At 66.6% G+C, this 55,998-nt stretch carries 59 protein-coding genes (2 of these 59 only partly in view); 32 read left to right on the plus strand and 27 right to left on the minus strand.

The features are described from left to right. Both V1Y59_RS18970 and V1Y59_RS18975 read right to left on the minus strand, forming a co-directional pair. On the minus strand, window positions 1–722 hold the 5' portion of the coding sequence (locus tag V1Y59_RS18970; RefSeq protein ID WP_330506531.1) for an HNH endonuclease. 532 nt of this gene lie to the left of the window's left edge; only the first 722 of its 1,254 coding nucleotides appear in the window; it begins with the start codon at window positions 720–722; its stop codon lies beyond the left edge, outside the window. Between the two features lie 189 nt (window positions 723–911). Continuing rightward, window positions 912–1,463, minus strand: a complete 552-nt coding sequence (locus tag V1Y59_RS18975; protein ID WP_330436198.1) for a TetR/AcrR family transcriptional regulator — start codon at window positions 1,461–1,463, stop codon at window positions 912–914. Between the two features lie 87 nt (window positions 1,464–1,550). Here V1Y59_RS18975 and V1Y59_RS18980 point away from each other — a divergent pair, with 87 nt between their 5' ends. Then, window positions 1,551–2,198: a lysophospholipid acyltransferase family protein gene (locus V1Y59_RS18980; RefSeq protein ID WP_330506655.1), complete on the plus strand. Its 648-nt coding sequence runs from the start codon at window positions 1,551–1,553 to the stop codon at window positions 2,196–2,198. Window positions 2,199–2,296: 98 nt separating this feature from the next. On the opposite strand, the gene V1Y59_RS18985 is transcribed toward V1Y59_RS18980, so the two are convergent. The 4 genes from V1Y59_RS18985 to echA20 are packed head-to-tail and all read right to left on the minus strand — an operon-like array spanning window position 2,297 to window position 5,845. Then, window positions 2,297–3,388, minus strand: a complete 1,092-nt coding sequence (locus V1Y59_RS18985; protein ID WP_330506533.1) for an NAD(P)H-dependent flavin oxidoreductase — start codon at window positions 3,386–3,388, stop codon at window positions 2,297–2,299. After that, entirely contained in the window at window positions 3,385–4,161 is a 777-nt protein-coding gene (locus V1Y59_RS18990) for a CoA-transferase subunit beta (RefSeq protein WP_330506535.1), read from the minus strand. Before V1Y59_RS18990 ends, V1Y59_RS18985 begins: the two co-directional genes overlap by 4 nt. Continuing rightward, on the minus strand, window positions 4,158–5,057 hold the full coding sequence (locus V1Y59_RS18995; protein ID WP_330506537.1) for a CoA transferase subunit A: 900 nt from the start codon (window positions 5,055–5,057) through the stop codon (window positions 4,158–4,160). Before V1Y59_RS18995 ends, V1Y59_RS18990 begins: the two co-directional genes overlap by 4 nt. Beyond that, a complete protein-coding gene (echA20, locus tag V1Y59_RS19000) occupies window positions 5,057–5,845 on the minus strand; it encodes a (7aS)-7a-methyl-1,5-dioxo-2,3,5,6,7,7a-hexahydro-1H-indene-carboxyl-CoA hydrolase (protein ID WP_330506539.1) in 789 nt (262 codons plus the stop codon). Before echA20 ends, V1Y59_RS18995 begins: the two co-directional genes overlap by 1 nt. Window positions 5,846–5,911: 66 nt before the next feature. Here echA20 and V1Y59_RS19005 point away from each other — a divergent pair, with 66 nt between their 5' ends. The 5 genes from V1Y59_RS19005 (at window position 5,912) to V1Y59_RS19025 (ending at window position 9,196) form a co-directional block, all read left to right on the plus strand. Then, on the plus strand, window positions 5,912–6,745 hold the full coding sequence (locus V1Y59_RS19005; protein ID WP_330506541.1) for an SDR family oxidoreductase: 834 nt from the start codon (window positions 5,912–5,914) through the stop codon (window positions 6,743–6,745). Window positions 6,746–6,792: 47 nt separating this feature from the next. After that, window positions 6,793–7,689 carry an SDR family oxidoreductase gene (locus V1Y59_RS19010; protein ID WP_330506543.1) on the plus strand — a complete coding sequence of 299 codons (897 nt, stop codon included), beginning with the start codon at window positions 6,793–6,795 and terminating at the stop codon, window positions 7,687–7,689. 2 nt (window positions 7,690–7,691) lie between these two features. Next, window positions 7,692–8,075 (plus strand): DUF8021 domain-containing protein, encoded by a 384-nt coding sequence (locus V1Y59_RS19015; protein WP_330506545.1) that lies wholly within the window; start codon window positions 7,692–7,694, stop codon window positions 8,073–8,075. Window positions 8,076–8,340: 265 nt separating this feature from the next. Continuing rightward, window positions 8,341–8,724 (plus strand): DUF5313 domain-containing protein, encoded by a 384-nt coding sequence (locus V1Y59_RS19020; protein WP_330506547.1) that lies wholly within the window; start codon window positions 8,341–8,343, stop codon window positions 8,722–8,724. 4 nt (window positions 8,725–8,728) lie between these two features. Further along, window positions 8,729–9,196 (plus strand): MarR family winged helix-turn-helix transcriptional regulator, encoded by a 468-nt coding sequence (locus V1Y59_RS19025; RefSeq protein WP_330506548.1) that lies wholly within the window; start codon window positions 8,729–8,731, stop codon window positions 9,194–9,196. 4 nt (window positions 9,197–9,200) lie between these two features. Here the strand turns inward: V1Y59_RS19025 and V1Y59_RS19030 are convergent, their stop codons facing one another. Beyond that, window positions 9,201–9,857 carry a GNAT family N-acetyltransferase gene (locus V1Y59_RS19030; protein WP_330506549.1) on the minus strand — a complete coding sequence of 219 codons (657 nt, stop codon included), beginning with the start codon at window positions 9,855–9,857 and terminating at the stop codon, window positions 9,201–9,203. 181 nt (window positions 9,858–10,038) lie between these two features. Here V1Y59_RS19030 and fadD8 point away from each other — a divergent pair, with 181 nt between their 5' ends. Further along, window positions 10,039–11,679 carry a fatty-acid--CoA ligase FadD8 gene (fadD8, locus tag V1Y59_RS19035; RefSeq protein WP_330506551.1) on the plus strand — a complete coding sequence of 547 codons (1,641 nt, stop codon included), beginning with the start codon at window positions 10,039–10,041 and terminating at the stop codon, window positions 11,677–11,679. Window positions 11,680–11,697: 18 nt separating this feature from the next. On the opposite strand, the gene V1Y59_RS19040 is transcribed toward fadD8, so the two are convergent. Beyond that, the gene (locus V1Y59_RS19040) at window positions 11,698–12,939 is read right to left on the minus strand and encodes a cytochrome P450 (RefSeq protein WP_330506553.1); all 1,242 of its coding nucleotides are present in this window, start codon (window positions 12,937–12,939) and stop codon (window positions 11,698–11,700) included. Between the two features lie 167 nt (window positions 12,940–13,106). Between V1Y59_RS19040 and V1Y59_RS19045 the strand changes: the two genes are divergently transcribed. Further along, on the plus strand, window positions 13,107–13,718 hold the full coding sequence (locus V1Y59_RS19045; protein ID WP_330506556.1) for a TetR/AcrR family transcriptional regulator: 612 nt from the start codon (window positions 13,107–13,109) through the stop codon (window positions 13,716–13,718). Window positions 13,719–13,866: 148 nt separating this feature from the next. Here V1Y59_RS19045 and V1Y59_RS19050 read toward each other — a convergent pair whose 3' ends face one another. Both V1Y59_RS19050 and V1Y59_RS19055 read right to left on the minus strand, forming a co-directional pair. After that, on the minus strand, window positions 13,867–14,355 hold the full coding sequence (locus V1Y59_RS19050) for a nitroreductase family deazaflavin-dependent oxidoreductase (protein WP_330506559.1): 489 nt from the start codon (window positions 14,353–14,355) through the stop codon (window positions 13,867–13,869). Then, entirely contained in the window at window positions 14,355–15,518 is a 1,164-nt protein-coding gene (locus V1Y59_RS19055) for a steroid 3-ketoacyl-CoA thiolase (protein WP_330506561.1), read from the minus strand. Before V1Y59_RS19055 ends, V1Y59_RS19050 begins: the two co-directional genes overlap by 1 nt. A 278-nt stretch (window positions 15,519–15,796) precedes the next feature. Here V1Y59_RS19055 and V1Y59_RS19060 point away from each other — a divergent pair, with 278 nt between their 5' ends. The 3 genes from V1Y59_RS19060 to V1Y59_RS19070 all read left to right on the plus strand — a co-directional run bounded on the left by V1Y59_RS19060 (window position 15,797) and on the right by V1Y59_RS19070 (window position 18,197). Continuing rightward, window positions 15,797–17,086 carry a cytochrome P450 gene (locus tag V1Y59_RS19060; protein ID WP_431309227.1) on the plus strand — a complete coding sequence of 430 codons (1,290 nt, stop codon included), beginning with the start codon at window positions 15,797–15,799 and terminating at the stop codon, window positions 17,084–17,086. Continuing rightward, window positions 17,083–17,529: a nuclear transport factor 2 family protein gene (locus tag V1Y59_RS19065; RefSeq protein ID WP_330506563.1), complete on the plus strand. Its 447-nt coding sequence runs from the start codon at window positions 17,083–17,085 to the stop codon at window positions 17,527–17,529. The genes V1Y59_RS19060 and V1Y59_RS19065 overlap by 4 nt, the downstream gene beginning before the upstream one ends. Window positions 17,530–17,654: 125 nt before the next feature. Further along, on the plus strand, window positions 17,655–18,197 hold the full coding sequence (locus V1Y59_RS19070) for a carboxymuconolactone decarboxylase family protein (protein ID WP_330506565.1): 543 nt from the start codon (window positions 17,655–17,657) through the stop codon (window positions 18,195–18,197). A gap of 65 nt (window positions 18,198–18,262) precedes the next feature. Here V1Y59_RS19070 and V1Y59_RS19075 read toward each other — a convergent pair whose 3' ends face one another. Genes V1Y59_RS19075 through V1Y59_RS19085 form a run of 3 tightly spaced genes read right to left on the minus strand, consistent with a single transcriptional unit; the run spans window position 18,263 to window position 21,556 of the window. Continuing rightward, on the minus strand, window positions 18,263–19,441 hold the full coding sequence (locus V1Y59_RS19075) for a thiolase domain-containing protein (protein WP_330506567.1): 1,179 nt from the start codon (window positions 19,439–19,441) through the stop codon (window positions 18,263–18,265). After that, on the minus strand, window positions 19,441–20,475 hold the full coding sequence (locus V1Y59_RS19080) for a thiolase domain-containing protein (RefSeq protein WP_330506569.1): 1,035 nt from the start codon (window positions 20,473–20,475) through the stop codon (window positions 19,441–19,443). The genes V1Y59_RS19075 and V1Y59_RS19080 overlap by 1 nt, the downstream gene beginning before the upstream one ends. Window positions 20,476–20,521: 46 nt before the next feature. Then, the gene (locus tag V1Y59_RS19085) at window positions 20,522–21,556 is read right to left on the minus strand and encodes a Zn-ribbon domain-containing OB-fold protein (protein WP_330506571.1); all 1,035 of its coding nucleotides are present in this window, start codon (window positions 21,554–21,556) and stop codon (window positions 20,522–20,524) included. Between the two features lie 69 nt (window positions 21,557–21,625). Between V1Y59_RS19085 and V1Y59_RS19090 the strand changes: the two genes are divergently transcribed. Beyond that, entirely contained in the window at window positions 21,626–22,663 is a 1,038-nt protein-coding gene (locus tag V1Y59_RS19090) for an LLM class F420-dependent oxidoreductase (RefSeq protein ID WP_330506573.1), read from the plus strand. Window positions 22,664–22,755: 92 nt separating this feature from the next. Here V1Y59_RS19090 and V1Y59_RS19095 read toward each other — a convergent pair whose 3' ends face one another. From V1Y59_RS19095 to V1Y59_RS19105, 3 genes are all read right to left on the minus strand, one after another. Beyond that, window positions 22,756–24,330 (minus strand): HNH endonuclease signature motif containing protein, encoded by a 1,575-nt coding sequence (locus tag V1Y59_RS19095; protein ID WP_330506575.1) that lies wholly within the window; start codon window positions 24,328–24,330, stop codon window positions 22,756–22,758. A 156-nt stretch (window positions 24,331–24,486) separates the two neighbouring features. Continuing rightward, entirely contained in the window at window positions 24,487–25,098 is a 612-nt protein-coding gene (locus V1Y59_RS19100; protein ID WP_330506577.1) for a TetR/AcrR family transcriptional regulator, read from the minus strand. Beyond that, a complete protein-coding gene (locus tag V1Y59_RS19105; protein ID WP_330506579.1) occupies window positions 25,070–25,507 on the minus strand; it encodes a PaaI family thioesterase in 438 nt (145 codons plus the stop codon). The genes V1Y59_RS19100 and V1Y59_RS19105 overlap by 29 nt, the downstream gene beginning before the upstream one ends. A 105-nt stretch (window positions 25,508–25,612) precedes the next feature. Here V1Y59_RS19105 and V1Y59_RS19110 point away from each other — a divergent pair, with 105 nt between their 5' ends. Then, window positions 25,613–27,031 (plus strand): cytochrome P450, encoded by a 1,419-nt coding sequence (locus V1Y59_RS19110; RefSeq protein ID WP_330506580.1) that lies wholly within the window; start codon window positions 25,613–25,615, stop codon window positions 27,029–27,031. 301 nt (window positions 27,032–27,332) lie between these two features. On the opposite strand, the gene V1Y59_RS19115 is transcribed toward V1Y59_RS19110, so the two are convergent. The 3 genes from V1Y59_RS19115 to V1Y59_RS19125 are packed head-to-tail and all read right to left on the minus strand — an operon-like array spanning window position 27,333 to window position 28,908. Continuing rightward, the gene (locus V1Y59_RS19115; protein WP_330506581.1) at window positions 27,333–27,578 is read right to left on the minus strand and encodes a hypothetical protein; all 246 of its coding nucleotides are present in this window, start codon (window positions 27,576–27,578) and stop codon (window positions 27,333–27,335) included. Window positions 27,579–27,629: 51 nt separating this feature from the next. Continuing rightward, on the minus strand, window positions 27,630–28,037 hold the full coding sequence (locus V1Y59_RS19120) for a YybH family protein (RefSeq protein WP_330506582.1): 408 nt from the start codon (window positions 28,035–28,037) through the stop codon (window positions 27,630–27,632). 49 nt (window positions 28,038–28,086) lie between these two features. Beyond that, window positions 28,087–28,908 carry a crotonase/enoyl-CoA hydratase family protein gene (locus V1Y59_RS19125; RefSeq protein ID WP_330506584.1) on the minus strand — a complete coding sequence of 274 codons (822 nt, stop codon included), beginning with the start codon at window positions 28,906–28,908 and terminating at the stop codon, window positions 28,087–28,089. Between the two features lie 70 nt (window positions 28,909–28,978). On the opposite strand from V1Y59_RS19125, the gene V1Y59_RS19130 reads away from it, so the two are divergent. From V1Y59_RS19130 to V1Y59_RS19140, 3 genes are all read left to right on the plus strand, one after another. Further along, window positions 28,979–30,640, plus strand: coding sequence for an acyl-CoA synthetase (locus V1Y59_RS19130; protein WP_330506586.1), 1,662 nt, complete (start codon window positions 28,979–28,981; stop codon window positions 30,638–30,640). Between the two features lie 18 nt (window positions 30,641–30,658). Continuing rightward, window positions 30,659–31,807, plus strand: coding sequence for an NAD(P)H-dependent flavin oxidoreductase (locus V1Y59_RS19135; RefSeq protein ID WP_330506589.1), 1,149 nt, complete (start codon window positions 30,659–30,661; stop codon window positions 31,805–31,807). 79 nt (window positions 31,808–31,886) lie between these two features. Beyond that, window positions 31,887–32,705, plus strand: a complete 819-nt coding sequence (locus V1Y59_RS19140) for a DUF1206 domain-containing protein (protein WP_330506591.1) — start codon at window positions 31,887–31,889, stop codon at window positions 32,703–32,705. Here V1Y59_RS19140 and erm read toward each other — a convergent pair. The 4 genes from erm to V1Y59_RS19160 all read right to left on the minus strand — a co-directional run bounded on the left by erm (window position 32,593) and on the right by V1Y59_RS19160 (window position 37,841). Continuing rightward, window positions 32,593–33,477, minus strand: a complete 885-nt coding sequence (gene erm / locus V1Y59_RS19145) for a 23S ribosomal RNA methyltransferase Erm (RefSeq protein WP_330506592.1) — start codon at window positions 33,475–33,477, stop codon at window positions 32,593–32,595. The genes V1Y59_RS19140 and erm overlap by 113 nt on opposite strands. 177 nt (window positions 33,478–33,654) lie before the next feature. Beyond that, window positions 33,655–35,232, minus strand: coding sequence for a long-chain-fatty-acid--CoA ligase (locus tag V1Y59_RS19150; RefSeq protein WP_330506594.1), 1,578 nt, complete (start codon window positions 35,230–35,232; stop codon window positions 33,655–33,657). Next, window positions 35,229–36,374 (minus strand): acyl-CoA dehydrogenase family protein, encoded by a 1,146-nt coding sequence (locus tag V1Y59_RS19155; protein ID WP_330506596.1) that lies wholly within the window; start codon window positions 36,372–36,374, stop codon window positions 35,229–35,231. The genes V1Y59_RS19150 and V1Y59_RS19155 overlap by 4 nt, the downstream gene beginning before the upstream one ends. A gap of 264 nt (window positions 36,375–36,638) precedes the next feature. Continuing rightward, complete coding sequence (locus tag V1Y59_RS19160; protein WP_330506598.1) at window positions 36,639–37,841, minus strand: acyl-CoA dehydrogenase family protein; 1,203 nt, start codon at window positions 37,839–37,841, stop codon at window positions 36,639–36,641. 127 nt (window positions 37,842–37,968) lie between these two features. On the opposite strand from V1Y59_RS19160, the gene V1Y59_RS19165 reads away from it, so the two are divergent. From V1Y59_RS19165 to V1Y59_RS19220, 12 genes are all read left to right on the plus strand, one after another. Beyond that, window positions 37,969–38,157: a ferredoxin gene (locus V1Y59_RS19165; RefSeq protein WP_330436108.1), complete on the plus strand. Its 189-nt coding sequence runs from the start codon at window positions 37,969–37,971 to the stop codon at window positions 38,155–38,157. A 95-nt stretch (window positions 38,158–38,252) separates the two neighbouring features. After that, the gene (locus tag V1Y59_RS19170; RefSeq protein WP_330506600.1) at window positions 38,253–39,143 is read left to right on the plus strand and encodes a 3-oxoacyl-ACP reductase; all 891 of its coding nucleotides are present in this window, start codon (window positions 38,253–38,255) and stop codon (window positions 39,141–39,143) included. Between the two features lie 114 nt (window positions 39,144–39,257). Next, on the plus strand, window positions 39,258–39,998 hold the full coding sequence (locus V1Y59_RS19175; RefSeq protein ID WP_431309232.1) for an MlaE family ABC transporter permease: 741 nt from the start codon (window positions 39,258–39,260) through the stop codon (window positions 39,996–39,998). Between the two features lie 3 nt (window positions 39,999–40,001). Continuing rightward, window positions 40,002–40,853, plus strand: coding sequence for an MlaE family ABC transporter permease (locus V1Y59_RS19180; protein ID WP_330436103.1), 852 nt, complete (start codon window positions 40,002–40,004; stop codon window positions 40,851–40,853). 13 nt (window positions 40,854–40,866) lie between these two features. Then, window positions 40,867–42,045, plus strand: a complete 1,179-nt coding sequence (locus V1Y59_RS19185) for an MCE family protein (protein WP_330506602.1) — start codon at window positions 40,867–40,869, stop codon at window positions 42,043–42,045. After that, window positions 42,038–43,096: an MCE family protein gene (locus tag V1Y59_RS19190; protein WP_330506604.1), complete on the plus strand. Its 1,059-nt coding sequence runs from the start codon at window positions 42,038–42,040 to the stop codon at window positions 43,094–43,096. The genes V1Y59_RS19185 and V1Y59_RS19190 overlap by 8 nt, the downstream gene beginning before the upstream one ends. Further along, window positions 43,093–44,322, plus strand: a complete 1,230-nt coding sequence (locus tag V1Y59_RS19195) for an MCE family protein (protein ID WP_330506606.1) — start codon at window positions 43,093–43,095, stop codon at window positions 44,320–44,322. The genes V1Y59_RS19190 and V1Y59_RS19195 overlap by 4 nt, the downstream gene beginning before the upstream one ends. 4 nt (window positions 44,323–44,326) lie before the next feature. Next, complete coding sequence (locus tag V1Y59_RS19200; RefSeq protein WP_330506608.1) at window positions 44,327–45,580, plus strand: MCE family protein; 1,254 nt, start codon at window positions 44,327–44,329, stop codon at window positions 45,578–45,580. Then, the gene (locus V1Y59_RS19205; RefSeq protein ID WP_431309229.1) at window positions 45,577–46,836 is read left to right on the plus strand and encodes an MlaD family protein; all 1,260 of its coding nucleotides are present in this window, start codon (window positions 45,577–45,579) and stop codon (window positions 46,834–46,836) included. The genes V1Y59_RS19200 and V1Y59_RS19205 overlap by 4 nt, the downstream gene beginning before the upstream one ends. Beyond that, complete coding sequence (locus tag V1Y59_RS19210; protein ID WP_330506610.1) at window positions 46,836–48,260, plus strand: MlaD family protein; 1,425 nt, start codon at window positions 46,836–46,838, stop codon at window positions 48,258–48,260. Before V1Y59_RS19205 ends, V1Y59_RS19210 begins: the two co-directional genes overlap by 1 nt. Next, a complete protein-coding gene (locus V1Y59_RS19215; protein WP_330506613.1) occupies window positions 48,224–49,171 on the plus strand; it encodes a hypothetical protein in 948 nt (315 codons plus the stop codon). Before V1Y59_RS19210 ends, V1Y59_RS19215 begins: the two co-directional genes overlap by 37 nt. After that, the gene (locus V1Y59_RS19220; RefSeq protein ID WP_330506615.1) at window positions 49,171–49,758 is read left to right on the plus strand and encodes a hypothetical protein; all 588 of its coding nucleotides are present in this window, start codon (window positions 49,171–49,173) and stop codon (window positions 49,756–49,758) included. Before V1Y59_RS19215 ends, V1Y59_RS19220 begins: the two co-directional genes overlap by 1 nt. Window positions 49,759–49,979: 221 nt before the next feature. On the opposite strand, the gene V1Y59_RS19225 is transcribed toward V1Y59_RS19220, so the two are convergent. The 3 genes from V1Y59_RS19225 to V1Y59_RS19235 all read right to left on the minus strand — a co-directional run bounded on the left by V1Y59_RS19225 (window position 49,980) and on the right by V1Y59_RS19235 (window position 52,581). Then, entirely contained in the window at window positions 49,980–51,482 is a 1,503-nt protein-coding gene (locus tag V1Y59_RS19225; RefSeq protein WP_330506617.1) for an aldehyde dehydrogenase, read from the minus strand. An 84-nt stretch (window positions 51,483–51,566) separates the two neighbouring features. Continuing rightward, window positions 51,567–52,220, minus strand: coding sequence for an LON peptidase substrate-binding domain-containing protein (locus V1Y59_RS19230; RefSeq protein ID WP_431309230.1), 654 nt, complete (start codon window positions 52,218–52,220; stop codon window positions 51,567–51,569). Between the two features lie 52 nt (window positions 52,221–52,272). Further along, a complete protein-coding gene (locus V1Y59_RS19235) occupies window positions 52,273–52,581 on the minus strand; it encodes an antibiotic biosynthesis monooxygenase family protein (protein ID WP_330506618.1) in 309 nt (102 codons plus the stop codon). A 61-nt stretch (window positions 52,582–52,642) separates the two neighbouring features. Here V1Y59_RS19235 and V1Y59_RS19240 point away from each other — a divergent pair, with 61 nt between their 5' ends. Next, window positions 52,643–53,023 carry a DUF427 domain-containing protein gene (locus V1Y59_RS19240; protein WP_330506620.1) on the plus strand — a complete coding sequence of 127 codons (381 nt, stop codon included), beginning with the start codon at window positions 52,643–52,645 and terminating at the stop codon, window positions 53,021–53,023. An 85-nt stretch (window positions 53,024–53,108) separates the two neighbouring features. After that, window positions 53,109–53,909: an alpha/beta fold hydrolase gene (locus V1Y59_RS19245; RefSeq protein ID WP_431309233.1), complete on the plus strand. Its 801-nt coding sequence runs from the start codon at window positions 53,109–53,111 to the stop codon at window positions 53,907–53,909. A 216-nt stretch (window positions 53,910–54,125) separates the two neighbouring features. On the opposite strand, the gene V1Y59_RS19250 is transcribed toward V1Y59_RS19245, so the two are convergent. After that, entirely contained in the window at window positions 54,126–55,022 is an 897-nt protein-coding gene (locus V1Y59_RS19250; protein ID WP_330506622.1) for an A/G-specific adenine glycosylase, read from the minus strand. Between V1Y59_RS19250 and V1Y59_RS19255 the strand changes: the two genes are divergently transcribed. Next, window positions 55,021–55,665: a carbonic anhydrase gene (locus tag V1Y59_RS19255; RefSeq protein WP_330506625.1), complete on the plus strand. Its 645-nt coding sequence runs from the start codon at window positions 55,021–55,023 to the stop codon at window positions 55,663–55,665. The two genes, V1Y59_RS19250 and V1Y59_RS19255, sit on opposite strands and share 2 nt — an antisense overlap. Before the next feature lie 120 nt (window positions 55,666–55,785). Further along, window positions 55,786–55,998, plus strand: partial view of a hypothetical protein gene (locus V1Y59_RS19260; RefSeq protein ID WP_330506627.1) — the start only. 558 nt of this gene lie beyond the right edge of the window; the window shows 213 of its 771 coding nt (coding positions 1–213); the start codon lies at window positions 55,786–55,788; its stop codon lies off the right edge, out of view.

Consider the following 55,998-nt stretch of genomic DNA (forward strand, 5'->3'; position numbering starts at 1 on the left):
AGCAGGGTGTCGAGGGCGTCGGCGTGGCGCCGGGCGGTGGTGCGCAGGTCGGTGCGGCCGTCGGGTTCGGGTCGTGGCTTACCCAACGCTTCGAGGGCGGCGCAGAGTTTTTCGCCGACTTCGACGTCGAGGTCGGCTTCGAGGTGCAGGCGGCCGTCGTCGTCGATGTGGTGGGCGAGTTCGTTGAGGGTGCGGTCTTCGGCGGCGGGCAGGCCGTTGGTGTCGTCGGCGAGTTGGTTGCCCAGGGTGCGGGCACGTTTGTCGATGTCGGCGGGGGTGGCGCCGGAGAAGAACTGTCCCAGAAGATCGGTCACATGATTTAGACGCAGCGCGTCGTCGATCGGTTCCGCTGTTCTGCCGGCGATGTGGCTGACTCCGCGGGCGATGGCGTCGACGTGTTCGGCGGGGATGGCGCCGTCGGCGGCGTGGGCATCTAGGGTCGGTAACGCCGCCGCCAAGGATCCGGCGATACGCAGGAGCCGCTGCGCCACTGATGGTGCGAAGCCCATCACGATGAGCAGTTCGCGCGTGCTGCGGCCCTGACTCTTGGCGACGCCGTGTCGGTCCAGGAGGCCGGCGAGGCGTGCGGCGTGGTGGTCGGTGAGGTTGCGGACGATGAGCATGAGCTGCATCGCCTCGAACGCGTCGCGACCCGACAGGTCATCGACACATAGGTCGCGTAGTAGGTCGCTGATGGTGGTGAGATCCCCCGAAGTTCTCATGCTTCCAGAGTACACGAACAAATGTTCGATTTGAGGGTGAATTGTGAAGTGGTGCAAACACATCCAGCGCCTTCAGTGAACAGTGGTAGACCGTGGTGGGCTGTGGTGAACAGAAATCACATAGGTAACAGCCGTCCGCGGCGGATGTCCTCGCTCGGAGGTTGCTGCACGAGTCGCAAGATGATTGCGTCACGGTGCTCGAAGTACGCCCTCGATGAGGACGCCGAGCACTGGGCTCGGATCGACCCCGTCCGACGCGATGGCTTCCACGCTGCGCCGACTGAACATTGTTCCGAGGCCCTGTACCCCCGCCCATAGTGCGAGCGCGTGTCGTTGGTCACCGTCGGAACGAATTTCACGAATGCGAGTGCTGGCAGACACCAGCCACCCGTTCGTTGTCTGTCGCAGGTTTGCACCCGCTCCTTCGAGTAAGTCGTGGCGGGAGATCAACTCGAACATCGCGGGGCGAGCGATGGCGAAGTCGATGACGCACTTGCCGACACTGAACAATGCCAGTTGGGGGTTCGGGATAGAGAGACTGTCCTGGACGCCGACATCCAGGTCGTCGACGCCTGATCTTGCCATCGCTGCCAGTAGATGGGCATATGAGGGGAAGTGGTGTCGGGGGGCGCCGTGGGAGACGCCGACCCTGGTCGCGATGAGGCGCTGAGTAAGCGACCCGATGCCCTTCTCTTCCAGGAGTTCGACACCGGCTCGGACCAGTTGCTCACGCACGTCCATGTAGACAGTGTCTAAGTAAATCGTCAGAATGTCTCCTAGACACTGTCTGGGAGGTTGTCCTTGTACTGGATTCTCAAGTGGATACTCATGGGGCCGGTAGACCGTTGGTTTGCGCGGCCTGTCGTGAGCGGGGCATTGCCTGAGGGGCCGGTGGTACTCGCACCAAACCACCTCGCGGAGATCGACTCACTCGTACTGTGCGCGGCATTGCCCCGGCGACTGACGTTTGTTGCGAAGAGCGAGTACTTTGCGCGCGACGGCGCGGGAGCCCGGTTCTACGGGACGCTTTGTCGACTGACTGGCCAGATTCCGATCCAGCGGGACGGCGTTGGTAGCGCGGACGTGGCCCTCGCGACGGCGAGTGGAATCCTCCAGCGCGGGAGAGTGTGGGCGATCTATCCAGAAGGCACACGCTCCCCCGACGGCCGTCTGTGGCGCGGACGGACTGGCGTAATGCGGGTCGCGTTGCAGGGTAATCACCCAGTCGTGCCTGTTGGTATCGTCGGTACCCGATCGATCAATCCGCGGGGCACGCGAGGCTGGCGCCGCGGTCGGGTCGAGATTCGCATCGGTGAGCCGTTGAGACTTGCGAAGTGGTCCGAGTCTTCGACGGACCCTGCATCTTGGCGTGAGGCGACCAACGAACTGATGGCAGCGATCCAGAAGCTCACGGGTCAGGAGTACGTGGATCGGCACTCGAGTGCCCGCGAGCGGGCTCGGCGTGACGCTGCATAGAACGTGTTACTGATCGCGTCAACCAACCGCTGGCCGTGCGAGTGACTAACCTCGGGAATGACGTCATATCTGGATGACTCCGCCAGTGATCGTCCGACTCACCCCAGCGTGCCGAGTGCCTTCAGCCGGTTGTGCGCCTGCGTCATGATCGACTGGACGAGTTGGTCGCAAGTCGGCAGGTCGTCGATCATGCCCACCACCTGCCCGGACGCCAGCACGCCGGCGCGGGTATCGCCTTCGACGAGGCCGGCTTTCAGTAACATGGGGGTGTTGCCGGCCATGATCACCTGCTGCCAGCTACGCTCGCCGGACTTGCGCATGGTACGACCGTCGCGGAGCATCGTGGTCCACTTCATGCCGGTCATCTGCTTGAACTCGTTGGCATTTCGGGCCGCGGCGATCAATGCCTTGGCCCGGCTGCCGCTCTCCAGTGCCTCCACCAGCGGAGTGCGCAGCACTCGGTGCGGCATGCCGTCGACTTTGACCGACACCACGGTGTCGCCCAATCCGCGCTGCAGGTATTCCTGCTTCACGGCGTCAGGGACGGCGCTGTCGGAGGTGAGCAGGAATCGGGTCCCCATCGCGACTCCCTCGGCGCCATAGGACAGTGCCGCCACCAGGCCTCGACCGTCGAAGAATCCTCCTGCCGCCACCACCGGCATGTCGATGCCTTTGGCCGCCAACGCATCCAGAACCGACGGCAGCAGCAGCGTGGTGGCAACCGGTCCGGTGTGCCCGCCGCCCTCGCCGCCCTGCACGATGACGGCGTCGGCACCCCATGACGCCACCTTCACGGCGTGCTTTGCCGCGCCGATGGACGGGATCACCACGACCCCGTTCTCTTTCAGCTTGGCGATGAGCTCCTGCTTCGGTGCCAGCGCGAACGATGCCACCCGCACGCCCTCGCGGATCAGCAGGTCGATCCGCTCCGGTGCGTCGGTGGCGTCGGCCCGGATGTTGACGCCGAAGGGCTTGTCGGTCAACGACTTCGTCTTGGCGATGGCCGCCTCGAGTTCGTCGTAGGTCATGGTCGCCGAGGCGAGGATGCCCAGTCCGCCCGCGTTGGAGGTGGCCGATGTCAATGCCGGTCCCGACACCCAACCCATTCCGGTCTGGACGATCGGGTATTCGATGCCGACCAGCTCGGTGAATCGGGTCGACAGACCGGCCGCCCGGGCAGAAGAGGTCACTTCACTTCTCGATTCCGTACACCCTTGGGATCGAGCACGTCCCGGATCAACGTCAGTTCCTCCTCGGACGGCAGACGTGTCGTCGGGGCGTCGGCGAGTCCGGCGATCTCGAAGCCCGTGTTCTCGGCGACCTCGTCGGCCGAGACGCCGGGATGCAGGGAGCGTGCCCGCATCGTGTGATCGGGGCTGTCGAAATCGAAGACGCCCAGATTTGTCACCACCCGGTGGATGTTCAGGTCGCGGAAGGCCGGGTTGTCGGGATCGACTTTGTCATAACCGATCCCGGACACGATGTCGACGGTTTCGGTGAACACTCGCGGCGAGTGGCGGGCCACCCAATAGCTCGTCGGATGGTTGATCGTGTTCCCCGGGGCGCCACGGACTCCGAACATCTGGCGTGTCGGCTGTTGCAAGGGGCCGAACGCCGAGAGGTTCTGGTTGCCGTATCGGTCGATCTGGTTGGCGCCCATGACCACATGGCGACGGCCCGAGGCGACGACGTCGAACACCTTGCGGAACGGCATCCAACCCTCGATCGGCCCGGACTTGCCGATGGGTGGGGTGTCGGCGAGGATCAGTGCCTCGCCGTCGGTGATCAGCAGATCGGGTTCCGTGGTCAGCCGGGCCAGGCGTGCGCCGATCAAAGGTGTCGGAGCCATCGGCGATGCCATGATCTCGCCTGCACCGGAGAAGATCTCGGCGCACGCCACCACGCAGACTTCGGCGCGGGTGATGGTTTCGACAGGCTCAACCGACGGGGAAGTGGTGCTCATTTCTGCTCCTCCTGCTCGCCCTGCCATTCGGTGACGGCGTGCTGGTAGTCGGCTTCGTCGACCTCGAGGAATCGTTTCGAGAACGCCGCCCAGGTCTCCGGGTCCTTGGCCGATTCCACATAGAACTGCTGGAACTTCTCATCACGGCCGTACTCGCCCGCAAACGTGAAATGTGCGCCGTTCGGTGCGTGCACGACACGGTCGACGTTCATCCGATTGAGCAGCATACGTTGCGTCGGTACGGTTTTCACCAGCACCTCGGTGGACACCAGTTGGTCGGTCTCCAAGTACCGGCGATCGGCGGCGGCGCAGAAGATGTCGTCCATGTACGGGTCGACGCCGGTGTAGGCGGCGTTGCCGCGGCTGTCGGCGAGATCGAGATGGACGAACGCTGCATCGAGACGCAACGCGGGCATCGCGATCAGCGTCTCGGTCCGGCCATCGGCCGACGGGTACGGCGAGGTGACGGTCTTGAGCTCGCCCTCCCAGAAGTTCGGCACGTCCGAACCGAGGCCGGCGCGGATGGGCAGGAACGGTACCCGGGAGGCCGCCGCCTCGAGGCCGCACTTGACCATGCCCTCGTCCATCTCACGTGCCTCGAGGGTTCCCGAGGTGCGGGCCTTGGCGAACCAGGGGTCGTAGAACGGGGCCGAGTCCAGCGACACGAAGCCGTAGTAGGCGCGCTTGACCTTTCCTGCCGCGCAGAGCAATCCGAGGTCGGGCCCGCCGTAGGTCACCACGGTCAGATCCTTGACGTCGGAGCGGGCCAACGCGCGGACGAGGGCCATCGGCTTGCGGCGTGAACCCCAGCCGCCGATGCCGATGGTCATCCCGTCGCGCAGTTCGCCGATGACGTCGTCGAGGGAACTGGTCTTGTCGGTCGGTGTCGCCGCCATCAGGGACGTCCTCCATTGCTGTTCGAACCGGCGGTGTCGAGGGCCTTACCGGTGGAGACGAATGCGTCGCGGTGTTCGTCGGCCACGCCGGCCAGATTGAGTTCGAAGGTGAAGCCCTGTTCGAGTCGGTAACTGCTCTTCACGTCGACCGGGTCGATGTGGTTGATGGCTTCCTTCGCGGCACGGATCACGCGGGTGTCCTTGGTGGTGATCTTCTCCGCGACCTCCATCGCCGCGTCGAGGAGCTCGTCGCGCGGCACCACGCGGTACACCGAGCCGAAGTGTTCGAGCTGCTGAGCGGTCACATTCTGCGCGGTGTAATAGAGGGTGCGCATCATGTGCTGCGGGACCAGCCGCGCGAGGTGGGTGGCCGCGCCGAGTGCGCCGCGGTCGACCTCGGGCAGTCCGAAGACAGCGTCGTCGGAAGCGACGATGACGTCGGCGTTGCCGACCAGTCCGATCCCGCCGCCGACGCAGAACCCGTTCACCGCGACGATCACCGGGACCTTGCAGTCATAGACAGCGGAGAATGCGGCAGCACAGCCGCGATTGGCGCCGATCAGGGCATCGAACCCTTCGGTCGCTTGCATCTCCTTGATGTCGACGCCGGCGTTGAAGCCGCGCCCCTCGGCTCGCAGGATCACCACGTGGGTGGACATGTCCTCGCCTGCCGCGGTGACGGCGTCGGCCAGCTCGAACCAGGCCGCGGACGGCAATGCGTTGACCGGCGGGTAGTCGACGGTCACCGTCACGATCCCGCTCTCGGTGCGTGTCGTGGTGATCGGCACACCTGCTCCTCTCGGGTACTCAACCGCAACCAAGCAAGTGCTTGGTTGTTTGGTAGGGTAGCACTCATGAAGGCAGACGGGCAGACCGCAGGTCAGGCCGCCGGCGCGGCAGTCGGGGCCACTCCGGTACCCGGTCGCGGTCTCGACCTCGGGCTGGACAAGAAGGTCGTGCTGGTGACGGGCGGGACGCGTGGCGTGGGCGCGGGCATCGCGCGCGTGCTGGCCGACCTCGGTGCCGTCCCCGTCGCGTGCGGCCGCAACGCGACGGCGGGTTCGGACATCGAGTTCATCGAATGTGACGTCCGAGACGCGGATGCGGTCGAGGCGATGGTGCGCGGGATCGCCGAGTCACACGGGCGGCTCGACGGCGTGGTCAACAACGCCGGCGGGTCGCCGTTCGCACTGGCCGCGGATGCGTCGCCGCGATTCTCGAGCAAGATCGTGGAGTTGAATCTGCTTGCGCCGTTGACCGTTGCGCGCGCCGCGCATGCGGTGATGCGCGACCAGGCCACCGGCGGTGCCATCGTGAACGTGTCGAGTGTCAGCGGGCACCGCCCGTCACCGGGCACGTCGGCGTACGGCGCGGCCAAGGCGGGCCTCGACAACGCGGTTACGTCGTTGGCGATCGAGTGGGCACCGCACGTGCGGATCAATTCGGTCGTGTGCGGATCGGTCCTCACCGAGCAGGCGCATCTGCATTTCGGCGACGACGCGGGGGTGGCAGCCGTGGGCGCGACGATCCCGATGGGCCGGCTGGCGATGCCGGAGGACGTCGGCAACGCGGTGGCGTTCCTGCTCAGTCCGCTCGCGGGTTACATCACCGGCTCGACGCTGACCGTCCACGGTGGAGGGGAACGTCCGGCCTTCCTGGCCGCCGCCACCGCCGACAACAAGGTGTGATCCGCCGCCGGCAACACTGACGAGTGAATCGAAGAAGGGGAGAAGTCTTGACTGACAAGCTCAATGAAGGTCGTGTGGCGATCGTGACCGGCGCCGGGCAGGGGATCGGGCGCGCACACGCGCTGGCGTTCGCCGCCGACGGCGCGAAGGTGGTGGTCAACGACTTCGACGCGAACTCAGCACACGCGGTGGCAGCCGAGATCACCGACGCCGGCGGTGAGGCACTGGCGATCGTGTCCGACGTCGCGGATTGGGACGCCGGCGCGGCCATGATCAAGACAACGGTCGAGACGCTCGGCGGACTCGACATCGTGGTCAACAATGCGGGATTCGTGCGTGACCGGATGCTCGTGGCCATGTCGGAAGACGAGTGGGATGCGGTCATCCGCGTGCACCTCAAGGGGCATTTCGTGACCTTGCATCACGCTGCAGCGTACTGGCGTGCCCAGTCGAAGGCAGGTAACCAGCCGACCGCGCGGATCATCAACACGTCCTCGGGCGCCGGACTGTTCGGGTCCGTCGGTCAGGGCAATTACGTCGCCGCCAAGGCCGGGATCACCGCGCTGACCATCCAGGCCGCCGCCGAACTGGGCAACTACGGGGTCACCGCGAACGCGATCGCGCCGTCGGCGCGGACCCAGATGACCATGGGTGCCGGCGAGGCGATGGCCGCACAGATGGCCGCCCCCGCCGACGGCTCCTTCGACGCGATGGACCCCGCCAACATCTCGCCGCTGGTGGTGTGGCTCGGTTCGCCGGAGTCGTCGGCGGTCACCGGGCGGGTATTCGAGGTCGAGGGCGGCAAGGTCACCGTCATCGACGCCTTCCAACGCAGCGCTGAGCAGGACAAGGGATCACGCTGGGCGCCTGCGGAATTGGGCGCCGTCGTCGACGAAATCCTGGCGAAGTCGCCGGCGCCGGTGCCCGTGTACGGCGCGCGGTAGCCGTGACGCCCGACCTCGACCCTGAGCGGGCCGCCCAACGCGGCGCCGCGGCGCGAGCCTATGTCGACGCGCTGGTCAGCCACGATCCGTCGACGGTGTCCCTTCATCCGGAGTGCACGCGAATCGAGTTGGGACTCAAGACGGGTCGCAACGGGCCGCATATCTCCCGCGGCCTTCGGCGCGCACCCCAGTTCCGGCTGATCCACCGCATCAGCGAGTTCGAAGCCGATGTCGACGGCCACATGGTCTCCACGCGCTACTGGGTCCACGTGCGGCCGAAGGCGCTGGGGCTGGCCGCGCACGTCACCGAGTCCTTCGTGATCGACGACGAGAACCGGATCCGGGCGATCGTCGCGCGGTTCGGGGTGCCGCGCCGGCGGGTCTGACGGGCGGCGGGTCTCGATACGCTTGCTCGTCCAGGGGCTCGCAGGCTTGCTCTACCGGCGGGAGGGGTTGGCGGGTCTCGATACGCTTGCTCGCCCAGGGGCTCGCAGGCTACTCGACCAGCGGAAGGGTGCGGCGGGTCCCGATACGCTCGCTCGCCCGGCGAAAGTTGAGGTGCTCCCCTTCCGCTGATCGAGTAGCCGACGAACGAAGTGAGGAGGCGTATCGAGATCGCATCCGCACGATTCGATCGTGTACGATCAATTCGTGCAAAAGTCGGTCGATCGCCCCCGAGGTCTGCAGTATGTGCGTTACGCCTACGGCGCGACGCTGCCCGCGTCGATGACCGCGTGGGTGGCCAATGATCTCGCCGGTCCTCGGGCGGCGCTGAGAATGGTGGTGCGGTGGGCGATCCCGTGCCTGATCCTGATGCTGCCGTTCCTGTTCGTGCCCGCCGGCTGGGACGTGCGGATCACGATGGCGCTGCCGATCCCGATCGCGTACGTGTTCTTCACCATCGCGCTGAACCGCGTGTACCGGCGGCATCGTCTGAGTCAGCACGGCCTCGACCCCGACCTCATCGACAAGCGTGAGAAGGAGCGGAACGCAGACCTGTACCAGGAGTATCACCGCAAGTATCGCGGACGGTGACGGTATGTCGGACGTGAACATCGCAGACGCAGAGGCGAATCCGCTGCTTCTCGAACGCCAGGTGTGCTTTGCCCTCGCGGTCGCCAACCGGTCGGTTCTGAAGATCTATCGGCGGTTGCTCGAGCCCCTCGGACTCACTCATCCGCAGTATCTGGTCATGCTGGCGCTCTGGGAGGTGTCACCGCGCGCCGTGAAGGACATCGGCCATGTGCTGCAACTGGATTCGGCGACCCTGTCCCCACTGTTGAAGCGGCTCGAGTCATCCGGTCTCGTCGTTCGTCAACGGCGCGGCGACGACGAACGCAACGTCGACATCGCCCTGACCGACGACGGTGCAGCGCTGCGAGAGCGAGCGCTGACCATCCCGCCCGCGGTCGTCGATGCGCTCGGCGTCGACCTCGAAGTCCTCCAAGAACTCCACGGCGTTCTCACCCGGGTCAACGAGGCCGCCGTCCGGGCCGGCGCCACCTAAAGTCCTAGGCGCTCGGGGCGCGCACCACCATGTGGACACCGGGGAACAGGGCGGCCATCTCCGAGCGCGACTTGCGCAGGCACGCCGTCCCATAGCCCTTCTTGCGCTGATCCGGGTGAATCCAGATCCGGACGTCGACCTCGCCGCCGGTGAGTTCACCGAAGACGAAACCGACCTTGGTGCCGCCGTCCACACCGACGAGCCACACGGCGTCCTCGTTGTCCACGCGTTCGGTGGCCTTGGCGATCTCGTCGGCGATGTCGCCGGCCGGGGAGCCCGATCCGTCGCCTGCGACCTTGAGTTCCTCTGTGCGCGTCCGGAACAGGTCTGCATCGGCGCTGGGGTCGAACGGCCGCAGTTCGAGCGAGTCACCGCTGCTCGCGGGACGCTCGGCGAGGGTGAAGGTCAGGGCGTTGTTGAGGTCGTCGAGTTCCGCCTGGTTCTTACGGCGCTCGTCCTTGGTGAGCTGATAGAAGGACATCCCCAGGATCGCCTCGGCGCCCAGGGTGGACTTGTCGAGCAGCGTGGCGACGGACGCGACCGCCTCGTCGCGGTTCTCGGCGTCGACGATGGCGTCGAGGACTTCGTGCCGACGCTCGAGGGCAGTCAGGAGTGCGTCGGTGATGTCGCGGCGGGCGGTGGCCAGATCCAGATCGGTCATGGTCACCGATCTTAGTTCAGCACCCGGGGCCGGTGCGCGAAGTCGAAGAGACACCGATTCCCGAAATGAAACACGTTCTAGCACCCTACGGCGGTCGTCACGCGCAAATAGTCGCACGTCATGTGCCCGATACCGTTGATCTTCTTCCCAATCGCTGTAACACGTCCTAGTCTTGATCACCATGACTGATGCTCAGGAATCGACGACTGATTTCGACCACCTGCGCGGTGGGACCCACCTCGGCGACCTTCTCGTGGCCGCATTGCGTCGACATGCCGATCGCAAGGTGCTGTTCCTCGGTGACACCGAACTCACCGGCCGCGAGATGGCGGACGCGGTCAGCCGGTACCAGCAGGCGTTCGAGGCGATGGGTGCGGGGACCGGTGCGACCGTCGGACTTCTGGCCCTCAATCGCCCGGAGGTACTTCTGGTGATCGGTGCGGGACAGACCCAGGGCTGGCGCCGCACCGCGCTGCACCCACTCGGGTCGCTGGACGATCATGCCTACGTGCTCTCCGACGCGGGCGTCACCACTCTGGTCATCGACCCGGTGCCGATGTTCGTCGAACGCGCGGCCGCTCTCGTCGATCGGGTCGACAGCCTCAAGCAGGTCCTCACCCTGGGCCCGGTCCCCGAGGAACTCGCCGCCTACGGTCGCGACGTGGTGGCCGAGGCGGAGAACTACTCGCCCAGACCGCTTGTGGCCGCAGATCTCCCGCCCGAGCACGTGGTGTCCATCACCTACACCGGCGGCACCACGGGCAAGCCGAAGGGCGTCATCGGCACCGCCCGTGCGATGTCGACGATGACGCAGATCCAGCTCTCCGAGTGGGAATGGCCGGAGAATCCTCGCTTCCTGATGTGCACCCCGCTGTCGCACGCCGGCGCGGCGTTCTTCGTCCCGACCCTGATCAAGGGCGGATGCATGGTGGTGATGGGCAAGTTCGATCCGGGCGAGGTGCTGCGCGTGATCGAGGAGGAACGCATCACCGCGACCATGCTCGTGCCGTCGATGCTGTATGCGCTGATGGATCATCCGGATTCCAGAACCCGCGACCTCTCGTCACTGGAGACGGTGTATTACGGGGCATCGGCGATCAATCCGGTCCGGCTCGCCGAGGCCATCGAGCGCTTCGGTCCGATCTTCGCGCAGTACTACGGTCAGTCCGAGGCCCCGATGGTGATCAGCTATCTCGGTAAGAACGAGCATCCGAAACCGGGAGAAGACTCGCGTCGACTCAGCAGCTGTGGTCGGCCGTCGGCGTTCCTGCGTACCGCGCTGCTGGGGCCCGACGACAAGCCGGTGCCGCAGGGGGAACCCGGCGAGATCTGTGTCGCGGGCCCGTTGCTGGCCGGTGGCTACTGGGGACTGCCCGAGCAGACCGCCGAGGCCTTCCGCGACGGATGGCTGCGCACGGGGGACGTGGCACGGGAAGACGAGGACGGTTTCTGGTACATCGTCGACCGGACCAAGGACATGATCGTCACCGGCGGCTTCAACGTGTTCCCGCGTGAGGTGGAAGACGTTGTCGCCGAGCATCCTTCGGTCGGCCAGGTCGGTGTGATCGGGGTGCCCGACGACAAGTGGGGCGAAGCCGTCACCGCTGTGGTGGTGCTGCGTGGCGACGTCGCATCCGACGATGCGGCGAAGGATCAGATCACCGCCGAGATCCAGCAGTCGGTGAAAGATCGCAAGGGTGCCGTCCAGTCGCCCAAGCAGGTCGTGTTCGCCGATTCGCTACCGCTGACCGCACTCGGCAAGCCGGACAAGAAGGCTCTCCGGGCGCAGTTCTGGGAGGGCTCGGGCCGTGGGGTGGGCTGATCTGCCTGTTCTGGCCGGCTATGTGCGGTAGGCGACCGGCAGGTCCTTCACGCCGTTGAGCCAGCCCGAGCGGACACGGCGCATGTCGCCGACCCGGGTGATGTCGGGTAGTTCGTCGGCGATCGCGTTGAAGATCAGGTTCAGTTCGAGCCGAGCGAGATTGGCGCCGATGCAGAAGTGCGCACCGCTGCCGCCGAACGCGAGATGCGGGTTGGGGTCGCGGGTGATGTCGAACCGGAACGGGTCGGTGAACACGTCCTCGTCGTAGTTGGCGGAGCTGTAGAAGAGGCCGACGCGTTGGCCTTGTGCGATGTCCTGGTCCCCGATGCGGGTATCGACGAGTGCGGTGCGCTGGAACGCGTGCACGGGAGAGGACCAGCGGAGGATCTCGTCGACGGCGGTGGCCGGGCGCTCGCGTTTGTAGAGTGCCCATTGGTCGGGCCGATCCATGAACGCGTTCAGGCCATGGGTGGTCGCGTTGCGGGTGGTCTCGTTGCCGGCGGTGATGAGCAGGATGACGAAGAAGCCGAACTCGGCCTCGGTGAGGGCTTCGCCGTCGATGTCGGCCTGCACCAGTGTGGTGATGATGTCGTCGCGTGGGTTCGCGCGACGATCCTCGGCCATCGAATAGGCATAGCCGAGCAGCTCGGCGTTCGCGGTCGTCGGGTCGATGGTCTGGTCGGGGTCATCGTTGTTGATGATCGCGTCGACGAGTACGTGGATGCGGGCCCGATCCTCCTGCGGGACTCCGATCAGGTCCAGGATCGCCTGCAACGGAAGGTGGATCGCGATGTCGTCGACGAAGTTGCCGGAGCCGTGTTCCGCGGCGTCCCGCACGATCTCCCGCGACGATGTCGCGAGGTTCTCCTCCAGCATCGATACCGCGCGCGGTGTGAAGATGCGCGACACGATCTTGCGGAGCCGGGTGTGTTCGGGTGGATCGTGGTTCACCAGCAGGGCTTTGGTGAACTCGATCTGGTCCGGGGTGACGTAGTCGGGCAGCCGGATGATCGCACCGTTCGCGTTGGTCGACCACACCTGATTGTTCTTCGAGATCTCCCGGATGTGCGCGTGTTTGGAGATGACCCAGAACCCGCCGTCGGTGAAGCCCGACGTACCGACCGGCTGCGCGTTCCACCAGACCGGCGCGGTCTTGCGCAGCTCGGCGAACTCCCTGATCGGGATTCCCTGCTCGAGGACATCCGGGTCGGTGAAGTCGAAGCCAGGGCTGACGGACCCCAGGTCGGTCGTTGCGGACACGGGAACCTCCTGGTCACGACGGCACGGTGTACCGAAATGTGGCGACAGTCACTACACCATACACCAAGTCGCTATACGTATGGTCAGTCGAATCGGTGTGACGTGCGGGGGCGGCCGATAGGCTGATGCGCCATGACGGGATGCGCGTGCGCAGGTGAGTGCTGCTGATGCGAACCCATGGATGGGGAGGACGCGTTCCGGTCAACGATGCGGAGGCGCGATCGCGGATTCTGGCGGCGACGAGAACCACCATCGACACTCGCGGGGCGGCGACGAGCATCGCCGACGTCGCCCGCGAACTCGGGGTCACGCGCCAAACCGTGTACCGCTACTTCGGGAGCACCGATGAGCTCCTCGCCGCCACGGCCGTCGACGCCGTCGACGCGCTGCTCGAGCGGATGACCGTGCAGTTGCGGGGAATCGAGGCACCCGATGTTGCCGTCGTCGAGGGGTTGGTGGCGGTCCTCGAGGAACTGCGTCGCGACGACTACGTGGGGCTGCTGCTGCGCGCCGACCGTGTGAGTGCGCCCATCGTCGGCGAGTTCACCTCGGAGATCGGACGTGTGTTCGCCCGTTCGATCATCGAGCGGATGGACGTCGACTGGGCCGGGCGTGGGTACTCGGATGCCGATCTCGAGGTCATCATCGAAATCGTCCTGCGCACATTGCAATCCATGGTGATCGACCCAGGGGATCCGCAGCGTTCGGTCGATGACGCCCGGGGCTTCATCGATGCGTGGGCCGGTGCCGCGGTGCGGGCGATGGCGGCCGGTGGGTGAGTGGCGACCCTTCGTGACGGTCCTCCGTTAGCGCTCCGGACCTCCTCAGGGGTCGGGGGGTGCGATGCGATCCTCCCGATCCCTGAGGAGCGAGCTTGCGAGCGTCTTCCCGATCCCTGAGGAGCGAGCTTGCGAGCGTCTCGAAGGGTCAGCGAGGCTCGCAGATCACCACCGGGATCGTCCGATCCGTCCATGCGGCGTACGTGTCGAAATCCGCATATGTGGCAACGAGTTCCGGCCACAACTCCGCACGCTCGGCCTCGGACGCGGTGCGGGCGGTCAGATCGAAGGTCTCCTTGCCCAGTTGGATGGTGACCTTCGGATCGGCGACCAGGTTCAGGTACCAGGCCGGGTTCTTCGGGAGCCCTCCCTGCGACGCGACGAGGATGAAGGTGTCGCCCTTGCGCAGGAAGATCAGTGGCGCGGTGCGGGGTTCACCGGATTTGCGGCCGGTGGTGGTGAGCAGGCAGACCGGTACCGGTTTGCCGAACCCCGCGCCGACCCGCCAGTACTTCCCGAGCCGGCCTCCGGTTGCCTTGTACAGCTTGGTGTTGAGCCGCGAACCCACCTTGATCATCTTCGCCACGAGCGGGGAGCCGAGCTGATCGGGCCGCTTGGCAGGATCGAGTAGCGGCATCAGATGCGCTCGATGATCGTGCCGGTGGACAGTGCGCCGCCGGCGCACATCGTGATGAGCGCGGTCTGACCGTCCCTGCGCTCCAACTCGTGCAGCGCGGTCGTGATGAGTCGGGAACCGGTGCTGCCCACCGGGTGTCCGAGGGCGATCGCGCCACCGTTGACGTTCACCTTGTCCATGTCGGCCCCGTGCACCCGCGCCCAGCTGAGCACCACCGATGCGAACGCCTCGTTGATCTCCACGATGTCGATGTCCGACAACGACATCCCGGACTTCTCCAGAACCCTTTCGGTGGACTGCACCGGGCCGTCGAGGTGGTAGTACGGTTCTGCGCCGACGAGCGCCTGTGCCTTGATGCGGGCGCGCGGGGTGAGTCCGAGCGCCCGGGCCTTCGCCTCGTCCATGATGAGAATCGCGGCGGCGCCGTCGGAGATCTGTGACGAGGTGCCTGCGGTGTGGATGCCGCCCTCGAGAACCGGCTTGAGCGCCGACAGCGACTCCATGGTCGTGTCCCGGAGCCCCTGGTCGCGGCTGACGTCGAGGATGGTGCCGGTGTACTCGCCCTCTTTGGTCTGCTCGGGCGCCTTGAGGGACAGCACTTCCCGGTCGAAGCGACCTTCCGCCCAGGCCTGCTTGGCCAGACGTTGGCTGCGTTCGCCGAGCTCGTCCGTGTCGGTCCGGGTGATTCCTCGACGCTCCGCGATCCGTTCGGCTGCCGCGAACTGATTCGGCATGTCGATGTCCCACGAATCGGCGTGGTAGGGGCCGGCTTCGGTGCCCACGTTGGCCCCGAGTGGGACCATGGACATCATCTCGATGCCGCAGGCGATTCCGACGTCGATGGCGTCCGTCGCGATGAGGCCGGCGATCAGGTGATTGGCCTGCTGCGCCGAACCGCACTGACAATCGATCGTGGTGGCACCGGCGGTGTCCGGGAGACCCGCGGCCAGCCAGGCCTTGCGGGTGATGTTGCCGGCCTGTGCGCCGGCCTGGGTGACGCAGCCGCCGATCACCTGCTCGACGATGCCCGGGTCGATCCCGGCCTTCTCGACGAGTCCCCGCTGCGTCATGCCGAGGAGTTCCTCTGCATGCAGTCCCGACAACCACCCGGCCCGCTTGCCGATCGGCGTCCGCGCCGCCTCCACGATCACCGGCACACCCATGCCCGCCTCCTCATCTGTGCGTCAACCTTCAGACCCAAACTAGAACAAGTTCCTATTCGAGTCCATCGGCCGGATTCGCGGGGCTGCGACTCGCTGTCGACCACCCCGCGGAGCCGCCACGAGACGATGTCGCAATGTTTGTTGATACTATTTCCGCACCTCGCAGCGTTGCCGGCGCCCGAAACTAGAACAAGTTTCAATCTGGGACTGTCATAGCCGTCACAATGTGCTCTAATGAGATTGAAACAGGTTCTAATCTCACAGCGAGGTGGTGTGACGTGACCCAGGCTCAGGGTGCGACGACCGGCGCCGATATCGGGGGCGCAGCGGCCGACTGTCAGTTCATGCAGGAGGACGGCTGGGACTTCACCAGCCCCGACCTGCTCGAGAAGGGCATCCCGGTCCAGGAGTTCGCGCAGCTGCGCAAGACCGCTCCCGTCTGGTGGAATGCCCAGCTGCCCGGCAAGGGCGGTGGCTTCCACGACGGTGGCTACTGGGTGGTCTCCAAGCACGCCCACATCCGGGAGATCTCGAAGAACAACGACGACTGGTCCACCGCGACCAACGGCGTGATCATGCGCTTCGACGACGAGATGACGCAGGATCAGCTCGACGTCACCAAGGCGCTGCTGATCAACCACGATCCGCCGGATCACACCCGCCTGCGCAAGCTGGTCTCCAAGGCGTTCACTCCGCGCGCGGTGCATTCGCTGGAGGAGAAGCTCGACGACGCGGCTCGCACGATCGTGCGCAAGGCCGCGGAGAAGGGCACCGGCGATTTCGTCCACGACGTCGCCGTCGACCTCCCGCTCCTGGCCATCGCGGACCTGCTCGGCGTGCCCGAGGAGGACCGCGGAAAGTTGTTCGACTGGTCGAACAACATGATGAACTACGACGATCCGGAGTACGGCGAGGACCCGCAGATGGCCTCGGCCGAGATCCTCGGTTACGGCTACAACATGGCCGAGGAGCGGCGGAAGAATCCGGTCGACGACATCGTCTCGACGCTGGTGAACGCCGACATGGACGGACTGAGTCTCGACGAGACCGAGTTCGGGTTCTTCTTCATCCTCCTGACGGTCGCCGGCAACGAGACCACGCGAAACGCGATCAGCCACGGCATGAACGCCTTCCTCGAGCATCCCGACCAGTGGGCGCTGTTCAAGAAGGAGCGACCGGCAACAGCGGTCGACGAGATCGTCCGGTGGGCGACGCCGGTGAACTGCTTCCAGCGATCGGCCAAGCGCGACACCCAGATCGGTGGCGTCGACATCAAGGAAGGTGAGCGCGTCGGCCTGTTCTACGGCTCGGCGAACTACGACGAGGACGTCTTCGACGATCCGTTCACCTTCAACATCATGCGCGACCCGAACCCGCACGTCGGTTTCGGCGGCAACGGAGCACACTTCTGCGTGGGGGCGAACCTGGCCCGCATGGAGATCAACCTGATGTTCAACGCCCTCGCCGACATGGTTCCCGACATCAGCCGACTGGAATCCCCGCGACGCCTGCGTCACGGCTGGATCAACGGCGTCAAGGAACTCCAGGTCGACTACGGCACGAAATGACCACTCAGGAGACACCGGCCTACCTGAACATCGATCGCGAGAACCATCCGGCAGTCGTGGCCGGTCGTCGGTCGCGCGAACTCGTCGGCGCCCGCGACAAGCAGGGATGGGTCAACGCCTTCGCCTCCGATGGGACCGTCGAGGACCCGGTCGGGCCGTCGATGTTCGACCCGGAGGGCAAGGGTTTCCGCGGACACGAACAGATCGCAGAGTTCTGGGACAAGTCGATCGCGACCACCGAGAGCATCGAGTTCGTCTTCGACGAGGAGATCATCTGCGGTGCCGAGGTCGCGTACATCGGCAAGATCGTCACGCACATCGCCGGGCATGTGTCCGAGGCTCGTGGAGTGTTCACGTATCGGGCCGACGCTGACGGCAAGCTGGCTGCGCTGCGGGCGTTCTGGGAAGTCGAGAAGACGATCAACTCGGTTCGCCCGGCCTGAGAAGTAGATCACGAAACCACCCCGGCTCTTGTCAGACACCTTGGTCGGTACCAAGGTGAATGACAAGGGTCGGGGTGGTTCGTTGTTCGCCCCACGACGACGTTGTCGGCTGCAAAGGTGGAGCGATGCGTGCATTGAATCGAATCCGTGGTTTCGGCAAGGCGTTTCGGTCATCGCGGCGACATCGCGGCGATCTGTTCGGATGGCTCGGCCGTCGCCCGCAGATCGGCGCGGCCACCGGCGTCTACGAGACGGCGCTGTTGTTCAGCAATGCGCTCGAGCCGAAGCTCAAAGAACTCGCCGAACTGAAGGCCGCCGGCCTGGTCAGCTGCGAGTTCTGTCTGGACATCGGTTCCGCGCTCGCCCACGACAGCGGCGTCAGTGAACAGCAGATCCGCGACCTGCCCCGCTACCGAGACAGCAGCGCATACTCCGAACTGGAGAAACTCGTCATCGGCTACGCCGAAGCCATGACACTCACGCCCGCCGTGGGCGACGACCTCACCCAGCTCCGAGAAGAACTGTCGCGTCATCTTTCTCGACGACAGATCGCCGAGCTCGCGATGACTGTCGCGTGGGAGAACCAACGCGCCCGCCTCAACCAGGCTCTCGGTGTGCGGCCGATGGGAATGTCGGACGGTCAGGCGTGCGCCCTCCCCGAGACGTAACCTCACCTCCCCACGCGCCCAGCCTCCGTGCTGGGCGCGTTGGGAGGTGAGGTGCGGCTGAGGGGCTAGTGGGTGGGCTTCTCGGAGCCGACGAGCCACATCGAGAAGTACTGTGAGCCACCGCCGTAGGCGTGACCCATCGCCTTGCGGGCGTCGGGGACCTGATGGTCGCCGGCCTTGCCCATCACCTGGATAGCGGCTTCGGCGAAACGGATCATGCCGGATGCGCCGATCGGATTCGACGAGAGCACACCACCGGACGCGTTGAGCGGGATGCGGCCACCGATCTCGGTCTCGCCGGCCTCGGTGAGCTTCCAGCCTTCACCTTCTGGTGCGAATCCCAAGCTCTCCAGCCACATCGGTTCGAACCACGAGAACGGCACGTACACCTCGGCGGTGTCGATCTCCTCGATCGGGTTGTCGATCCCGCCGGCCTTCCACAGGGCGGCCGCGGCATCGCGGCTGGCCTGGGGGCTCACGACGTTGCGGTGGGCGAACGCCAACGGCTCGGTGCGCATCGAGGTGGCATGAATCCACGCCACCGGGTTGCCGGCTGCCACCGCGTCGTCGGCCACGTCCTCGGCACCGATCACCACCGCGCAGGCGCCGTCCGACGACGGGCAGGTCTCGTCGTAGCGGATCGGGTCCCACAGCATCTGACTGCCCATCACCTTCTCGACGGTGAGGTCGGACTGCTGCAGATGGGCGAGCGGGTTGAGTGATCCGTTGCGCCGGTCCTTCGCGGCCACCATCGCGCCGATGTGTTCGGGGGCGCCGGACTGCCGGATGTAGGCGCGGACGTGCGGGGCGAAGAAGCCGCCTGCTCCCGCGCCGACGGGTTTGGTGAAGGGCACCGGAATCGACAACGCCCACATGGCATTCGACTCCGACTGCTTCTCCCACGCGACCGCGAGCACACGCTTGTGCACCCCGGCGAACACCAGCGACGCGGCGACGTTGGCGGTCGATCCGCCCACCGATCCGGCGGTGTGCACACGGATCATCCGCTTGCCGACGGCGCCGAGGGCCTCGGCCATCGCCAGCTCCGGCATCATCGACCCCTCGAACAGGTCGGGGGCCTTGCCGATGACGATCGCATCCACGTCATCGATGGACACCTGGGCGTCGACCAGGGCGGCGTCGATCGCCTCGCGGCACATGCCGGCCATGGTCACGTCGTGGCGTTTGGCGACATACTTGGTCTGGCCGGTGCCCAGCACCGCTGCGCGATTGTTGTGTGCCATCAGTTCTCGTCTCCTGCCAGGGTGACCACCATGTTCTGCTGCAACAGCGGACCGCTCGACGCGTGCGCCACTGCGGTGCCGGCGTTTCCGGTGAGGATCTCGTGCGCGGCGTAGCCGACGCGTTGCAGCCCCGCGGAGAACAAGGAGTTGCCGGCCAGCGAACCGCCGGACGGGTTGATCCGCACCGACTCCGGGAGGTCGAGCGCGTTGCGCACGATCAGCTCCTGATGGGTGAACGATGCGTTGATCTCGGCGACGTCGACCGCGCGGCTGCGATCGCCGAAGGCGGTGTCGCCGGCGAGCTTCGTCGACGGGGACACCGTCAGGTCGCGGGCGCCGAAGTTGGGGGTGTCGATGCGGTGATCCCAGCCGGTGACGAAGGCGGGGTTGGCGACGAGCTCTCTCGCCTTGCGTTCGCTGGCGATGATCACCGCCGCGGCCGCATCGGTGTAGGGCGCGATGTCGTGCGCGCGTAGCGGATCGGCGACGTAGTCGGACCCCAAGAGTTCGTCGACCGATGATCCGGAGGTGCGGGCGGCGACCGCCGCCATGTCCTCCTCGGACCAGGTCCCGGCATCGAGCCCGGCGCGGGCCTGCAGGGCGCCCAGTGAGCGTGCGTCGGGCCACAGCGGTCCGACGGTGTAGGGGTCGAGCTGCAGCGCCAGGGTCTGATCCATGTTGCCTGCGGTGGATTTGCCGAAACCGTAGGCCAGTGCCAGGTCGACCTCGCCGGTCGCGATCTTCACCCAGGCCTCGTACAGCGCCCACGCGCCGTCCATCTCGACGTGGGATTCGTGGATCGGCGGCATCGCGCCGATCGAGTCGATGGCCGAGATGAACGAGAAGGCGCGTCCGGCGAGGTAATCCGATGAGCCGCTGCACCAGAATTCGATGTCGGTGCGGGAGATGCCGAGATCGGCGTAGAGCTTGTTGAAACACGGGATCAACATCTCGACACCGTTGGTGGTGCCGTGTGTCCCGACGATGTTCGGGCTGTGCGCGAACCCGACGATCGCGATCCGGGGGAGGGTCACTGCAGACTCCTTGGTGGAAGTGGCCTGATGGAAGACATGGTGTCGCTCAGAGGAACTCGCGATACGACTCGTAGTCGGCGTCGGGCTCACCGGTGGGCCGGAAGTGGCTGATGCTGCCCATCGACAGCTCGCGCTCCTCCTCGGGTTGCCAGACGGCCTGCACCCGCATACCCATCCGCACGTCTGCGGCCTCGCAGTCGAGAATCAGGTGCAGGAACGGGATGTCGGTGCCGTCGAGCAGGACGTACGCGGCCACATACGGCGGCTTGATCCGCTGCCCCTGGAACGGGACGTTGACGATGCAGAAGGTCGTCACGATGCCGGTGTCGGCCAACTCGACTCGCTCCACCGCGGCCGAACCGTCGGATGGGCTGACCGCCTTCGGTGGGAAGTAGACGCGCCCGGCGTCGACGCCGGACCCGATCCGCGACCCGTAGAGCTTGCCGGCCTTGAGACCCTCGAGATACCAGGACTCCTCCTCGGTGGCCGAGTGGATGATCTCGGTGCTGATGGGGGTCGGCATCACGATGAGTTCGTCGTCGGAGTTCTCGGCCTCGTTCGCCGGTGCCGCGTCGCCGGTTTCGCCCGGTAGGAAGTGGGCGATGTCGTCGATGCGCCCGATGCGTGCGGCCTTCCACACCGCATGTACCCGCAGGCCGGTCGAGATGTCGGCGGGCGAGTCCACCGCGACCGCATGCAGCAGTGCGGTATCGGCACCGTCGAGCTTGATCAGCGCCCACGCGAAGGGCTTGTCGAGGGGCTGCGGCGTCAGCGGCGCCGGCTGCCACGACCACGAGAGGACCGTGCCCGTCGATGCGACGTCGACGAGCTCGGTGGTCTTCGCGCCGCCGACCGGATCGAACTCGCGCGGCGGCACCGACACCGTGCCGTCGCTGCTCTTGGAGCCGATGATGCGGCCATCGCGCAGCGCGAGGGCGAACTGGCTCAGGACCGGTCCGAGCGAGCGCGTGTAGTCGAAGGAGTTCTTCAACGGCGCCGACAGGATCTCCGACTGTGGCTCGGGGACCTCGGCGACCGGACTCGCCGGGGCAGGGCGGGGTGCAGTTGTGCTGGGACTCACGCATCGAGTAGAACACGTTCTAGTATTGAGGCACAAGGTGCACGTCACAGACCCGCGGAGGACGCACAGGTGAAGCTCGGACTACAGCTCGGCTATTGGGGTCGTGGGCCCATCGACAACGCTCCGGAACTCATCGCGGCTGCCGAGGAAGCCGGATTCGACGCGGTGTTCACCGCCGAGTCATGGGGGTCGGACACCTACACCCCGCTGGCCTGGTGGGGAGCCGCGACGGAACGAATCCGTCTGGGCACGGCTGTCTCGCAACTGTCTGCCCGGCCGCCGACGTCTCTTGCGATGGCGGCGCTGACCCTCGACCATCTCTCGAACGGCCGCCACATCATCGGGCTGGGTGTGTCGGGCCCGCAGGTCGTCGAAGGGTGGTACGGGCAACCGTTCGGGAAGCCGTTAGCGCGCACCCGTGAGTACGTCCAGGTGATCCGCGACGTCCTCGCCCGTGAGTCCGCGGTCACCAGTTCCGGCCCGCACTACCCGCTCCCGTATCCGGCGGCTGCCGACGGCTCGACCGGACTCGGCAAGTCGCTCAAGCCGATCACTCATCCGTTGCGCGCCGACATTCCGATCTGGCTCGGTGCGGAGGGGCCCAAGAACGTGGCGCAGACGGCCGAGATCGCCGACGGCTGGCTCGCCATCTTCTACAGCCTGCGTCTGGCGGATCAATACGAGGAATGGCTGGCCGAAGGATTCGCCCGACCCGGCGCCCGACACGCCCGCGACGACTTCGAGGTCGCGGCGACGGTGCAGGTGGTGATCACCGACGACGTCGCCGAAGCCGTGGAGCGGTACCGACCGTCGACCGCGCTCTATGTCGGCGGAATGGGCGCCAAGGAGAAGAACTTTCACGCCGAGCTCTACCGACGCATGGGATACGGCGACGCGGTCGATGAGATCGGTGCGCTGTTCCGCGAGGGCCGCAAGGCCGAGGCGATGGCGGCGGTCCCCGACGAGATGGTGCGCGAGACGATGATCGCCGGCACCGCCGACGACGTGCGTGCCCAGATCAAGCAATGGGAGGCCGCGGGCGTGAGCATGTTGATGGTCACCGCACGTGACGTGGCGACGATTCGGCAGTTGGCGACGCTGGTGTGACCGGCGGCGAGATTCTCGCGCGCTCAGCGTTCAACCGCGCGTGCAGTTTCATGCGCGGTTGATCGGCGGGTGCGCGAGAGGTCCCGCGCGACCTATCGCACCCGGGCCAGGAGTCGTTGTCGGGTGTGCTTATTGGTGCGGCGTCGTTTCTGTTTGCGTCGTCGAGTACGTACGGCGAGTCGTGCCGGTGAGATCGGTGTGCGTGGTGCCGGTGTCTCCGATGGTGGTGGCTTGGGTTCGCTGTCGGCGGGTTGTGGTGTCTCGGTGATGGTTCCGCCGCGGAGGTAGTGTTCGAAGAGTTCGCCGACTTCGTGGATCCGGTTGACCTGGGGTGATGCGGGTGGGCTACCGTCGAGTGGGTTCAGTGACCAGCCGGCGCGGCCGGCGTCGCGGCCGCGGCGGATGATGCGGGTAGTCCACTGCCCGGGGTTGGGGCCGACCATGCGGTTGTGTGGTGGGCAGGCCGGTGCGGTGGTGTCGATGTCGGTGGTGCCGCCGTCGGCCCAGTCTTTGTCGGCGTGATGGATTTCGACGATCGCGCTCGGATTCGAGCAACCGGGTTTGGAGCATCCGCCGCCGCCGTCTTGCGCGAAATGCATCAATCGTTGCGCCTGGTTGGCGAAGCGTTTGGCGGTGCCCAGATACAGCGGCTGTGCGGTGTGGTCCTTGAACACCGCAAGGTGGAACTGCGCGTCGGCGGCCATCTCGATGATGTCGGACATAGGGAGTTGGGTGCCGGTTGCGGTGTGCCCGAAACCGGCGCGGTCACGCAGATCGGCTTCGTTGACCTTGACGATGATGTGCGGGGGTAGACCGCGGTGGCTCTTGCCGAGTACGCCGCCGTCGAGGACCAGCCTGAACAGGGCTTCGAGGGCGTCGTGGTTACGTTGTCCGGTCGAGCGATGGTCGCGGCCGGCAGCCTCTTTCAGCTTCTCGATGTCGGCGTTGGTGTTCGCACCCCGCGGCGACTGGTCGTCTTCGGGGTTGTTCATCCCTGGCGCAGCCATCTTCGCCAGAATCACATCGAGCATGGCGCGCGTCGTGGGTGTGAGTGCACCGTCGATCTCGCTCATCGATTGGTCGTCTTGGTCGCCGATGAGGACTGAGCGGCGGCGGGCGCGGTCACGCTCGTCGGCCAGGGTGCCGTCGGGGTCGATGCGGCTCAACAGTTCGGCGCCGGCCTTCAGGATCTGTTTCGGTGTGAGGGTGCGGGCGAACTCGGCCATCATCGCCTCGGCCTTCTCAGCGACGTCGAGTGGCACCGAGCGGGGAATCTTCTTGAGGACTTTCAGGACGGCATCGACGTGGGCGGGTGTGGCTGCCCCGTCGGCGACTGCTGCTGCTAGCCCCGCATGGCGTGGTGAGGTGAGTTCGCCCTGCAGTGAACGGAATTGCGCCAGGGCCCGCATGTGTGTCATGCGGCGGCGGTGATCGGGGATGCGCAGGTGGTGGGCCATCATCTCGCCGATGTGGCGGTAGCCGAGTCGGCCGGGCACACCGCGGTCGTTGCAGTCCATCATGCGGCGATGCCCGATCAGACTCATCCGACGGTAGGCACGCTCATGCTGTTCGGCCACATCCAACACCGCGTCATCCCTGGCGGGGGTGGTGTCGACGGCATCGATACGGTCCAACAAGTCATGCAACTGCGCATACAGCTGCTGCACCTCAGTGACCTGTTCTGTGCCCGACACTGTGTAGCCCCCCGACCGGTGTTTCGAACGTACATTCGACAGTAACTCAGAACTTTGATGCCTGCAACTATCAATTTCCCGGGACGTCGGCGACAGTGCGGACGGTCGTCGAGTCACGCCCGTCTCGCGTCACGAAGAGTCCGTGATCCTGGTGGGAATCTCGGCCAGGATCGCCTCGGCGGACCGTAGGGTGAAGTCGCGCAACCACTCTGCCGGTCGGCCGCGATCGGGGAGATGGCGTCGTACCGCCGCGTAGGGCAGGTCGACGAGGGCGAAAGTGACCCGATCCATCACCTCGGCATCGGCCGATCCGAATCGTCGTCGCGCGTATGCCCGTACCACTTCGCGCGTCTGGTGATTGTGCGTCCGGAGTTCGGCGGCGAGTGTGTCGGGCCAGGAGCGCAGCAGATCTTGTTTGTCGTATTGCAGCAGCAGCGCGGACTCGCCGGGATGCGTGGCAGTCCAGTCGAAACAGTGGGCGACCGTGGCCCGGGCGGCCTCGGTAACGTCATCGAGGCGCAACGCGGAGATAATGCCCTCCTGGTACCGGGAGATGGTGCGCAGCCACAGGCGCGCCATCATCTCGTCGCGGCCGGCGAACCGGTGATACACCGACCCCGACGGCGCGCCGATGCGACGGGCGACGGCGGATGCGGACGCCGCCGCCGGGCCGCCCTCGATCACGAGTTCGAGTGCGGCGTCGAGGATCTCGTCAGTGCTGAATCGTGGTTTTCGACCCACGGCTCCGAACCATGCTCGTTCCCTGCGCGGCGGCGACCACGCGGCGGGTCCCGTCGTTGTCGATGACGCTGATGTCGCACCGGGCCACGGCTTTGGTTCGGCCCGCGTGGACAAGTGTCGCGTGAGCGACCAGTTCACGCCCGTCGCGTGCGGGGGAGAGGTACTCGATCGAGAAGCCGCTGGTGACGATGTCCGGACCGAGACCGAGCGCGGCGGCGTAGGTCAGTGCGTTGTCGGCGAGGTAGCTCAACACGCCGCCATGGATGTAGCCGTACTGCTGTCGTAGGTCGTCGCGGACGTCGACCGCCAGCGTGACGCCGTCGTCATCGACGTGCGTGAGTCGTGCGCCGAGCATGCGACTGAACGGCTGGGCGTCGAGCACCGTGCGTGCCAGATCCAGGTCCATCATTTATCAGAGACTGCTCTCTATTATTGTGTGTGTCAAGGGTGCGCTCGGACAGAAACCATCCGTGGATGGATTGACACGCCTATTCGCCCGGAGCAAGGTCGAGTCGTGGTCAGGTCATTGAAGAACGACTGGTCGGGGCAGTCCTTTCCGCATGCCGGTCGCCGCAAGCCGATAATCGGGGATCTCGGTGTCTCCGATCCGCGCCATCCGATCCTCGATCTGCTCCGATGGGGCGCCGATCTCGGGCCGATCTTCGAGATGAGGATCTTCCGGCAGAACTTCGTCTTCGTCTCGAACGCCGAACTCGCGGCCGAGCTCTGCGACGAGCGCAGGTTCTGCAAGGCCCTGCCGCCGGCCATCACGGCATTGCGCCAGTACGCCGGCGACGGTCTGTTCACCGCATACAACGACGAGCCCAATTGGCAACTCGCGCACGAATTGTTGATGCCTGCTTTCACCAAGTCGGCGATGCAGGCCTATCACCCGATCATGCTGGCGACCGCCGATGAACTGTTCGCGTTCTGGGACCGACAGACCGGCTCGGTGGATGTCACGCAGTCGATGACGAAGCTGACCATGGAGACGCTCAGCCGCGCCGCGTTCAGCCACGACTTCGGGTCGTTCACCAGTGAGCAGCCGCACCCGTTTGTCGGCGCCATGATCCGGGCGCTGGAAACCGGACGTCGCAAGGGCGGCCTGCTGACGGCACCCGGAGGCGCGCTGCTCGGGAGGATCATCGATCGGCGCAATGCGGGCCAGCAGGCGTATGTGGACGAGATGCTGGACGACCTCATCGCCGAACGATCTGCGTCCTCCGATGATCACGACCTGCTCGGCATCATGCTCAACACCTCTCATCCGGAGAGTGGGGAGCGTCTGTCGCCATTGAACATCCGCCACCAGATCCTGACCTTCCTCGTGGCCGGCCACGAAACCACCTCGGGTGCGCTGTCATTCACGCTGTACTACCTGTCGCGCAACCCGCACTGCCTGGCGCGGGCGCAACAGGAGGCCGACGAGATCCTCGGTGACGACCCGGACGCGGTGCCGACCTTCGAGCAGATCCCGAAGTTCCGCTACATTCGTCGCTGCCTCGACGAGGCGTTGCGGATCTGGCCGACCGTCCCGGGCTTCGCGCGCGGCCCGCGGGAGGAGACGACGCTGGGCGGCCGATATCGGATGCGGCCAGAGGATTGGGCGGTGGTAGTGCTCGGTTTGGTGCACCGTGATCCGGCGGTGTGGGAGGACCCGGACGTCTACGACCCCGACCGATTCCTCCCGGCGAACGTCAAGAAGCGACCGGCGCACAGCTACAAACCGTTCGGCGCCGGCCTGCGGGCGTGCATCGGGCGTCAGTTCGCATTGCATGAGTCGGTGCTGGTGCTCGCGCGCATCCTGCATCGATACGACCTGTCCGGTGATCCCGATTACGAACTCGCAGTGGACGAGCGGTTGACCATGGTGCCCAAGGGGTTTGAGATCTCCCTGAGGTCGCGGGACCGGAGTGCGCTTGTGGCCGAGTAGGTCATCCCGGTGATCGAGTAGGTAGCGAGGCGTCGTCTCTCGGTGATCGAGTAGGTAGCGAGGCGCTAGCCGAGATGCCGTATCGAGATCACGTTACGAGGTCTCGATACGTTCTCGGCTAGCGCCTCGAACTACTCGACCAACGGGGGAAAGCTACTCGACCAACGAGGGGGAAAGCTACTCGACCAACGAGGGGGAAAGCTACTCGACCAACGAGGGGGAAAGCTACTCGACCAACGAGGGGGGAAAGCTACTCGACCAACGGGGAAAGCTACTCGACCAACGAGGGGGGTCGAGGGGTCTATTCGACGTCGGGTTCATCTTCGGCGAGGCGTTCGTCGAGCGTCTCGCCTTCGCGCTGCTCTCGGGTGGTGACCCCGGTCTTGTCGGCGGCTGCCCAGTCCTCGGGCGGGTCCATGCCCTCTTCGAGTGGGTCGGCTTGCAGCGTGTCCTCGTCGAGATCCTCGGAGTCGACGGTCGCGCTGAGCTCGGGGTTCACCGAATCCTGGGGATCGGGGATGTGCGCCTGTTCGGGCTCGGGTGCCATGGGGCCTCCTCTCGTCAGTGCGTGGAGGGGAGTACCCGAGACCGGGGTCGGTCAATCACGTGGTGCGGCAGCGCGGATGTGCGCGACGAGCCACGACGCGCCTCGGCGCACGAACACGTCCGTGAAGCGGTGCTCGATCGAGAGACATGGCAGGTCACCGTCGCCAGGTCGGTCGACCGTGGCGATCCCGTCGAGTACGGCGACGTCGTCGGTGACGAATCGGATGCGGACGACCTCGATGCGGTGGGTCGACCGCAGCGCCTCGCCGCCGAGGACATCGCTGAGTTCACGGCGGATCTCCTCATGGCCCTCGGCGACATCACCTCGAGGGCTCACCAGCACCGCGTCCTCGGTCAGGCAGGCGAGAAGTCCGTCGATGTCACCGTTCGCCCAGCAGCGGTCGTAGTCTGCCTCGACCCGTAGGATCGCCGATTCATCGGAGGCGCGGTTGGTGTCCACATTGCCTGCGTAGCACCGATCCGTGGTCGGCACTCGAGAACGACGCAGATCATTCCCCGGTGAAGACCGGCTTCTCCTTGTTGGCGAAGGCCCGCGGACCGACCTTGGCGTCCTTGCTCTTGAACACCGAGATACCCAGCTTCGATTCGATCTCGAAGGCATCGAGTTCGTGCATGCCCTCGGTGTCGCGCATGGTCTTGAGGATTGCCTGCACGGCGAGCGGGCCGTTGGCGGCGATGGCCTCGGCGATCTCGAGCGCCTTGTCCAGAGCCGCGCCGTCGGGAACGGCGTAACCGATGAGGCCGTACTCCTTTGCCTCGGCCGCAGTGATGTGGCGTCCGGTCAACAGCAGGTCGGCGGCGATGGTGTACGGAATCTGTCGGGGTAGTCGAACGGCGCTGCCGCCGAGCGGGAACAGGCCCCAGCGTGCCTCGGCCACACCGAATTTGGCGCTCTCGCCGGCCACCCGGATGTCGGTGCCCTGCAAGATCTCGGTGCCGCCGGCGATGGCCGCACCCTCGACCGCGGCGATCAGCGGCTTGGTGAGACGACGCCCCTTCAGCAACGCGGGCAGGCTCGCGGGGTTCCAGGTGCCCTGATCGGCGGTGTCGCCGGGGGAGTTCTTGTTCATGGCCTTGAGGTCCATGCCGGCACAGAACGCGCCGCCCGCGCCGGTCAGAATCGCCACGCGGATGTCGGGGTCGTTGTCCACCTGATCCCAGGCCTCGACCATGATCCGCATCATCTCCGCCGACAACGCGTTCCGGGCTTCCGGGCGGTTCATCGTCACGATCAGGATGTGCCCCCGCTTCTCGACGAGGCAATCGGGGGTCTGCTCGGTGGCGGCGTCGGAACCGGCAACTGTGGTCATCGTCGTTCCTCGTGAATTCTGTGCGGATTGCTGCTTGCCCGAAACGATAACACGTTCTAATTTTGACACCATGGCCTACACGATTGCCGACCTCATCGAGCATGCCGTCGACCTTGTTCCCGACCGCACCGCGCTGGAATCCGGCGACCGGTCGCTCACCTACGCCGAACTCGAGGCGCGGTCCAACGCGCTCGCACACAAGCTGCGCGCCCTCGGTGTCCAGCCGGGTGATCGGGTGGGGTTGTACAGCCGAAACACCATCGAAGCCGTCGAGTCGATGGTGGCGATCTTCAAGGCCCGCGCGGTCATGGTGAACGTGAACTATCGCTACGTCGAGGCCGAGCTCGAACACATCTTCACCGACTCCGGGATGAAGGTGCTCATCCACGAGCGGCAGTTCTGCGAACGGGTGTGCAACACGTTGCCGAAAGCGCCGTCGATCGAGCACAGGATCGCGATCGAGGACGGCGCCGAGAGCGAAGCGAGCGGGCCGAATGGACACGGCACGGACGCCCCCCTGAGTTGCGGCGGCTATGAGGACACGATCCGGTATGAGGACGCGATTGCGGAGTCGTCGACCGAGCGTGACTTCGAGCAGCGCACCAACGACGACCTGTACATGCTCTACACCGGCGGTACCACCGGCAAGCCCAAGGGCGTCGTGTGGCGGCAAGAGGACGTCTGGCGGGTCCTCGGCGGCGGGATCGACTGGTACACCAGCGAACCCGTGGCCGACGAGTGGAAGCTTGCGCAGGACGGCGCCGCAGGCGGGCAACTGGTGCGCTACCCGATCCCGCCGTTCATCCATGGCGGGTCGCAGTGGGCGATCTTCCAGTCGCTGTTCGCCGGCGGAAAAGCGGTGGTGTATCCCGACTTCAGCGGTAGCGCCGCGTGGGACATCGTCGCGCGTCACGGCGTGAACGTCATCTTCATCACCGGCGACGCGATGGGCCGGCCGATGATCGAGGCGTTGGCGGAGAAGGACGAACACGACCTGTCCTCGGTGGTCTCGATCGCGTCGTCGGCATGCCTGTTCTCGCCGAGCATCAAGGATCAGTTCGTCGACCGGTTCCCCAACGCGGTGATCATCGACGCCATCGGATCGTCGGAAACGGGTTTCGGAGGTCTGAGTGTGGTGGCGAAGGGTGCGCCACACAGCGGTGGGCCGCGCGTCAAGGCGGACAGCGAGACCCACGTGCTGCGTGAGGACGGCACTCCGGTGGAGGCCGGCAGCGGCGAGGTGGGTGTGTTGGCCAGGTCCGGGCACGTGCCGCTGCGCTACCACAACGATCCGGAGAAGTCGGCGAAAACCTTCAAGGAGTTCAACGGGATTCGGTACTCGCTGCCGGGCGACAACGCTCAGCTCGAGGCGGACGGCACCATCACCATGCTCGGGCGCGGCTCGGTGTCCATCAACACCGGTGGCGAGAAGGTCTTCCCCGAAGAGGTGGAGGGCGCGCTCAAGGCGCATCCCGACGTGTTCGACACGGTCGTCGTCGGCGTGGCCGACGACCGGTGGGGGCAGCGGGTCGCCGCGGTCATCGCACCCCGAGATGGCGCACGTCCGTCGCTCGCCGAACTCAACGACGTCGTCCGCAAGGAACTCGCCGGTTACAAGTGCCCGCGCAGCGTCTGGTTCGTCGATCAGATCAAGCGCTCGCCCGCAGGCAAACCCGACTACCGGTGGGGTGCCGGCATCACCACCGAACGTCCCGCCGACGAGGCGCTGTAGCGCCGGAGATGAGCTGAGATGCGTACCGAACTCGCCGAACGTTTCGGCATCGAATACCCGATCTTCGGATTCACCCCGAGCCAGCATGTGGCCGCCGCGATCAGTCGCGCCGGGGGCATGGGCGTGCTGGGTTGCGTCCGCTTCAACGAGGCCGACGAGCTCGACGAGGTCCTCGAGTGGATGCACGAGAACACCGACGGCAAACCGTTCGGTGTGGACGTCGTGATGCCCGCCAAGATCCCCACCGAGGGCAGCCAGGTGGATCTGGACTCGATGATCCCGCCCGAGCACAGGGCGTTCGTGGAACGCACCCTCGACGACCTCGGTGTGCCGCCGCTGCCGAACGGCGAACGCGTGAACGCCGGAGTGCTCGGATGGCTGCACTCCGTCGCGCGTTCCCACGTGGACGTCGCGATGGAACACACCCGCAAGTACGGGCAGATCAAGCTGATCGCCAACGCCCTCGGGTCGCCGCCGGAAGACGTGATCCAGACATCCCACGACAACGGGCTGCTCGTTGCCGCGCTCGCGGGAGCCAAGGAGCACGCGCTGCACCACGTGGAAGCAGGCGTCGACATCGTCATCGCCCAGGGCTACGAGGGAGGCGGGCACACCGGTGAGGTCACCTCGATGATCTTGTGGCCCGAACTCGTGGATGCACTGGGCGATTCGGCGCCGGTCCTGGCTGCCGGCGGTGTCGGTAGTGGCCGGCAGATCGCCGCCGCGATCGCGCTGGGCGCGCAAGGTGTGTGGATGGGCACCTACTGGCTGACCGCCGCCGAATACAAGCTCGGCATGGCGCCGGACGCCGACGGGCCGTCGACGGTGCAGAAGGCCCTGCTGAAGGCGACCTCGCGGGACACCGTGCGCCGCCGCATCTACTCGGGCAAACCCGCGCGTCTGCTGAAGACCAAGTGGACCGACGCCTGGGACGCAGACGGCGCGCCGGACGCGTTGCCCATGCCCCTGCAGAATCTGCTCGTCAGCGAGGCGCATGCGCGGATCTCGGCCGCCGACGACCCGGAGGTGGTGGCCATGCCGGCCGGTCAGATCGTCGGGCGGTGCAACGAGATCGTGCCCGTCGCCAACCTGATCGCCGACCTCGTCGCCGAGTACGAACGGTCGGTCACGAGGATGAACCAGACGTTGCCGACCACCGCGGGCTGACGGCGGGTTTACCAGGCGGCGCCATCGGGTACCCCGCGGCGATGTCCTACCCAGACCAGCCCCCGACGAACGGACCCCGATGACCCGCAATCAGGCGGTCCGGACGGTCGACCGCGTCACCGACAGCCCATGGTTCGAACGTGCTGCGCGAGCGGGTCACGTGGTCAACGGACTTCTCCACCTGCTGCTCGCCTACATCGTCGCGCGCATCGCGTTCGGGGGCGGGGGCAGCGCCGACCAGTCGGGTGCGTTGGCGGTGTTCGCGGGCCAACCCGGTGGCCGCGTCGTCCTGTGGGTCGCCGCCGTCGCGTTCGTGGCATTGGCGTTGTGGCGACTGGCCGAGGCGATCCTCGGTGGCAAGGCGAACGATCCGGATTCGTCGGACGGCGGCCTGAGTGAGTGGTTCGACCGTGGAAAGGCGTTGGCACTCTTCGTCCTCTACCTCAGCCTCGCATGGTCCGCGGTGAACTTCGCGACCGGCAGCGGGCAGTCCAGCGGTCAACAGAACGCCGGCATGAGCGCCCGGCTGATGCAGCACACCGGCGGCAAACTGGTCCTGGTCATCGTCGGCCTGATCGTCGTCGCCGTCGGCGGCTACTTCGTCTACAAGGGCGTCACGAAGAACTTCCTCGACGATCTCCGCCGTGGCGGCGGAACCGCGGTCACGACTACCGGTGTCATCGGCTACACCGCCAAAGGCGGCGTGATCGCCGGAGCGGGAATCCTGGTCATCGTGGCCGCCATCCGAGCCGACCCGTCCAAGGCGTCCGGCATCGACGCCGCGATCAAGACCCTCGCCGGCCTCCCTGCCGGACAGATCCTGTTGATCCTCGCCGCCCTCGGGCTTGCCGCGTACGGGGTGTACTGCTTCGTGATGTCCCGCTGGGCGCGGATGTGATCTCCGGCGCGCCCAGCCGATACAGCGTCGCCCACTGGGTTGCGGCGAGATCCCGAGGTAGGCGGGAGTGCAACCGGTGCGCCGAGATCCATCGCCGCACCTCACCGCGCCGGTCGGCCGGAACCACGCGGCCGGCGATCTCGCCGAGTCCGCGTCCGCTACCGGTGAACATCGCGTGCACGAATCCCTGGTAGTCGCTGCGACGCGCGGTGTTCAGGAGGGGGTCGGTGCGGCGACTGATCGTCAGCAGTCCGCCGTCCACACCCGGGCGCGGGGCGAACGCGGCGGCCGGCACCCGGCCGGCGAGGCCGAAGTCGTACCACGGCCACCATTGCGCGGTCATCATCGTCGCCCCACCGACACCCGCACGACGGCGGGCGACCTCCCACTGCGTCACCAGCACCGCGTGCGTCCAATGCGGGGATCGGAGCAGGCGACGCAGGATCGCGGTGGTCTGGTGGAACGGCAGATTGCCGACGATCGCGTGCGGTGTGTGCGGCAGTCGGTGGTGCAGGAAGTCGGCGCAGACGACCGAGGTGAGCGCGGGGTCGGCGCGCCGACCGAGTGATCTCGCCAGCCGCGTATCGATCTCGACTGCCTCGATCGGCCGTCGGAGGTGCTGTAGCGGAATGGTCAGTGCGCCTGCGCCGGAGCCGATCTCGACGATCGGTCCGTCGGTGTGGGCGACCAGTTCGACGATGTGGTCGATGACCCTGTGGTCGGAGAGGAAGTTCTGGCCGTTCTCGTGACGGCCGGCGTGGAACGCGGGCATGAGGCCTCCGGGGCTCGCGGTGCGGATACCCGGGCAGCACGAAACGGGCCGCCGGGTGAGGAGCTACCTGGGCGGCCGACCCGGTCAACCGAAGAGAGGTTGTGAGAGTGTCGGCTCGCCGCTATGTGCGACGGAGCCGAACGAGTGCCATGCGTGCGTTTCCCATGGGGGCGGACACTATTGCCGCGCCGACGCGGGGTCAACTGATTTTTCGGGTGCTTGTCGATCCGGCGTCGTTCGGCTCACTACGTAGCGGAATTCGCCGATCGGCCGGGTCCAGGTCGGTGGGATCGCGTCGTCGCGGAGGTGTCGCTTGACCGTCTTGAACGTCGCGGTGTCCGGCAGGTCATGGGTCAGACGCACACGGTGCGGCCATTGCTTGGGGCCGAGGTCGGTCTGGCTCTGCAGGAACCCGGTGAAGTCGTCTGCGGACACGTCGCCGTCGACCACCAGAACCGCCTCGATCTCGTCGCCGATCTCCACCGGCACACCGTAGACCGCGACCTGACGAACCATCGGATGCCGCAGGAGAATTCGTTCGATGGGTCCGGTGCCGAGGTTCTCGCCGTCGACGCGCAGCCAGTCGTCGACGCGGCCGGCGAAATGGAGGTAGCCGTCGTCGTCCACCCAGGCGAGGTCGCCGGTGTGGTACATCCCGCCCCGCATGCGTTCGTCGGATGCTTTCGGGTCGTTGTGATAGCCACTGAACAATCCCGGCCCAGAGGTGTTGACGATCTCGCCGACCGTGCCGGTGGGTACCGGTTCGCCGGTGTCGGGGTCCACGAGCGCCGTCGGCGGCCGAAGCGGCCCCAACGCATCCGGCGGGGTGTCCGGGGTGCGGGTGATCGCGACACCGCCCTCGGTGGAACCGAACCCGTCGACGACCCGACACCCGAAGCGTCGGGCGAATCGCTCACGATCGCGCGCCGACGCCTCGTTTCCGTACATGACGCGGAGCGTGTTGTCGGCGTCGTCCGGCCGTTCCGGGGTGGCGAGGATGTAGTTCAGTGGCTTGCCGACATAGTTGGCGAACGTGACTCCGTACCGTCGTACGTCGGGGAGAAAACCGCTCGCGGAGAAGCGGTCTCGCAGTGCAACGGATGCGCCGCCGGCCAACGCCACCGACCATCCCGCGATGACGGCATTGGAATGGAACATCGGCATCGAGAGGTAGACGACGTCGTCGCTGTCGATGTCGAAACGGTCGGCGAGCATCGCGCCGCTCTCCGCGAACTTCCGCTGGGTGCAGCGAACGGCCTTCGGGTCTCCGGTGGTGCCGGAAGTGAAGATCAGCATCATCAGGTCGTCGGGTGCGGGGGTCTCGTCCTCCCGTTGATCGAGTTGCTCCTCCCGTTGATCGAGTAGCGGCGAACGGAGTGAGTCGCGTATCGAGATCACCGGCACCCCGAGCTCGACACCGTCGAGCAGACGACGGGAACGCTTGTCGGTCAGCACGATCTGGCAGTCGGAACGCTCGATGTCGGCGGCGAGCGCCGCGCCGCGGCGCGTGGTGTTGAGGCCGACGAGCACGAACGATCCGAGGGCGGCGGCCCCGAGGAGATAACTGAACTCCGGCGAGTTCTCCATGAGCACACCCACATGCGGTGCGGCGTCGTCCGGCAACAGGGCGCGCACCGCCTCTCCGCGTGCCCGGGAGGCCGCGACATGGTCGCGCCACGACACGAACTCGTCGCCGTGGTGAAGTCCGCGGTCGTCGACGTCGGCGACCGCGGCGAACAGTTCGGCGAGTGTCACACCGGTGCGGCGGCCAGTTCGCCGCCGATCGATCGAAGGACCAGAGGCGCCGAACCGCAGGTGAATTCGTTCTGCTTGGCGCGCAGGAAGTAGCGGTGTAGCGGATGACTGGTGTCCAGGCCGACGCCGCCGTGGACGTGGACGGCGGTGTGCGCGACCCGGTGGCCGGCCTCCGCGGCCCAGAACTTGGCGGTGGCGACCGCGGTCCGCAACTCTCCGTCGTCGGGGCGGTCGGATGCCGAGGCGTTCGACAACATCCACACCGCCTGGGTGGTGGTCAAGGAGAGACCCTGAGCGTCGATGTAGCCGTCGGCGAGGCGCTGCGCCACGGCCTGGAAAGATCCGATCGCGCGGCCGAACTGCTCACGCTCCCGGGCGTATTCGGCGGTCAACTCGAGCGCGCGCGTCACCACGCCGACCTGATCCGCGGACACCGCGAGGGAGAACCGGTCCGCGACGTCGAGCACCGCCGCCGCGCCACCGTCGAGGATGCGGTCGGGATCGACGGTCACATCGGTGAAGTCGACCTGGGCGGTCGGCGTCTTACCGGTCGACTGGGTGGGGGTGATCGAGACCCCGTCGTCGTCGGCACGGATCACGACGGCCAGCGGACCGTCGGGGCCGATCGCGTTGACCACGAAGATATCCGCGGCCGATGCGTAGGGCACATTGACCTTGGTCCCGTTGAGGGTGCCGGGTGCGTCGGTCGCCGTCAGCGTCGCGGTCGGGGTGGTCGGGTCGGTACCGCGATCCTCCTCGAATGCGACGGTGAGGACGAGGTCGCCTGCCGCGCCGGGGGCCAACGTCTGCTCGCGGAGAGTTGCGGAGCCCCGACCGGCGATCACCGGCAGCGCCGCGAATGCGTGCGCCCCGAACGGGACCCGGGCCAGCGCTCGGCCGAGCTCCTCGGCGACGAGAGCGTTCTCCACCGCGGTCAGGTCGCCTCCCTTCTCGCCGACCGCCGCCGAGGTGAGCTCGAGACCGAGCAGACCCGCGGCGCCCAGTTCACGCCAGAGGTCGGCGTCCATCGGGGCGTCGGCGGTCTCCAGCTCGGCGACCCGGTCGTCGGTGCTGACCTTGGTGGCGATGTCGCGGGCGAGACCACGGACGTCGTCGGCGGATTCGGGAAGGGTGAAGTCCATGGTGGTGGCTTTCGGTGGGTAGGGGGTGTGGTTGTGGTTGTGGTTGTTGGGTCACCGGGTCTCGATACGCCCTCGCCTAGCGGCTCGGGCTACTCGACCAGCGGATGGGGGGTCTCGATACGCCCTCGCCTAGCGGCTCGGGCTACTCGACCAGCGGATGGGGGGTCTCGATACGCCCTCGCCTAGCGGCTCGGGCTACTCGACCAGCGGATGGGGACCAGCGGTTGGGGGGACCGGCGGATGGGGGACCAGCGGTTGGGGGAATCATCGTCGGGCGGCGGGCAGACCGAGCGCGAGCATCCCGATGATGTCGCGTTGGATCTCGTTGGTGCCGCCACCGAAGGTGAGGATCAACGAGGTGCGCTGGAAGCGTTCGAGACGACCGTTGAGGTGAGCACCGGGCGAGCCCTGGCGCAGTGTCGCCGCGGGGCCGACGACCTCCATCAGCAGCCGGTAGGCCTCGGTGGCGAACTCGGTGCCGTACACCTTGGTCGCCGACGCGTCGGCCGGGCTCGGTGAACCGCCGGAGGCTGCGATGGAGGCGATCTTCCAGTTGATCAGCTTCAGGAACTCGACCTTGGCGTGCACCCGCGCGAGGTTGGTCTGCACCCACGGCGCATCGATCACCCGCTGGCCGTCACCGGTCTTGGTGTGCTGGGCCCACTCGATGGTCTCGCGCAGCGCGGTCTGGATCGGCGCGGCACTGCACAGCGCCACCCGCTCGTGGTTGAGCTGGTTGGTGACCAGCGGCCAGCCGCCGCCTTCGTCGCCGACCCGTGCGCTCGTGGGCACCCGCACGTCCTGGTAGTAGGTGGCGCTGGTGTCGACGCCCGACATCGTGTGCACCGGTGTGTAGCTGAACCCCTCGGCCGTGGTGGGCACGATGATCATCGAGATGCCCTTGTGCTTCTTTCCGCCGGGCTCGAGGGTGGCGGGATCGGTTCGGCAGGCCAGCCAGATGTAGTCGGCGTAGGGGACCAGGCTGGTCCACATCTTCTGGCCGTTGATGACGTAGTCGTCGCCGTCGCGGATCGCCGTCGTGCGCAGCGCGGCCAGGTCGGTGCCGGCGCCGGGCTCGGAGTATCCGATGGAGAAGTGCAGCTGACCCGCCGCGATCTTCGGCAGGAAGAACGCCTTCTGCTCGTCGGTGCCGTAGTGCATGATCGTCGGCGCCACCGAGTTGATGGTCAGGAACGGCACCGGCGCCCCGGCGATCGCGGCCTCGTCGGTGAAGATCAGCTGATCCATCATCGACCGGTTCTGGCCGCCGAACTCCGTGGGCCAGCCCAGCGCCAGCCACCCGTCGGCGCCCATCTGGGCCACGACGTCGCGGTAGGCATCGCCCTCACCGAGCTCGCCGTCCCCACCGAGGAGGGCGGCGCGACGTTCGGCGGTCATCAGCGAGGCGAAATACGATCGCAACTCACGGCGGAGGTCGTCTTGCTGGTCGGTGTAGGCGATACGCATCGGGGTCTCCGTGTCATAGTGGACAGCCGTGTGGCGGCGAACACACGCTCGCCAACTTCTGAAACACGTTCTAACCTGTAGAACACAGCCCGTCAACCAGACGACACGTCGGTAGAAGGAGTTCGGTATGCGAATCAAGGCAGATTTCGACCTGTGCGAGTCCAACGCCGTGTGCGTGGGCATGGCGCCGGATGTCTTCGACCTTGACGACGACGACTACCTGGTGATTCACAAGGAAGAGGTCCCGGCGGAGCGCGAAGAGGAAATGCGTCAGGTGGTGGCCAGCTGCCCCAAGTCCGCCCTGTCGCTCGAATGAGGTCGATCGACCGATTCTGACCAATCGGTTCCGGTCCGCGCGCGTTCGTGCTAGAACAGGTTCTAGTTTTTGCAGCTTCGGCGAAAGGGAGTCGCGTGGGCGGGTCGTTGGACGGACGTGTCGCGGTGGTCACCGGCGCCGGCGGGGGGCTCGGTCGGGCCGAGGCCATCGGTCTGGCCACCGACGGCGCAACGGTGATCGTGAACGATCTGGCGAGCTCGCTGGACGCCAGCGATGTGATCGACGTGATCACGTCGGCCGGCGGGCGGGCAGTTCCGGTGGCCGGGGACATCTCGGAATCGGCCACCGCGACGGAGATCATGCGCACGGCCACCGAGGATCTCGGCGGCCTCGACGTCGTCATGAGCAACGCCGGGATCACCCGGGACAAGATGCTGTTCAACATGACCGACGACGAATGGGACCTCGTCATCCGGGTGCACCTGCGGGGGCACTTCCTGCTGAACCGGAATGCGGCGAGCCATTGGCGGGCCGCGTCGAAAGCCGCCGCTGGCCCCGTCTACGGGCGACTGATCAACACCGCGTCCGAGGCGGGTCTGCTCGGCCCCGGGGGCCAGGCGAACTATGCCGCGGCCAAGTCGGGGATCATCGCGCTGACCGTGTCCGCGTCTCGGGCGCTCGCGCGCTACGGCGTCAAGGCCAACGCCATCTGCCCGCGGGCGCGGACGTCGATGACCTCCGATGTGTTCGGTGACGCTCCGGCCGACGGCGTGGACCCGCTGTCGCCGGAACACGTCGTCACCTTGGTCCGGTATCTGGCCGGTCCGGAGGCGGACAACGTCAGCGGACAGGTGTTCGTCGCCTACGGCGGCGAGGTGATGTTGATGGCCGCGCCGACGGTCGAGGAGACCTTCACCGCGGTCGGGGATGCGTGGGAGCCCGCCGACCTGACCAAAACGCTGACCAGCTATTTTGCCGGTCGCGACGCGGCGCGTTCTTTCTCGGCGAGTGAACTGGTCGACTGACCAATTCGGTCGCCTGGTGCGTGATAGGTTCGCGATGTTCGACGGGGCGAACACTACGACGGGGATCTTCCCGGGGGGTTAGGAGTGTTGGTGTTCGAGAAGCTCGCGACGCCCATGGCAGGCGTCGGCGACTTCGTCGCGCTGGGGGTGGAGTCGTCCCGTGAGCTGTTCCATCGTCCATTCCAGTGGCGCGAGACGGTCGAGCAGTCGTGGGCGATCGCTCGGGTGTCGATGGTTCCCACGCTCCTCGTCGCGATCCCGTTCACGGTTCTCGTCAGCTTCACCCTGAACATCCTCCTTCGTGAGATCGGTGCGCAGGACCTGTCCGGGGCCGGAGCGGCACTCGGCACCATCACCCAGATCGGGCCGATCGTCACGGTGCTGATCGTCGCCGGCGCCGGCGCGACCGCGATCTGTGCCGACCTCGGAGCGCGAACCATCCGCGAAGAGATCGACGCGATGAAGGTCCTCGGCATCAACCCGATCCATCGGCTGGTGGTGCCCCGCATCATCGCCTCGACCGGGGTCGCGATCCTGCTGAACAGCCTCGTCTGCACGATCGGTATCGGCGGCGGCTTCATGTTCTCGGTGTTCCTGCAGGACGTGAACCCCGGAGCGTTCATCGCCAACCTCACGTTGCTCACCGGATTCGGCGAGCTGATGATCTCGATGGTCAAGGCCGCCCTGTTCGGGCTGTTCGCCGGGATGGTGGGCTGCTATCAGGGACTGAACGTGAAGGGCGGCGCGAAGGGCGTCGGCGACGCGGTCAACGAGACGGTCGTCTACTCGTTCATGGCGTTGTTCGTGGTCAACGTGGTCGTCACCGCGGTGGGTCTCAAAGCGACGGCGGGCTGAGCGATGGTACTTCCGTTCACGACTCGTTTCCGCACCGCCCGAGTCGCCGTCAAGCGGGCCGGTGAGGACTGGGACCAGATCGGCGACCAGGCGCTGTTCTACTGGGACAGCATCATCGCGATCCCGCGTGCCCTCAAGCACTACAAGAAGGAGACCCTGCGGCTGATCGCCGAGATCTCCATGGGCACCGGCGCTCTGGCGATGATCGGCGGCACGGTCGTGGTGGTGGGCTTCCTGACGCTGTTCACCGGCGGCACGATCGCCGTGCAGGGCTACAGTTCGCTGGCCAACATCGGCGTCGAGGCGCTCACCGGCTTCTTCTCCGCGTTCATCAACGTGCGTATCGCGGTCCCGGTGATCGCCGGTATCGCCCTGGCCGCCACGATCGGCGCGGGCGCAACGGCTCAGCTGGGCGCGATGCGGGTGAGCGAGGAGATCGACGCGCTGGAGACGATGGCGATCTCGTCGATTCCCTACCTCGTCAGTACACGCATCGTCGCCGGGCTCATCGCGATCATCCCGCTGTACTCACTCGCCTCCCTCGCGTCCTTCCTGGCGAGCCGGTTCGCCACGGTGATCCTCTACGGTCAATCGCCGGGCGTGTACGACCACTACTTCAACACCTTCCTCATCCCGTCCGACATCATGTGGTCGTTCGTGCAGGCGATCTGCATGGCGGTGGCCGTGATGCTGATCCACACCTACTACGGCTACAACGCATCCGGCGGACCGGTCGGCGTCGGCGTCGCGGTCGGCAACGCCGTGCGCGCGTCCCTGGTCGTGGTCGTGGTGATCACCCTGCTCACCTCCCTCGCCATCTATGGCGTCGACGGCAAGTTCAACCTGGCGGGATAGGGCCGACGCACACATGGCACGACGACAGGAACGCAGCAGGGCGACCCGACGGATCGCCGCGGTCATCATGGTGGGCGGGCTCGTCGCCATCATCTCCGCGGCCTCGGGCCAGTTCCTCGGCTGGTTCGCATCGACGGAGACGGTGACCCTGGAGGCGCCGAGGGCCGGTCTGGTGATGAGCCCCGACGCGAAGGTGCGCCTACGGGGTGTGCCCGTGGGTCGGGTCGAGTCGATCGACGAGGGCGGCGGGCAGGCGGTGCTCACATTGAGCATCGACTCCGACCAGATGTCGCAGATCCCGGGCAACGTCACCGCGGACATCAAGTCCAACACGGTGTTCGGCGCCAAGGCGGTCAACTTCGTGGTTCCGGAGTCCGGACCGAGCGGGCAGTTGCGACCCGACCAGACCATCACCGCCGACCACGTCGTCGTCGAACTCAACACCGTCTTCCAGCAACTGGTCTACGTGCTCGCGGAGATCCAGCCGGAGAAACTCAATTCCGTTGTCGGTGCGGTCAACACCGCGTTGGCCGGCAACGGCGAGCGGATCGGCGCGGGCCTCGAGCAACTGTCGAACCTGCTCGAGGAGACCAACGAGTACCTGCCCGAGTTGAACGAGTTGATCCGACAGACGGCCACGTCGACGAACGTCTACGCCGACGCGATGCCCGACCTGATGCGCTCCGTCGACAATCTGACCTATCTGGGGAACACCCTCGTCGACAACTCGGCGAACCTCGATGCGCTGCTCATCAACGCGACCGGGATGGCCAACACCATCAACGGCGAACTCGCGCCGTCCAAGCAGACGCTGATCTCCGCGCTGAGCAATCTCGATCCCGTGTCGCAACTGCTCGGCTACCAGTCGCCCGGCATCAAATGCTTCCTGACCACATCGGCGGTGTCGGCGGATCTCGCCAAGCCGTACTTCGGAGGCAAGAACGGCAATCTGTTGCTCTACGCGGGTGTGCTTCCGGGTAAGGAGCCCTACCGATATCCGGAGAACCTCCCGCGCGTGGACGCCGCAGGTCCGCCGACCTGCGCCGGCGGCCTGAGCGATCCCACCACGAAGGTGCACTCGGACTTCTACGTCGCCGACAACGCGCCGGTGCCGTACCAGCCGCGCACCCAACCGAAGGCCAACCGCCAGAAACTGTTCCAACTCTTGTTCGGGGAGCCGGAACGTGGATAACCGTGCACGCGCGTTTCGCGCAACCCTCATCAAGCTCGGCGCGTTCGCCGTGGTGATGCTGATGGTGTTCGTCGGCTTGGTGGTGGTGTTCAGCAACTACCGTTCCGGCAAGTCCGACGACTATCACGCACTGTTCACCAGTGCGTCGGCGATGAAGCCGGGCAGCAAGGTGAAGATCGCCGGCGTCGAGGTCGGCCAGGTGTCCGGGATATCACTCACCCGCGACAACGAGGCCGACGTCGAGTTCTCGGTGGACCGGGAGTATCAGCTGCCGGCATCCGTGCGGGCGCTGATCCGCTACGAGAACCTCACCGGCGACCGGTATCTCGAGTTGCAGCAGGGCTCCGGGGACGCCGGCGACCAGCTCTCGCCCGGTGGCCGGATCCCGATCGACCAGACCGAGCCGGCGCTGGACCTCGACAAACTCCTCGGCGGTTTCAAGCCGCTGTTCCGGACGTTGAATCCCGATGAGGTGAACGAACTCTCGGCGTCACTCGTCGCGGTGTTCCAGGGGCAGGGCCCGGCGCTGAACGAATTGCTCGCCGACACCGCCTCGTTCACCGGCGCGCTGGCCGACCGGGATCAACTCATCGGGGAGGTCGTGGACAATCTGAACGACACCCTGGGCACCCTGGACGGCGACCGGGCGGGCCTCGACAGCAGCATCGACCAACTGCAGCAATTGGCGTCCGGGCTAGCCGCCCAACGGGGCGTCATCGGCAACTCGCTGACACAGACCTCCAAGGTGACCAACGGGCTCGCCGACCTGTTGCAGACGACCCGCCCCGACCTGCAGCAGATGGTGGCCAACACGGGAACCGCCTCGCAGGAGTTGCTCAACGCCGAACCGTACCTGCGGTCGCTGATCCCACGGCTGCCCAACGACTATAAGAAGCTGTCCAACCTCGGCAGCTACGGCGCGTGGCTGCAGATCTACTTCTGCCGAATCCGGTTGTTGCTCACCGGTCCCGGCGGCAAGCAATACTTCTTCACGTCCAACGACGTGATGGGTGATACCACCAAGGCAGGCGGGAGGTGTGCGTCGCAGTGACCGGACCATTCGGCAGGCTCTTCAGCAGCCAGCGCAGCGAGTCGACCGAGGCCGACGTCTCCCGCGAGGCCAAGCGGGGCGGACGCAGTCGCGCCGGCATCGGGGTCATCGGTGTGGTCGTCACCGCGTTGGTGATCGTCGTCGCCCTGCAGATGGACCGGTTGCCCTACCTGTCGCCGATCAGTTCCTACACGGCCTATTTCGACGACGCGGGCGGCCTGGTCACCGGCGACATCGTCACCGTCGCGGGCGTGAACGTCGGTACCGTCCAGAACATCGCGCTCGCGCCCACCGACGACGGGACCAAGGCCGCGGTCACCTTCCGGATGAACGACACCATCATCATGGGCGCCGAGACGCAGGCCGCGATCAAGACCGAGACCGTCCTCGGCAGAAGGAATCTGACGATCCTGCCGCACGGCACCGGCCGCATCGAACCGGGTGGCGAGATCCCCAACCAGAACACCATCGCGCCCTACTCGCTCACCGACGCACTCGACGACGCCACGACGACGTTGTCGGAAACCGACACCGACGAACTCAACAACGCACTCACCACCCTGTCCGCCGCCTTCTCCGACACCCCCGACGAAGTGCAGGACGCGGTCGACGGGGTCGGCCGGCTGTCGGCGGCGATCGCCGACCGGGACAACACCCTGCGTGAGCTGCTCGCCAAGGCCAACAGCGTCACCGAGATCCTCGGCGAGCGAAACCAGCAGATCAACCGATTGCTCGTCGACGCGAATTCGCTTCTCGGCGAACTGCAGATGCGACGCGCGGCGATCGCGGAACTGATCACCGGGGCCCGCGACGTGTCCGCCCAGATCAGCGGTTTCATCGCGGACAACAACGAACAACTCGCCCCGGTGCTGACCAAACTGGACGGCGTCCTCGACATTCTCACCGACAACGAACAGAGCCTGCGACAGACGATCGACCGGCTCGGACCGTATGCGAATGCCCTCGGCGAGGCCGTCGCCAGCGGGCCGAACTTCGACTCGCTCGTGGGCGTGTCCACCTTCGGCGACTACACCTCCACATTCCTGAACGTGCTGCGACAGAAGTATCCGGAGGCGGCGAAAGCCTTCTCCTACAGTGGGTTCCCCCTGTTGCCGCAGGCGTGGAGTGAGGCGCCCCCGGCCGGATCGCGACCGGATTCGCCCAAACCGCCGCCGGCCACGTACCCGACGCCCCCGCCGCCGACGACCCCACAGGCAGGAGGGTGACGCGATGACGAAGCGAGTGATCCAGATCGTCGCGGGCGTTGTACTCATCGCCCTCGTCGCGGTGGCCGCGTACCTGGGCTTCACCCGGGCGACGACGAAGACGGTGACGGCGTACTTCCCCTCGGCCACCGGCCTGTACGACGGCGACCCCGTCCGGGTCCTCGGGGTGGACGTCGGCAACGTCACGTCGATCACCCCGCGTGAAGGCGATGTCCGCGTGGACCTGCAGATCGACGCCGACACCCCGATCCCACTCGACGCCAAGGCCGTCGTGGTGGCGCAGAGTCTGGTGTCCGGCCGATTCATCCAGCTCACCCCCGTCTACGCCGACGGCCCGCAGCTCGATGACGGCGGCACCATCCCGATGAAACACACCGCGGTCCCGATGGAGTGGGACGACGTGAAGAAGCAACTGAGCATGCTCACCGAGGCTGTCGGTCCACAGGGCGCGAAGCCGGGAACCGCAGCGACGGCGATCGATGTCGCGCAACAGAACCTCGACGGAAACGGCGAGGCGATCAACCAGTCGATCACCGAGCTGTCGGACGTCATGGACACCCTCGCGGCCGGCCGCGGCGACTTGTTCGCCACCATCCGCAGCCTGCAGAAGCTCACCGACGCCCTCTCCGACAGCCATCAGCAGTTGGTTCAGTTCAACGGCCGGATCGCCTCGGTCGGTGACGTCCTGGCCGACAACACCGATGCGCTCGACGGTGCGTTGACCAACCTCGATTCGGCCATGGTCGACATCCAGGGGTTCATCGCACAGAACCGGGATGCGCTGACATCGTCTGTGGCGAAACTGGCCGACACCACCACGATCCTCGCCGACAAGGACGAACAGTTGCGCGGCCTGCTGCATTCGGCGCCGAACCAGCTCGCGAACTTCTACAACATCTACAACCCGCTGACCGGGTCGTTGTCCGGGGTGTTCGGCCTCGGGATGGGCAACAACCTGATCACGCTGCTCTGCGGGACGATGGACGCCAACAACCGGCCCGGGACGAGCCAGGCCGACATCGAGCACTGCGTCGACGTCCTCGCGCCGATGCTGTCGAGCATCGCGGTGGCCTACCCGCCCTTCCTGGCCAACCCGGTGACCGGCATCAACGCGACTCCCGATCAGATCACGTACCAGGACGCGAGCGTGCGGCAGCGCGCCCAGGCGGGCGTGCGCGCGCAGGACGCCCAGACCCGCCGCGACAACGGCGGGGGCGCGCTCGGCGATCTCCTCGTTCCCTGGGGGGCCGAAGGATGATCCGGCCGATGATGCGCCGGGCGCGGCTGCTGCTCGTGTTCGCCACCGTGATCGTCGCGGCGTCGGCGTGCGGGTTCTCCGGGCTCAACAGTCTTCCGGTGCCCGGTGCGCAGGGAACCGGCAACGGCGCCTACCAGATCAGCGCGGTCATCCCGAACGCCGCGGGCCTCGTTCCCAATGCGCCGGTGATGATCGACGACGTGACGGTCGGCAGCGTCGGCCAGATCCACGTGCGCGACTGGAACGCCGAACTCGACATCCGGCTCGAGGAGGGTGTCCGGGTACCCAACGGTTCGCACGTGATGGTCGGCATGACCAGCGTGCTCGGTTCCACCCACCTGCAGATCGTCGAACCGGCCGAGTTCGAGGGTTACATGGCCGCGGGCGAGCAGATCCCGCTACCGGCCTGTCCGGAGCCGACCAACATCGCCGAACCGACGATGTCGCCTGCGGTCCCCGACATCACGTCGGCGCAGCAGGTCACCGGGTGCTCCTACCCGACCACCGAACAGGTGCTCAGCTCGCTCTCGGTGGTGCTCAACGGCGGAGGGCTCTCGCAGTTCGGCGACATCGTGCACGAGATGGACGCCATCTTCGGTGACCGCCAGGAGGAGATCCACGAACTCATCCCGCGGCTCAACGAGCTCGTCGCCGACCTCGACACCCAGACCGGCAACATCATCCGCGCGATGGAGGGGCTCGACCGCCTCACCACGACCATCAACGAGCAGGCCCCGACGGTGGAGCGCGCGCTGGCCGACGCCCCGACGATCCTCGGGCTCCTCAACGACCAGCGCGAGCAGTTCGTCACCGCGCTCGACTCACTCGGTCGGCTCTCGAAGACCACCAACGACGTCCTCGACGCCAACACCGACGACATCGAGACGATCGTCGCCAACCTCGATCCGGTGCTCGGCGAGCTCGCCGCCGCCGGACCTGCCCTACCCGGGTCGCTGAAGATCCTGCTCACCTTCCCGTTCCTGGAGGAGGCCATCCCCACCATCGTCAAGGGTGACTACGTCAACTCCGACCTCGTCCTCGACCTCACCTTCGAAGGCCTGAGCAGCACCATGTTCCGCTCGGTCGGCATCGTCGGGCCGGAGGGCGTCACCGGCACACCCGCGGGTGCGGCCAAGCGGGGTCTCGATCCGTTCACGTCGCCGCTCACGCCTGGTGGCGAGCGACGACCCGACTCCGACGAACCGGTGCCGGCGACAGCGGCCACCCCGGTTCCCGGTGCGGGAGGTGGCAACTGATGAAGATCACCGGATTCGTCCGCATGCAGTTGACGATCTTCGCCATCGTCACCGTGGTGGCGATGGTCGCGATGGCCATCTACTACGTCCGGTTGCCGTCGATGGCCGGGATCGGCCGCTACCAGGTGGAACTCAACCTGCCCAGTACCGGCGGCCTCTATCAGAACGCCAACGTCAGCTACCGCGGTGTGAACGTCGGCAAGGTCGAGTCGGTTCGTCTCACCGAGGGCGGTGTGCAGGCCGGCCTGTCGATCAACAGCGACGCGAAGATCCCTGCGTCGTCGGCGGCGGCGGTGCGCAGCGTGTCCGCGGTCGGCGAACAGTACGTCGAGTTCACGCCTCAGGAAGACGGTCCCGACGGTTTTCTCCACGACGGTTCCGTGGTCACCACCGACGATGTGCCGGTGGAGATCTCGTCGGTGCTCGATCAGGCCAACGCTCTGCTCGACAAGGTCGGCGACACGAAGCTGCGAGCGCTCATGGACGAGGCGTTCACGGCCTTCAACGGCACCGCCGAGGACCTCCGGCGGCTGCTCGACTCGATGATCCTGCTCGTCGACGACGCCGACAAGAACTCCGACGTGACCATCGAACTGGTCAAGCAGGCGGGTCCGCTGCTCGCCACCCAGTCGGCGACGGCCGGTGACATCCGCGCCTGGACCGCCGACGTCACCGCGGCAACCGATCAGCTGCGCGCCAACAACCCGGAGATCACCGATCTGCTGCGCGAGGGGCCGACGACGACATCGCAGGCCGAGCAGCTGTTCGCGTCGATGGATCAGACACTGCCGCTGCTGATCTCCAATCTGGGGGTCGCGTCGAAGACCCTCGCGGTGTATCTGCCCAATCTCCAGCAGATCCTGGTCATCTACCCGCGACTCATCGACGCGCTGCTGACCGCGCTCAACGCCGGTGATCCGCGTTACGGGCCCAGCGTCCAGTTCTCGCTGGGCTTCCAGGACCCGCCGCCCTGTACCCTCGGCTACCTTCCGCGTTCGGACTGGCGGTTCCCGTCGGCCCAGAACGCCCGCGAACTGCCGCCCGGCATGCTGTGCCGCGTCCCGCAGAACGCGCAGATCGCGGTCCGCGGCGCCCGCAACTATCCATGCGTCGAGTTCCCCGGACGACGCGCCCCGACACCGGCGGAGTGCCGGGACGGATACGAACCGGTACCCGGCTCCAATGTTCCGTTCCCCAACGGACTCTTCGGCCTTCCGCTGCCGACGGAGCCGGCCGGTCACACCACCCCCGGAAGCCCGACCGACCACGAGCCCGGACCCGCCGTGTACGCCACCACGTACGATCCGAAGACAGGAGACTTCATCGGACCGGATGGGAAGACATACAACGCCGGTACCGGGCAGGATTCGCAAGGACACGACACCACATGGCAGAGTCTGATAACCGAGACAGTGCAGGGCTGAACCCGCGGGCCGGTCGGGACGGACCGGTCCGGCGGGCGCCACTGCGCCGATCGCGCCGCCCGGCGGCACGTGACACCGCACCGGCCGAGTCGACGACCCCGAAGGATGACCCCGGTCCCGACGACGCCGCGCCCACCGAGACGTCCGCGTCAGCGGAACCGGTTGCCGACGTCAACGCATCGGAGGAGCAGGCCGCGGCAACCGACGGTCCGGTCGGAGCGCCGGAGGATTCCGTCGGCGAGAAATCGGGTTCTGTCGGCGAGGACGACGGCGGCGGCGTCGGGGTCGGCGAGATCGAGGCCGATCCCGCCGAGACGGAGCGCACCCTGGGCTATCGCGAACGACGGCGTCGCCGGCAGAAGCGTCCGCGCGACACCAGGACCACGGGCTCACCCGGCGGGGTGCGGTACCGCGGCGCGAAGCGCTCACGCGGATGGATCGTCGGCAGCGCGGTGTGCGTGGTCGTGCTGGTGACCAGCCTCGTCGCCGCGGTGGTGTTCGCGCTCGGGATCGGCCGGATCACCGACGAGCAGGATCTGCGGCAGGAGTACTCGACGTTCGCCCGTCAGATGGTCGTCAACCTGACGACGCTGAACGCCGACAACGTCGACGATGCGATGAAGGCTCTGGAAGACCGCACGAGTGGCCGTGCGCACCAACAGATGCAGGAGTCCATGCAGCAGGCGGTGAGCCTCGTCCGCGATCAGGATCTCGACACGAAGTCGACCGTGATCTCCGACGCGGTCACCCACGCCACGCCCGACGAGGGCACGGTCATCCTGGTGTACGGATGGCAGATGAAACCCGAGAACCCGGAAGAACAGACCATCGTGCAGACGTTCCGCTGGCGCGTCCAGGTGACCCGCATCAACGACGACCTGAAGATGACGAACTTCGAGTGGGTGACCTGATGGAGTTCACCACACGCCGCCTCGTCGCCGCCGCTCTCGTCGTCGTGACCATCGCATGTGTCTGTGTCGCAGGCTTTCTGGGCTACCGGTACAACGAGCTGCGGCTCACCGAGAGCTCGCGCGACTCGTCGCTCCAGGCGGCGAAGGGCTACGCCACAACGATGTTCGGGTACACCCCCGACAACGTCGAAGACCATGTGGCGCAGTCGATGCAGGTGCTCACCGGCGCGGCGAAACCGACCTACGAGGATCTCGTCAACGACAGCAACCTCGTCGACGAGGTGCGCAAGCAGCTCGTCGTCTCCGAGGTGACCATCCAGGACGCCGGGGTGGTGACCAACACCGAGAACACCTCTCAGGTGCTGATCTTCATGAATCAGTCGGTCACCCGCGGTGGCAAAGAGCTCGTCCGGGTGGACCCGAGCCGCCTCACCTTCGACATGGTGCAGCAGGATGGTCGCTGGATGATCACGGCCATCGACGTGATCACCGACGATTCCTTCCGTAGCCGCATCGAGCAGACCGACACCCCGCCGCCGGGTGCGGTGCCGCTGCCGGCGCCTGCGCCGTCCGCGCCTCCGGGCTGACCCTTCGTGACGCCCCTCCGCTAGCGCTCCGGGGCTCCTCAGGGGTCGGGAGGTGGTCCCTTCGTGACGCCCCTCCGCTAGCGCTCCGGGGCTCCTCAGGGGTCGGGGGCTGTTCCCTGAGTAGCGAGCTTGCGAGCGTATCGAAGGGTCACGAAGGGCCGCAACACAGAACCGGGGCCGGCGACCTCGCGGTCACCGGCCCCGATATCCCCTGTGAGAGATCAGGCTTCGGAGGTGTATCCCATCGGCATGAGGATGGACTTGTGTTCCAGGTAGGACTCGAGCCCCTCGCGGCCGTTCTCGCGGCCGATGCCGGAGTTCTTGTAGCCGCCGAACGGTGACGCGGGATCGATGGCGTACCAATTGATCCCGAGCGTGCCGGTGCGGATCTTCTTCGCGATCCCGACACCACGCTCGACGTCGGCGGTCCAGATCGAGCCGGCCAGGCCGTAATCGGAGTCGTTGGCGATCGCGACCGCCTCGTCGACGTCGTCGTAGGCGATGACGCTGATGACCGGACCGAAGATCTCCTCACGCGCGATCGTCATGTCGTTGGTGACGCCGGTGAAGATCGTCGGCGTGACGTAGAAGCCACTGTCGAGGCCATCGGGGCGAGTGCCCTCGAGGACGGCCGTGGCACCCTCTTCCTTGCCCTTGGCCACATAGCCTTCCACCTTGTCGCGCTGCTTCTCGGTGATGATCGGCCCGAGCATGGTGCCCTCGGCCGTCGGCAGTCCGGGCGTGAACGTCTTGGCGGTTTCCACCATCGCCGCGACGATCTCGTCGTGACGCGACCGGGGGACGAGGACGCGGGTCTGCGCGACACAGGCCTGGCCGGCGTTGATGAGGCCGGCCGAGAACACCAGCATGTGGATGTTGGCCTCCAGGTCGACGTCGTCGAGCACGATTGCCGCCGACTTCCCGCCGAGTTCCAGTGAGCAACGCTTGAGGTTCTCGCCACAGCGGGCGGCGATCGCACGGCCGGCTGCGGTCGACCCGGTGAAGGTGATCTTGTCGACGTCAGGATGCTCGACGAGGGCCTTACCGGTCGCCGGTCCGCCCGGCACCACCGAGATGACGCCTTCGGGCACACCGGCTTCGACGAAGAGCTGCGCGAGCAGGTTGGCGTTGAGCGGCGTCTCCGGTGCCGGCTTCAGCACGATCGAGCATCCCGCGGCGAGTGCCGGGCCGAACTTGTTGCACAGCAGGAACAGTGGGACGTTCCACGCGATGATCGCGCCGACGACTCCGACCGCTTCCCGGGTCACCAGGGTCTCGCCGAACAGGCCGGTGCGCTTCTCCTCCCACGGGAAGTCGGTCGCGGCGGCGGCGTAACCCTGGAGCACGCCGGTCGCCGGAAGCTGTTGCAGCGTGGCGACGTCGGTGGGGGTCGCACCCATCTCCGCGGACACCAAATTGGTGATCTCGGCGGACCGCTCGTTGATCAGGTCGGCTGCGCGGTTGAGGACCGCCGCGCGATCGGCGGGTGGGGTGGCGCTCCACACGCCGGAGTCGAAGGCCGCTCGGGCCCGCGCGACCGCGGTGTCGACGTCGGTCTCGTCGGCGAGCGGAACCGAACCGACGCGCTCCCCGGTGGCCGGCGAGAGCACCTCCAGCGTCTCGGTCGAGTGCGGATCGACCCACTGTCCACCGATGAACAGTTGTGGCTGGTCACCGGCGCCGACGAGGGCGGACGCCGGACGGGACTCGACGGTCTCGGTCATAGATGTGCTCCTGAGTCGGGTGTGAACTACTCCACATCCGATACTAGAACACGTTCTAACTTTGTGGCCAGGGGTGTCCTGGGCTCACCGTCCGAAGCGGATCATCGCGGTCAGGCCGTCGACGACGTCATCGAGCACTGTCACCTGGTCGGCGACCGTCTCGCACTCGAGAAGCCGCTGCCGATCGGCCGGACCGATAGGCAGTCGCGTCGTCCACGCGAAGAGGCCGTGCTCGACCACCTCGTCGACCTCGAAGTCGGGTAGACCGGCGGGTGCCGCCTCAGGACGGGTCTCGGCCACCTCCGCGACGAACGCGCCGAGCCGATCACGCAACTCGAGGATCTTCGGATGGTCGGCGGGCTCGATGACCGGCTCCGCGAGCTCCTCGATGATCGCCCGCGGATACGGGTCGTCTGGCAGCCACTCGGTGACCCGGAACCGGCCCGCTCCCGTGCAGGTGAGCGCAGCCCGGCCGTCGGCCTGCCGCAGGACGTTGTCGATGCGGGCGAACGTCCCGACCTGGTGGCGCACGTCGCCGCCGCCCACCTCATGGCCGCGGGCGATCAACACCACGCCGAAGTAGCCTGCCGCGTCGGACTTCTCGGCCCGGCCGAGGCAGTCGGCCAGCATCTGCCGGTAGCGCGGCTCGAAGATGCGCAGCGGCAGTGGCTCGCCGGGGAGAAGCGCGGTGCCCAGCGGGAACATGGGCGTCACCGGCGACTCGACCGACGAGCTCACAACGAACCGCTCATCGGCGACGTCCCGACCGGCGACGACCCGACCGGCGACTTCAGGATGACGGCTTGGCGTCGAGCACGACCTCGAACTCCAGCAGGTCGGCACCGCTCGCGACGGGTTTCGCGCGCTCGCCGGAGTGCGCCTCGCGCGCCGGTCCGGAGGCCCAGGCCTGGAAGTCCTCCTCGGATTCCCAGTGGGTCACCACGAAGTAGCGGTCGTCGCCCTTCACCGGACGGAGCAACTGGAATCCGAGGAACCCCTTGGAGCCGTCCACGGAGTGGGCGCGATTGGCGAAACGCTTCTCGAGCTCGGGTCCGGCACCCTCGGGAACCGAGATCGCATTGATCTTCACAACAGACATGCGCTCAGCCTACTGGCATGCTGGATGACGGGATCTCGAGTTCATGGTGAACGGAGGAAGTATGACCCGCCAGAGACTGCAACCGGGGCACGATCATCCGATCACGGTGTCGCCGGACGACGGCAGGGTGGTCGTTCGCGTGGGAGAGGTCGTCGTCGCCGACACCACCTCCGCGAAGATACTGCGCGAGGCGGCGTACCCGCCGGTGCACTACATACCGCTCGACGACGTCGACCGGACGTTGCTGCGCGACAGTGCGACGACGACGTACTGCCCGTACAAGGGTGAGGCCAACTACTACGACCTGGTCGTCGGAGAGGAAGTGGCTGCCGACGCGATCTGGGTCTATCGCGAACCGTACGACGCCGTCGCGCCCATTGCCGGACACGTCGCGTTCTATCCGGATCGGGTGCGGGTCACCACCGACGCGGCGGTCACCTGACAGTCGGCTCCGCTGCCATACCCTGTAGTCCGTGAGTACCTTCGTCGCCGATTCCGCGTCACCGGACGGGTCCTCGCACGGGGGAGTGGCGCCGAACGAGATCGGCCTACGTGACCACGGCGGACCGGTCGGCCCCGACGGCCATCCGGTCCGCGGTGTCGGCCCGATCGTGCTGTTGCACGGTCTGATGGGGCGTGGTCGCACGTGGCGGCGGCAGATCCCGTGGCTACGTCGCCACGGCCGCGTATTCACCTTCGATGCCGCATTCCACACCGGGGCCGACGTCGCGGAACCGGACGGACCCGCCGAGATCGCCACCGAGCGGTTCGTCGCGGATCTCGCCGAGGTCCTCGTCTGGATCGACCAGGGGCCCGCCGTGCTCGTCGGTCATTCGATGGGGGGCCTGCACGCGTGGTGCACCGCCGCGCAGTACCCGGAGATGGTGTCGGCGTTGGTGATCGAGGACATGGCGCCGGATTTCCGCGGCCACACCACGCGGGACTGGACGCCGTGGTTCGACAGTTGGCCCGAGCGGTTCACGTCGGTCGGGCATGCGCAGGAGCTCTTCGGCGTCGTCGCCGGGCGCTACTTCTACGAGGCGTTCGACGACGGACGTCTGCACGGGCGACTCCCGATCTGGACCGGGATAGCCGACGAGTGGGCCGGGCGTGACTTCTGGGCGCAGTGGCGCGCGGTCGACGTTCCCGCGCTGCTGATCGAGGCGGAGAACTCGGTGACGCCACGGGGACAGATGCGCACCATGTGCTCGATGCATCAAGGCGCAGATCATCTACGGGTCCCGGGTGCGGGACATCTCGTGCACGACGACGCGCCGGACGTCTACCGCGGTGCCGTGGAAGCGTTTCTGTCGGGGCTGCCGGGTTGAGGTGTCGGGTCGCGTGGTCTCGATCGCGCCGACTCGCCTAGCGGCTCGTCGGCTACTCGACCACCGGGGGGATCTCGATCGCGCCGACTCGCCCATCCGCTGGTCGATCTCGATACGCGACTCACTCCGTTCGCCGCTACTCGATCCAAGGAGTAGCAGCGAGCCGCTAGGCGAGCGCGTATCCGCCGGATTGAGCCTGTCGAAATCGAGACCTCGTCAGTTCCCCTCACCCGCAAGGCAATACAGTCCATCGTCGGTGACCTCCACGAGCCCGTCGACGAGTAGCGAGTCCAGCGCGCGGTCGCGTTGTGCGGTGTCGGTGGTCCACACCTGGTCGAGCCGCGGACGCTCGACGGGGCGGTCGGTGCCGCGCAGGACGTCGAGCAGCAGCCCGCGCACCTGACGATCGGTGCCGGCGAACTTCTGCACCTTCCGCGGCGGGCCGGTGTGCGCCGGCCGGCCGAGCCGCACCCACGTGCAGTCGGGCAGCGGGCACACGTCGCACGTCGGGTTACGGGCGGTGCAGACGAGGGCGCCGAGCTCCATCAGCGCCGCGGAGAACCGGGGCGCGGCAGCGGACGGATCACCGGAGGGGTCGCGGGGGAGCAGGTCGACCGCATCGACGAGATCCTTGCGCGACGGATTCCCGGGATGTTCGCGGCCGTGCACAGCGCGGGCGATGACCCGCCGAACATTGGTGTCCACCACCGGAACCGGCTGTCCATAGGCGAAGCACGCGATGGCACGGGCGGTGTAGTCGCCGATTCCCGGCAACGTCAGCATCACGTCCACGTCGTCGGGCACCCGATCGCCGTGATCACGTGCCAGCACGGTTGCGCACTCGTGCAGACGCAACGCGCGGCGCGGATAGCCGAGCTTGCCCCACGCTCGCAGTACCTCGCCCGGCGACGCCGCGGCCATCGCCGACGGCACCGGCCAGCGGCGCACCCAATCGCGCCACGGTTCGACGACGCGTGACACCGGAGTCTGTTGCAGCATGATCTCGCTGATCAGGATCTGCCAGCCGGTCAGGCCGGGCGCGCGCCATGGGAGATCGCGTTCGTGGAGGTCGAACCAGCCGAGCAGGGCGGCCGGTGGCACACTATTGCCCATGAGCCAAGTCACGCCGACCGAAGCCTGGAAGATTCTGCAGGAAGGGAACGATCGGTTCGTCGCCGGTGAGTCTCAACATCCCAAACAGGGTATCGAGGACCGTGAACGTCTGACGTCGGGACAGCACCCGCACGTCGTGCTCTTCGGGTGCTCCGATTCGCGGCTCTCCGCCGAGATCATCTTCGATCAGGGGCTCGGCGACATGTTCGTGGTCCGCACGGCCGGCCAGGTCATCGACTCGGCGGTGCTCGGGTCGCTCGAGTTCGCCGCCGAGGTCCTCGAGGTCCCGTTGATCGCCGTTCTCGGTCACGACAGCTGTGGTGCGGTCAAGGCCACGCTCAACGCGCTGGACAACCTCGAGATCCCCGGTGGCTACATCCGCGACGTCGTGGAGAAGGTGAGCCCCAGCATCCTCGCCGGACGCAGCGAGGGGCTGTCCCGCATCGACGAGTTCGAGGCCCGGCACGTGCTCGAGACCGGCCGGCAGCTGATGGAACGCAGCCGCATCATCGCCGACCGGATCGCCGACGGCAGGCTTGCGATCGTCGGCCTGACGTATCAGCTCGGGGAAGGTCGCGCCTACGTCCGTGGTGTCGTCGGTCAGCTCGACGGAGTCGACACCGTCGACGTCGCGCACAGCTGAGCGGTAACCGCCTGCGGGGGTGAACCCCGACTTTAGACTTTCCGCCGGTCAGAGCATGTATGTGCGACACGCCGAGCGGGGTCGGACAGTCGATTCTCCGGTCCCGTTAGCGTGGGGTTCGTGATCGAACCGAACGGCCCGCTACCACCCGAGATCTATTGGCGACGACGTGTCGTCGCGCTCGGTGGCGCCGCCGTCGTGATCGCTCTGGTCATCGGTCTGATCATCTGGGCCACCAGCAGCGGTGGTGAGGAACCGAGCAACGCCGCCGCGACCTCGTCGGCCCCGTCGTCGTCGTCGACGACCGCATACGCCGGGGAGTCGTCCGAACCG

Source organism: Gordonia prachuapensis, from assembly GCF_036350515.1.
GTDB classification, from domain to species: Bacteria; Actinomycetota; Actinomycetes; order Mycobacteriales; family Mycobacteriaceae; genus Gordonia; species Gordonia prachuapensis.

Bases quoted from the DNA above. Each gene is read 5' to 3' on its own strand.
- V1Y59_RS19155 (WP_330506596.1), bottom strand. From the start codon at position 36,374: ATGGACTTCACCCTTCCCGAATCCGCCGACGACGTCCGTGGTCTCGCC.
- V1Y59_RS18990 (WP_330506535.1), bottom strand. From the start codon at position 4,161: ATGAGCACCACTTCCCCGTCGGTTGAGCCTGTCGAAACCATCACCCGC.
- V1Y59_RS19215 (WP_330506613.1), top strand. From the start codon at position 48,224: ATGGCAGAGTCTGATAACCGAGACAGTGCAGGGCTGAACCCGCGGGCC.
- V1Y59_RS19070 (WP_330506565.1), top strand. From the start codon at position 17,655: ATGCGTGCATTGAATCGAATCCGTGGTTTCGGCAAGGCGTTTCGGTCA.
- V1Y59_RS19250 (WP_330506622.1), bottom strand. From the start codon at position 55,022: ATGGGCAATAGTGTGCCACCGGCCGCCCTGCTCGGCTGGTTCGACCTC.
- V1Y59_RS19175 (WP_431309232.1), top strand. From the start codon at position 39,258: ATGGCAGGCGTCGGCGACTTCGTCGCGCTGGGGGTGGAGTCGTCCCGT.
- V1Y59_RS19135 (WP_330506589.1), top strand. From the start codon at position 30,659: ATGCGTACCGAACTCGCCGAACGTTTCGGCATCGAATACCCGATCTTC.
- erm (WP_330506592.1), bottom strand. From the start codon at position 33,477: ATGCCCGCGTTCCACGCCGGCCGTCACGAGAACGGCCAGAACTTCCTC.
- V1Y59_RS18995 (WP_330506537.1), bottom strand. From the start codon at position 5,057: ATGGCGGCGACACCGACCGACAAGACCAGTTCCCTCGACGACGTCATC.
- V1Y59_RS19115 (WP_330506581.1), bottom strand. From the start codon at position 27,578: ATGGCACCCGAGCCCGAACAGGCGCACATCCCCGATCCCCAGGATTCG.
- V1Y59_RS19200 (WP_330506608.1), top strand. From the start codon at position 44,327: ATGACGAAGCGAGTGATCCAGATCGTCGCGGGCGTTGTACTCATCGCC.
- V1Y59_RS19255 (WP_330506625.1), top strand. From the start codon at position 55,021: ATGAGCCAAGTCACGCCGACCGAAGCCTGGAAGATTCTGCAGGAAGGG.
- V1Y59_RS19160 (WP_330506598.1), bottom strand. From the start codon at position 37,841: ATGCGTATCGCCTACACCGACCAGCAAGACGACCTCCGCCGTGAGTTG.
- V1Y59_RS19240 (WP_330506620.1), top strand. From the start codon at position 52,643: ATGACCCGCCAGAGACTGCAACCGGGGCACGATCATCCGATCACGGTG.
- V1Y59_RS19005 (WP_330506541.1), top strand. From the start codon at position 5,912: ATGAAGGCAGACGGGCAGACCGCAGGTCAGGCCGCCGGCGCGGCAGTC.
- V1Y59_RS19140 (WP_330506591.1), top strand. From the start codon at position 31,887: ATGACCCGCAATCAGGCGGTCCGGACGGTCGACCGCGTCACCGACAGC.
- V1Y59_RS18975 (WP_330436198.1), bottom strand. From the start codon at position 1,463: ATGGACGTGCGTGAGCAACTGGTCCGAGCCGGTGTCGAACTCCTGGAA.
- V1Y59_RS18980 (WP_330506655.1), top strand. From the start codon at position 1,551: ATGGGGCCGGTAGACCGTTGGTTTGCGCGGCCTGTCGTGAGCGGGGCA.
- V1Y59_RS19130 (WP_330506586.1), top strand. From the start codon at position 28,979: ATGGCCTACACGATTGCCGACCTCATCGAGCATGCCGTCGACCTTGTT.
- V1Y59_RS19205 (WP_431309229.1), top strand. From the start codon at position 45,577: ATGATCCGGCCGATGATGCGCCGGGCGCGGCTGCTGCTCGTGTTCGCC.
- V1Y59_RS19220 (WP_330506615.1), top strand. From the start codon at position 49,171: ATGGAGTTCACCACACGCCGCCTCGTCGCCGCCGCTCTCGTCGTCGTG.
- V1Y59_RS19210 (WP_330506610.1), top strand. From the start codon at position 46,836: ATGAAGATCACCGGATTCGTCCGCATGCAGTTGACGATCTTCGCCATC.
- V1Y59_RS19075 (WP_330506567.1), bottom strand. From the start codon at position 19,441: ATGGCACACAACAATCGCGCAGCGGTGCTGGGCACCGGCCAGACCAAG.
- V1Y59_RS19045 (WP_330506556.1), top strand. From the start codon at position 13,107: ATGCGAACCCATGGATGGGGAGGACGCGTTCCGGTCAACGATGCGGAG.
- V1Y59_RS19235 (WP_330506618.1), bottom strand. From the start codon at position 52,581: ATGTCTGTTGTGAAGATCAATGCGATCTCGGTTCCCGAGGGTGCCGGA.
- V1Y59_RS19050 (WP_330506559.1), bottom strand. From the start codon at position 14,355: ATGCCGCTACTCGATCCTGCCAAGCGGCCCGATCAGCTCGGCTCCCCG.
- V1Y59_RS19025 (WP_330506548.1), top strand. From the start codon at position 8,729: ATGTCGGACGTGAACATCGCAGACGCAGAGGCGAATCCGCTGCTTCTC.
- V1Y59_RS19125 (WP_330506584.1), bottom strand. From the start codon at position 28,908: ATGACCACAGTTGCCGGTTCCGACGCCGCCACCGAGCAGACCCCCGAT.
- V1Y59_RS19180 (WP_330436103.1), top strand. From the start codon at position 40,002: ATGGTACTTCCGTTCACGACTCGTTTCCGCACCGCCCGAGTCGCCGTC.
- fadD8 (WP_330506551.1), top strand. From the start codon at position 10,039: ATGACTGATGCTCAGGAATCGACGACTGATTTCGACCACCTGCGCGGT.
- V1Y59_RS19030 (WP_330506549.1), bottom strand. From the start codon at position 9,857: ATGACCGATCTGGATCTGGCCACCGCCCGCCGCGACATCACCGACGCA.
- V1Y59_RS19065 (WP_330506563.1), top strand. From the start codon at position 17,083: ATGACCACTCAGGAGACACCGGCCTACCTGAACATCGATCGCGAGAAC.
- V1Y59_RS19185 (WP_330506602.1), top strand. From the start codon at position 40,867: ATGGCACGACGACAGGAACGCAGCAGGGCGACCCGACGGATCGCCGCG.
- V1Y59_RS19165 (WP_330436108.1), top strand. From the start codon at position 37,969: ATGCGAATCAAGGCAGATTTCGACCTGTGCGAGTCCAACGCCGTGTGC.
- V1Y59_RS19055 (WP_330506561.1), bottom strand. From the start codon at position 15,518: ATGGGTGTGCCGGTGATCGTGGAGGCGGCGCGGACGCCGATCGGCAAG.
- V1Y59_RS19105 (WP_330506579.1), bottom strand. From the start codon at position 25,507: ATGATGGACCTGGATCTGGCACGCACGGTGCTCGACGCCCAGCCGTTC.
- V1Y59_RS19225 (WP_330506617.1), bottom strand. From the start codon at position 51,482: ATGACCGAGACCGTCGAGTCCCGTCCGGCGTCCGCCCTCGTCGGCGCC.